Below are 57,671 nucleotides of genomic sequence, written 5' to 3' on the forward strand. Positions count from 1 at the left end.
GTCGTCGGCGAACTCCCCAAGACCCGCTCCGGCAAGATCATGCGCCGCCTCCTGCGCGACATCGCCGAAGGCCGCGAAGTCGGCGACACCACCACCCTGACCGATGCCACCGTGATGACGTCGATCCGAGCCCAGCTGTCCGGCGGAACCGGCAAGGACTGAGTACCCTCGGCCCTGCATCGGCGCAGGTGATCGCGATAGGGATCGACCAGCGTGGGTTCGTAGCGGGGCGTGCGGCGCTCTGCGGTGGGCTCCTTCATGCGGGAGTCCCGCTTGACGGTGTTCAGGGCGACGTCGAGACGGCGGGCGCACCCGAGTAGCCCGACGCCCTGGCCGAGCAGCCTGTGGACCGGGCGCCACCGTTCGCGGGTGGTCTGCTCGCGTACGTCTCCGGGCCGGGCGGGGTTCACGGCGGTGGCCCAGCAGGCGGCGTGGGAACGGACCTCGGCCAGGGCCTTGCCGCACGGGTTGGGCCACAGGTGCCACCTGTCGTTGACCTGCACCGCTTCGGGGAGCGCCTGGCGGATCGCCTCGCCAGGGGAGCCGGAGCTGTCGCGGCAGACATACTCGGCCCCCGGGTGCTCGCGTAGCCACGTGACCAGGGTCTGGGTGGTGCGGTCGGGCAGGACGTCGATCCGCTCGCCGGTCTCGGCGTCGATGAGCGTGGTGGCATAACGCTGACGCTGGCGCAGGGCGAAGTCGTCGACGCCGAGCACGCGCGGGACGCGCAGCCGCGGCGCCGACTGGCGCATGAGCATGCGCATGGCGGTCGAGCGGGAGACTGCGCAGGCCAGTGCGCCGGAGAGGCGGGAGCCCGCCCGGCCCGCTAACTCCTCGACGATCTTGCCGAGGTGGTCGGCGAGGCGGCGCGTGCGCCGCTGGTAGCGTTCGATCAGACCGGGGACCTGTTCGCGGATCGTCTGCCGCGGGCAGCCCCGGACCGGGCAGACCATCCGCCGGACCCGCACCGATGCCACGACCCGTCGCCCGTCCACCGGCACATCCGCCAGCACTCGCCCGTGGAAGGCATGCACCTGTCCCGTCAGCTGCCCGCACGTCGGGCACGGCACCGGTTTCGTCCCGGGTCCGTGCGGACACCCGGATGACCTCGCCCTCATCCACCGCACCCTCGACGACGAGGGCGGACAGCCCTGAAAAGACCGCACTCACAAGCTCGTTGACATCACGCATGCCGTGCCAACGAAAACAGTCACCCTCTGTTACCGCCGATTACGGGGCAGAGCCGTTGATTTGACACTCCTGCAGTGGGTTGGTCTCGTCCGCGCGCCCAGAGGCCCCCCTCGCAAAGGCCGTGACGGTCGAGATGTCTGGGCGGAGCTCCCCGCTCCTGAGGAGCCCTGCCCATGGAGAGCTGTCAGAACTGGTGGTCGAATACCGCGGTCACGGGCGCGTGGTCGCTCCATCGTTCGGTGTGGGAAGCGGCGCGTTCGACGTAGGCCTCGACGGCTTTGTCGGCCAGGGCTTTTGTGGAAACAATTAGGTCGATGCGCCAGCCGGAGTCGTTGTCGAAGGCGCGGCCGCGGTAGGACCACCAGGTGTAGGGGCCGGTGCGGTCGGGGTGGAGGGCGCGGACGACGTCGACGTAGCCGGCCTCGTCGTAGACGCGGGAGAGCCAGGCGCGCTCCTCGGGGAGGAAGCCGGCGGCCTTCTGGTTGGCCTTCCAGTTCTTGAGGTCCTCGGGGCGGTGGGCGATGTTCCAGTCGCCGCAGACCACGACCTCGCGGCCCTCGGCGGCGGCGCGGGTGCGGAGGGAGGTGAGGTGGTCGAGGAATTCCGCCATGAAGCGTTCCTTCTCGTCCTGGCGCTCGGTGCCGACTTCTCCGGAGGGGAGGTAGAGGCTGGCGACGGTCAGGCCCGGGAGGTCGATTTCCACGTACCTGCCCGAATTGTCGAATTCCTCGGACGCGAATCCGATGACGCTCCGCAGAGGCTCCTGCCGGGACAGGACGGCGACGCCGGCCCGGCCCTTGGCGGCGGAGGGGGCCCAGGCCGCGTGCCAGCCGTCCAGGTCGCGCAGTTCGACGGGCAGTTGCCCGGGCTCGGAGCGCACCTCCTGCAGGCAGATGACGTCCGCCTCGGTGGCGGCCAGCCACTCGATGAAGCCCTTCTTGGCCGCCGCCCGGATTCCGTTCACGTTCACACTCGTCACCACGATCACCCGGGCAGCCTACCGAGCGTCCGGGCCGCGGCCGAAGCGTGACGCGCGAGGTCGCGGTATGACGTGAACGCGGCATGAATATGTGCGACAGTCACACCAAGGCCTGCCATTGGTCTTGACCATCTCCGGACGAAGCCCCTACTGTCGCTTACTGCAAAGACCTTTAATAAAGAAGGACGGATAAAAGCCCGCTCTCCCACCTGCCGCAACAGCGGACAGCGGGCCCGGCATCCGCCCTCCTCGGTGCAGGGCGGACAGAACCAGGTGGAGGACACGGTGGGGACGACAGGACAGCTTTCGGCGGTGCCGGAACCGAAGTACTGGCACCTGCGCACGGTGCTGCTGCGGGCCATCGACTCGGAGTTCTCCACCGGCCAGGTCCTGCCCAACGAGCGCGAGCTGTCCGCCCGCTTCGGCGTCGCCCGCGCGACCCTGCGGCAGGCCCTCGACCAGCTGGAGCTGGAGGGCCGTCTGGTCCGCCGCCGGGGCATCGGCACCCTGGTCGCCGCCCCGCGCGTCGGCGTCCCGGTCAACCGGCAGGAGGAGGGCTGGCCCGGCGCCGCCCGCAGCCACGCCTGGCGGACGGTCGACTGCACCACCGCCCCCGCCTCCGCGCAGCTGGCCAAGAACCTGGGCATCCCCGAGGGCGCCACCGTGCACACCGTCCGCCGGGTCCGCCTGGTGGAGGGCCGGGCGGTGGCCAGCGAGTCGCTGCACGTCCCGGCCGCCGCGCTGCCGCACCTGCCCGGCTTCCGGGCCGAGAGCGACCGCGCCCGCTCGGTGCTGCGCCAGCTGGAGCGCCTGGAGGTGGACGGCGAGTCCCGCTCGGTCGAGCTGGGCGTCGCCGAGGCCAGCGAGGCCGTCCTGCTGGAGCGCCCGCCGGGCTCGCCGGTGCTGGTGATGACCACCCAGTACGCCGCGGCCGGCCGTCTGGTGGCACTGGCCGTCTCCACCTACCGGGCCGACACCTGCAAGCTGACCTTCGGTGAGACCGGTCTGGTGGAGGTCACCCCGGTCGCCGCCGGCTCCGAGGTGCGCACCGCCTCCTGATCCACCCTCCGAAAACCCTCAGGGCGAGGCCCGGACACCCGCGCGGTGTCCGGGCCTCGCCCGTGTCGGAAGCCGGTGCCCGAAGCCCGGGCCCGCCCTCCCGTGCCCGAAGGCTGCCCGGGCCCGAAGCCCGGGCCCGCCTCCGGTGCCCGAAGGCTGCCCGGGCCCGCCTCCCGTGCCCGAAGCCCGGCCCGGCACGCGTCAGGCGCGCCCGTTGCCGGTGGTCGGCGGGTCGACGGCGAAGAGCTGGTCCTCGACCTGGTCGAGGGCGACGCGCAGCGCGCCCATGGCCACGACCTCGGAGCCGAGCGCGGCGAGCGCGACCTCGGGGGCGCGCAGGGTGAACTGGGCCAGGCGTTCGCGCAGCGGTTCCAGGACGCCGTCCAGGCCGGCGGCCCAGCCGCCGATCACCACCAGCCGGGGGTCGATGGCCAGGACGAGCGCGGCGACGCCCTGCACCAGCCGGGTGAGGAAGCGGTCCATGGCGACCTTGGCCACCTCGTCGCCCTCCCGGGCGAGCCGCAGGACGCGGGCCACGGCGGCCTCGTCGAGCGGGTTGAGCGGCTTCCCGGTGGTGGAGAGCAGGCGCTCCGGGGTGACCTCCTGGCCGAGCAGGTGGAGGGCGCCGATCTCGCCGGCCGCGCCGCCGAAGCCGCGGTGCAGCCGACCGTCGATCAGGGAGCCGGCGCCGGGGCTGAGGCCGGCCATGACGAAGACGACGTCGCCGGCGCCGACGGCGGCGCCCTGCCAGTGTTCGGCGATGGCGGCGAGGTTGGCGTCGTTCTCGATCAGGACGGGGCAGCGGAAGGAGCGGCGCAGCCGGGCGCCGAGGTCGAGTCCGGTCCAGCCGGGCATGGCGGTGCCGAGCTGGACGGTGCCCTCGCGGTCGACGATGCCGGGGGTGCCGACGCCGACGGCCCACAGGTTGTCGCGGGAGATGCCGGCCTTGCGCAGCACCTCGGCGACGGCGGTGCGGACGGCGGCGAGCCGGTCCTCGGCCTCCAGGGTCTCGTCCACCGGCTTGAAGTGACTTCCCACCACCTCGCCGGTGAGGTCGGCGAGGACGACCCGGATGTCGTGCACCCCGATCTCGATGCCGAGGATATGCCCGGCCTCGGCGCGGAACCGGAACCAGCGGGCCGGGCGGCCGCGGCGGCCGGCGCCGCTCTGCCCGTCGTCCTTGGGCTGCTCGACCTCGGCCACCAGGCCGGTCTCCACCAGGCCCTCGATGACGCCCTCGACGGTGGGGCGGGAGAGTCCGGTCTCGCCGACGAGCTGGGTGAGGGTCACGGAGTGGCCGGTCCGCAGCGCCCGAAGCGTGACCGCCGCGTTGATCCGCCGCAGCAGTGAGGAGTCTCCTCCGGTGAGCCGATCCGCCAATGCGATGCCCTTCGCCGTTCGCGCGACTGCCCTGGCGCGCGGTGTCGAGTGCGCGGTGCCCACCGAATGGCCCGCGGGGGTGTGCCGTCCGGTCACGGCGCGCCGGCAGGGGGCCGCCCGCGCCAGGGCCGGAGGACATGCGGGAGCCTACCCGGGGGCGGGCCCGGCGGGCGAGAATCCCCGCAGCTCATCCAGGCTTCGGTATCGAAATGGTACGCATCGGGTGGCGGTGCGTGACCCGGGCTTCACCGCTCGACCACGGACGGCCCGTACCGGGGCCCCCGGAGCGGCCCGGAGGCGGGTACGGGCGGGGCGGCGCCCCGGCGCCGGGTACGGGCGGAGCCGCGGTGCCGCCGGGGGCGGTCGGCGGTGGTGCTGTCGGGTCAGGGGGTCACGGCCGCGAACAGCCGCTGCCCGAGCAGGCCCATCGGGTGGCCGTCCTCGGGCAGCACCAGGACGGTCGGGCAGCCCGCGGCGGTGAGCGCGGCCCGCCAGTGCTCCGCGGGGCGGGCGGGGTCGACCCCGGCCCGGCCGGTGATCAGCAGGTCCAGTTGTTCGTCGGTCGGGGCGAGGAGCAGCAGCAGGCCGCCGGGTACCAGCAGGTCGGTCAGTTCGGCGAGGCCGGGGCAGGCGGGGCCCGCGAGGCCACCGGCCCCGGCCGGGTCGCCGGTGTCGCCGACGGTGGCCACGAGGACGTCGTAGCGGTCGCCGTCGGGCTGCTGGTGGTGGTCGGCGGTGCGCCGGGGGCGGGCGGCGAGGGCCCGGGTGACGGCGGAGTCGGCTCCGTCCGGGCCGAGTTCGAGCACGCGCAGCGGGGCCGGCCCGTCGTGGGCCTCGGCGAGGCCGCGGACGAGTGCGCCGAGGGCGGCGCCGAGGTAGCCGCGTGAGGCGGCCCAGCGGACCGGGGTGGCGGCGGCCCGGGGTTCGTCCTGCCCGGTGATCAGGCGGGGGAGCCGCAGGGCGCCGCGCCGGACCCGGTCCAGGGCGGTGACCGGGCCGAGGCCGTCGGTCCAGGTCTCGACGGCGGGCCGCCAGGACTCCCGGGCCTCGGCCGGGGTGGGGGCGGAGCGGCCGTGCAGGGCGTCGCCGTGGCGGGCTATCAGGCCGTGCCGGTGGAGGGCGTCGAGCCAGCGGGTGACCCGGGGGCGTTCGGCGGGGGTGGTGCCGGTGGCGGCGAGGATCTCGTCCTCGGTGTGTCCCCGCGCGGGGTCGGTGAGGACGTCGCTCTGCTGGAGGGTCAGCAGCAGGGCCGTGAGCACGGCGTGGTCGAGCTGGGCGCCGAAGGCCCGGACCTGCTCGGGGGTGATGCCGATGGTGTGCTTCCACGCGGCGGCCGAGGCGGTGGCGACGGCGCCGCGCAGGCGCCGGTCGGCGGCCTCGGCGGGGCTGTGCGGGGCGCGGACGTGGGCGAGGACGGCGCCGAGCGCGTCGACGGCGGCGTACACGTCGTCCTGCCGGGGTTCGGGGCCGACGTGCAGGACGAGCCGCAGCGCGCCGAGGTCGTGGCCGGGGAGGCCGGGGTCGCGGCTGAGGCGCCAGAGCAGGGTGGAGGGCAGGCTGAGGTGGGTGGTGGCGCTGTCGGCGAGGGCGGTGAGCTGCTGGTGGGGTTCCTGGTCGAGGTCGCCGCAGTGGACGGTGCCGCCGGCGAGGAGGGTGGCCAGGGCGAGTTCGACGGTGAGGTCGGTGGCGGGGTGGAGGACGGTGTGCCGGATGGGCGGGGCCCCGAGGACGCCGGCCCAGTGCCGCAGCCGTTGTTCGGCGGTGCGGGCGGCGGAGGGGGCCAGCGCGGCGTGGGCGGCGACCCGCTCGGCGAGGGCCCGGGGCAGGCCGCCGGGCGGGGAGACTCCGAGCAGCAGGCCGATGCCGCTGATCGCGCGCCCGCCGGCGACGACGGCGGGCCGGTCGCCGAGTTCGCGCAGCGCGCTGACCAGGGCAGGGGTCGGGGGCACGGTGATCACTCCGGGGTGTGGGGGGAAGCCGCACTACTGAACCATGCGGCCGGGTCGGGCGCTGCCGTGCACGGGTCAAGATTCCGTAATGATTTTCATATCGGCCAGCCAAAGCGGTCGGACGATCTCCGCCCGAAGCGGATGGAACTCCGCATTCCGGAAGGGTGATCGACTCCTTGACAGGCGCTCCGGGCGCTGGGTTACTTGGCCGTGGGAGCCTGACCGAACGATCGGTAGGCACCCGGATCGGCCGACCCGTGGAGGAGCGACGATGACCGGCACCCCGCCCGACCCGCACCGACGGCTCGGGGAGCCGATCCCGCCCGCCCTGCTGGACGACGGCGAACGGCTGGGCCTCGACGAACTCCGCGCCCTCCAGCTCGAGCGGCTCCGGGCCACCCTGCGCCACGCGTACGGGGAGGTCGAACTGTACCGCCGGAAGTTCGACGCGGCCGGCGTCCGCCCCGAGGACTGCCGCACCCTGGCCGACCTCGCCCGCTTCCCCTTCACCACCAAGGCCGACCTGCGCGAGGGCTACCCGTTCGGGATGTTCGCCGTCCCGATGGAGCGGGTCCGCCGGATCCACGCCTCCAGCGGCACCACCGGGCGCCCGACCGTCGTGGGCTACACCGAGGCCGACCTGTCGATGTGGGCCGACGTCGTCGCCCGCTCGATCCGCGCCGCCGGCGGCAGGCCCGGTCACAAGGTCCACATCGCCTACGGCTACGGGCTGTTCACCGGCGGCCTGGGCGCGCACTACGGCGCCGAGCGGGCCGGCTGCACCGTCATCCCGGCCTCCGGCGGCATGACGGCCCGGCAGGTGCAGATCATCCAGGACTTCCGCCCCGAGATCATCATGGTCACCCCCTCCTACCTGCTGACGCTCCTCGACGAGTTCGAGCGGCAGGGCGTCGACCCGCGCGACACCTCGCTGCGCATCGGCATCTTCGGGGCCGAACCGTGGACCGAGGAGATGCGCCGGGAGATCGAGGACCGGCTCGACCTGCACGCCGTCGACATCTACGGCCTCTCCGAGGTGGTCGGTCCGGGCATCGCGCAGGAGTGCGTGGAGACCAAGGACGGGCTGCACATCTGGGAGGACCACTTCTACCCGGAGGTCGTCGACCCGTTCACCGACCGGGTGCTGCCCGGGGGCGAGGGCGGCGAGCTGGTCTTCACGTCGCTCACCAAGGAGGCGCTGCCCGTCGTCCGCTACCGCACCCGCGACCTCAGCCGGCTGCTGCCCGGCACCGCGCGGCCGGCCTTCCGGCGGATGGAGAAGGTGACCGGGCGCAGCGACGACATGATCATCCTGCGCGGCGTGAACCTCTTCCCGACCCAGGTCGAGGAGATCCTGCTGCGCACCCCGGGCGTCGCGCCGCACTTCCAGCTGCGGCTCTCCCGGCAGGGGCGGCTGGACGCGATGACCGTCCGGGTCGAGGCGCGTCCGGACGCGCCGGCCGAACGACGGGCGGCCGCGCGGGAGGAGATCGCCCGGGCGGTGAAGGACGGGGTGGGCGTCACCGTCGAGGTGGAGGTGGTGGACCCGTACACGCTGGAGCGGTCGGTGGGGAAGATCAAGCGGGTGGTCGACGAGCGCGGCTGACGGTGCGGGGCCGGGGCGCCGTTCGCGCCGCTCGCGGCGGTGCGGTGCGGTGCGGCGTGGTGTCGGCGGTGGGCGCGGCGCACGGTGCGCGGGGTGCGCGGGGTGCGCGAGGAGGTCGGAGGCGCACGGCTGTCCGGGGGGTGATGCCGTACGCCTCCGACGTCTACAGAAATGTAGACGGCTGGTCCGGGTGCCGTCCAGCCACCGCGCGCCGTTCGTCCGCCGAGCGTCCGCCGCCACCGCGCGCCGGCCGGGGGCTCACCGGTCCCGTCCGTCCCGGAGTCGGGCCGTCCCGCAGCCGGTCCCGTCCCGGAGCCGGTCCCGGCTCACTCTCCCCGGGCACCCCGACCGTTCCCTCCCCGGCCGGGGCGTCCGGCGTGCCGGGTCGCCTCAGCGCCCGGAGCCGTCGACGACGGTGTTCCCGGTCAGCTCGCCGCTGGTGCCGTCCACCGTCACCCGGTGGCGCACGCCGTCCGGGCCCACGACCACGACGGCCCAGGCCGCCGAGCCGCCCTGCGCGGTGACCCGGTTCAGCGACTCGGCCCGCCCGCCGGGCACGGCGGCCTGCGCCTTGTCCAGCGCGGCGGAGGCGCCCAGCGACGGCAGCGGTGCCGGGGCCGGGCGGCCGGCGTCGGCGCCCGGCCGGTCGCCGCGCCCCTCGCCCTGCCCGCCGCCGTGGTGCCGGCCGGCACCGGCCCGGTGCTCGTCGCCGCCGCGGCCGCCCAGGTCGCCGTGGTCGTGCGAGCCGCCCTCGTCGCCCCGGCCGTTCTCGCCCCGGCCGTTCTCGCCCCGGCCGTTCCCGTCCTGGCCGCCGTGCGACCAGGGGCCCTTCCCGACCGGACCGTCCCCGGCCCGGTCGAGCGCGCCGTGGTGCCCGCGCGCCATCCCCTCGTGCGCGACGGAGACCACCACCGCGCCCGCGCCGACCAGCGCGACCGCGGCGACCCCGGCGGCTATCCGCTTCTCCTGACCGCTCGCCCAGCCGCGCAGCCGGGCCGCCCGGGAGCGCTTCGGCGCCGGTTCGGGCTGCCACTCCGGGCCCTCGGGCAGCGGGGTGGTGGAGGACGTGGCGTCGCTCATCGGGCGTTCTCCTTGCCTGGGCTGTTCATCGCGCCCGGAACCCCCGGGTCGCGCCCGGCGATCATGGCGGACCCTTCCTGAACCCCCGCTTAAGACCGGCCCGCCCCCCCGTTGGGACCCGCCCCCCCCGGTGGGACCCGCCCGGCGGCGGGGCGCGCGGGGCCACCTGGCACCCTGAGCGGATGCACATACTCGTCGTCGAGGACGAACACCGGATGGCCACGGCGCTGCGCCGGGGCCTGGAGGCGGACGGCCACACCGTCGACACCGCCGCCAACGGGCCCGACGGCCTCGTCCTCGCCGGCCGCCACCCCTACGACGTGATCGTCCTCGACATCATGCTGCCCGGCCTGGACGGCTACCGGGTCTGCGCCAGGCTGCGCGCCGACGGCTGCCGGGCCGGGATCCTGATGCTCACCGCCAAGGACGGCGAGTGGGACGAGGCGGAGGCGCTGGACACCGGCGCCGACGACTACCTCTCCAAGCCGTTCTCCTTCGTCGTGCTGCTCGCCCGCCTGCGCGCCCTGCATCGCCGGGTCGACCTGCGGCGCCCGCGCCTGCACACCCTCGGCGACCTCGTCCTGGACGCCAACGCCCTCACCTGCACCCGGGCCGGCACGCCCGTCCACCTGACCGCCCGGGAGTTCGCGATCCTGGAGTGCCTGGCGGCGCGCGCCGGGACGGTGGTCTCCAAGCGGGAGATCCTCGACCAGGTCTGGGACGCCGACCACGACGCCGACCCGAGCGTCGTCGAGGTCCACGTCCACGCGCTGCGCCGCAAGATCGACGCCCCGTTCGGCCGGACCGCGCTGCAGACCATGCGCGGCGCCGGCTACCGGCTCGCCCCGGACGGCGGCTGAGGTGCACCCGCGCGTCCCCCGGCTCCGGAGCGCCCTCCGTGCCCCGCGGCTCCCGCGGCTCCCGCGCCGGCTGCACCGGTTCGTCCCCCGGTCGGTGCGAGCCCGGGCCACCGCCGCCGCCGGGACGGTGCTCGCCGCGGCCCTCGCCCTGGCCGGCGCCGGACTGCTCGCCACCGTGCGCGCGGACCTGGTCGCCTCCGCCGCCTCGGCTACCCGCCAGCAGGCCGAGACCGTCGCCCAACTCGCCGCCCAGGGGCGGCTCACGCCCGTGCTGCACGCCGGACACGGCACCGACTTCCTGCAGGCCGTCGACGCGCACGGCACCGTGCTCGCCGCCAGCCCGGACCTGAGCGGCCGGCCGGCCCTCACCGCCGCCCGCCGGGCCGGCTCGCACACCACCCACGACGTCGATCCGCTGCACGACCACCACCGCCAGCGGCTCACCGCCGTCACCACCGACACCCCGGACGGGCCGGTCACCGTCTACGCGGGCACCTCGCTGCGGGCGGCCGACGAGGCCCTCGACACCACCCGGGCCGCGCTCGCCGTCGGCTGCCCGCTGCTGCTGCTCACCGGGGTCGTCGTGACCTGGCGGGTGACCGGGCACGCGCTGCGGCCGGTGGAGGCGATCCGGGCCGAGGTCGACGCGATCACCGGGCAGGACCTGCACCGCCGGGTGCCCGAACCCGGCACCGCCGACGAGATCGCCCGGCTCGCCGCCACCATGAACGCCATGCTCGACCGGCTGGAGGACACCGGACGGCGCCAGCGCCGGTTCATCGCCGACGCCTCGCACGAACTGCGGAGCCCGCTGGCGGTGCTGCGCACGCAGCTGGAGGTCGCCGACACCCACCCCGACCCGGCGGTGCGGGCCGAGCTGGTGCACGGCGCGCTCCAGGACACCGACCGGCTGCAGGGCCTCGCCACCGACCTGCTGCTGCTCGCCCGGCTCGACGCGGGCGGCGGGGCCGAGGAGCGGCCCCGGCAGCGGACCGACCTCACCGGGCTGGTCGCCGCGACCGTGCTCGGCCGCCCGGCCGGGGCGCACCGGCGCACCACCGACCTCGCCCCGGGGGTGGCCGTCGACGGTGTCCCGCTCTGGCTCGGGCGGCTGCTCACCAACCTGCTCGACAACGCCGACCGGCACGCGGCCGGCGCCGTCCACGTGCGGCTGGCCGCCGACCCCGGCCGGGGCGTGGCCGTCCTGGACGTGGAGGACGACGGCCCGGGCATCCCGCCGGCCGACCACGAGCGGGTCTTCGAACGTTTCACCAGGCTGGACGACGCCCGTAGCCGGGACGAGGGCGGCAGCGGACTCGGCCTCTCGATCGCCCGGGACATCGCCCGCCACCACGGCGGCACCCTGGCCGTCGTACCGGCGCCGTCCGGCACCCGGCTGAGGGCGGAGCTCCCGATGGCGGCCCCGCACCGGTGACCGCGGGACGGTGACCGGGGGACCGGTGACCGCGGGACGGCGATCGCGGGACGGCGATCGCGGGACGGTGACCGCAGCGCGGTGAGCGCGGAGCGAATGCTGACGGTCGGACACCGGACGCGCCGCCGGCCCCGCCCGGCCCCGCCCGGCATCGTCGACGGCCGTCGACGGCCCTCGGCGGGCGCCGACGGGTGCGCGGCTCCCTCCGACGGCCGAGCCCGGACGCTCCCGGTGACCCGTTCGGCCCAGCCGGGATCGTGGTGACGGCCGGAGGTTCCCAGACTCGGAGGAGCGGGGGCGAACTCAACCGGAGAGGCTTCCTCATGAGCATCGGGCTTCGCCGCGTCCTCGCGGTGACCGCAGTGGTTTCCCTCGGCCTGGGCGCGGCGTCCTGCGGCAGTGCCAAGCAGTCCACCACCAGCAGTGGCGGCTCCTCGGGCAGCTCGGGCGGCGCGAGTGTGAGCGGCAGGGGAGCCGTGCGGATCGGCCTGCTGCTGCCGGAGAGCAAGACCACCCGCTACGAGCAGTTCGACCGGCCGCTGATCGAGCAGAAGATCAAGGAACTGGCCCCGGACGCGCAGATCGACTACTACAACGCCAACCAGGACGCGACGCTCCAGCAGACCCAGGTGGACACCGCCCTGACCAAGGGCGACCAGGTGCTGATCCTGGACGCGGTGGACTCCAAGTCGATCCAGTCCTCCGTCCAGAAGGCCCACGACGCGGGCGTGAAGGTGGTCGCCTACGACCGCCTCGCCCAGGGCCCGGCGGACGCCTACGTGTCCTTCGACAACCACAAGGTCGGCCAACTCCAGGGCCAGGCCCTGGTGGCGGCGGTCGGGGACAAGGCGAACAGCGGCCAGATCATCATGATCAACGGCTCGCCCACCGACCCCAACGCGGCCGACTTCAAGGCCGGCGCGCACAGCGCCATCGACGGCAAGCTGAAGATCGGCAAGGAGTACGACACCCCGCAGTGGGACCCGAACACGGCCAACCAGGAGGCCGCCGCCGGCATCACCGCGATCGGCCCGAACAACGTGGTCGGCATCTACTCCGCCAACGACGGCATGGCCGCCGGTATCGCCACCGCGCAGAAGGCCGCCGGGATCAACACCCCGCTCACCGGGCAGGACGCCCAGCTCGACGCCATCCAGCGGATCCTGGTCGGCACCCAGACCATGACGATCTACAAGCCGTTCAAGCCGGAGACCGACGCCGCCGCGCAGATGGCCGTCACGCTGGCCCAGGGCCAGTCGCTGCCCTCCACCGTGGTGCCCACCTCGTCGACCAGCGGCAGCGGCAACAAGGTGCCGTCCAACCTCATCACGCCGATCGTGGTCAACAAGGACAACGTCAAGACCACCGTGGTCCAGGACGGCCTGTACACCGTCGCCCAGATCTGCACCCCGGAGTACGCCGCCGCCTGCACCGCGGCCGGCCTCCAGTAGTCCGCGGCGTCCCGTAACGAGCAGGCCCCGCCTCCACACCGGAGGCGGGGCAAGGGAGTTGGTCACTGTGGCAGGTGAGACCGTACTGGCCCTGCGCGGGGTCTCCAAACGGTTCGGCGCCGTCCAGGCGCTCACCGACATCGAACTGGAGGTGCACGCCGGAGAGGTGCTGGCCCTGGTCGGCGACAACGGCGCCGGCAAGTCCACCCTGGTGAAGTCGATCGCCGGCGTGCACCAGCCGGACGACGGGTCGATCGAGTGGCAGGGCCGCCGGGTGTCCATCCACCGGCCGCAGGACGCCCAGCACCTGGGCATCGCGACGGTCTACCAGGACCTCGCGCTCTGCGACAACCTCGACGTGGTCGGGAACCTCTTCCTCGGCCGCGAGATCCGGCGCTTCAGCATCCTCGACGAGGTCGCGATGGAGAAGCGCTCCCGGACGCTGCTGGACACCCTCTCCATCCGCATCCCGAGCGTGCGCATCCCCGTCGCCTCGCTCTCCGGCGGCCAGCGCCAGGTGGTCGCGATCGCCCGCGCGCTGATCGGCTCGCCCAAGGTCGTCATGCTGGACGAACCCACCGCCGCCCTCGGCGTCGAGCAGACCGCCCAGGTGCTCGACCTGGTCGAGCGGCTGCGCGAGCAGGGCCTCGGGGTGATCCTGATCAGCCACAACATGGCGGACGTGATGGCCGTCGCGGACACCGTCGCGGTGCTGCGCCTCGGCCGCAACAACGGCGTCTTCGACAAGCGCTACACCAACCAGGAACAGATCATCTCGGCCATCACCGGCGCCACGGACAACGCCGTGACCCGCCGGCAGGCCCGCGGCACGGAGGGCTCCCAGTGACCGAGAACTTCCCCGGGGGCGCCCCCGGCGGCGAGCCCGAGCGCCAGCACGTCCCGCTGCCCGAGGACAGCATGCCCAAGGGCGGCGTCAACGCGCCCGTCCCGGTCGCCCCCGAGGCGACCCCGGCCGTCGACCCGCGGCTGATCGTCCGCCAGGAGGGCGTCAAGGGCTACGTCGGCGAGTTCCGCCGCCGCCTCAGCAGCGGCGAACTCGGCTCGCTGCCGGTGGTGCTGGCCCTGATCGTGATCTGGGCCGTGTTCGGCAGCCTGAACAGCAGCTTCCTGTCCGCGCAGAACCTCTCCAACCTGTCCCAGCAGATCGTCGGGACCGGCATGATCGCGATCGGCGTGGTCTTCGTGCTGCTGCTCGGCGAGATCGACCTCTCGGTCGGCTCGGTCAGCGGCCTGTGCGCGGCGATCTACGCCGTCCTGCTGGTCACCCACGGCGTCAACCAGTGGGTGGCGCTGCTGGTCGCCCTCGCGGGCGGTGCCGTCGTCGGCCTCATCCAGGGCGTCTTCTTCGCCAAGGTCGGCGTCCCGGCGTTCGTCGTCACCCTCGCCGGCAACCTGGGCTGGAACGGCCTGATGCTCCAGGTGCTCGGTGCGACCGGCACCGTCAACCTCCCCGGCACCGACATCGTCTCCCGGCTCTACAGCACCATCTACGGGCAGCAGGCCGCCGCCTACGGGGCGGCGGTGGTGGGCGTCGCGCTGTTCGTCCTCGCCTCGCTGCTGGACGCCCGGCGGCGCCGCGCCGCCGGGGTGCCGTACCGGCCGGTGGCCGACGTCGTGCTGCGCACCGTCCTGTTGGCGATCATCGCGTTCCTGGCCGCCTACACGCTCAACCAGTACAAGGGGCTGCCGCTGGCCCTGCTGATCTTCCTGGTCTTCATCGTGGTGCTGGACTTCGTGCTGCGCCGCACCGCCTACGGCCGCCAGGTGTTCGCGCTCGGCGGCAACATCGAGGGCGCCCGCCGGGCCGGCATCAACGTGTCCTGGATCCGGATCAGCGTCTTCACCATCTGCTCCACCATGGCGGCGGTCGGCGGCCTCTTCCTCGCCGCGCAGATCCAGTCCGCCAGCCAGACCTCCGGCGGCGGGAACCTGCTGATGAACGCCATCGCGGCGGCCGTCATCGGCGGCACCAGCCTGTTCGGCGGCCGCGGCAAGACCTGGTCGGCGCTGCTCGGTGCCCTGGTGATCGGCTCGATCCAGTCCGGCATGAACATCCAGGGCCTGAGCAACGCCATCCAGTTCATGATCACCGGTCTGGTGCTGCTGGCCGCCGTCGTGGTCGACTCGCTGGCCCGGCGCACCCAGAAGGCGGCCGGCCGGGCGTGAGCACCCCGGCGCGGGCCCTATGCTGCCGACATGCCGAGTGAGCTGCGCACTCTTCAGCCGGAGACCGACCTCGCCTTCGTGCGGAGCGCGACCGAGCTGAAGCCCGTCCCGTTCGTCCCCGAGGTCCGGCTGCACATGGCCGAGGACGCCATCGCCCTGTGGGAGACCACCGAGCGGGCCCGTGGCGAGGTGGGGCTGCCGCCGCCGTTCTGGGCCTTCGCCTGGGCCGGCGGGGTGGCCGTCAGCCGCCACCTGCTGGACCACCCCGAGCTCGTCGCCGGGCGGACGGTGCTCGACGTGGCGGCCGGGTCCGGGGTGGTCGGGGTCGCCGCCGCCCTGTGCGGGGCGCGGTCGGTGTACGCCGCCGAGATCGACGCCTACGCGGTGGCCGCGATCGGTCTGAACGCGCGGGCCAACGGCGTGCGGGTGGAGGCCGCCCTGGTGGACCTGGTCGACGGCGACGGCGCCCCGGCCGACGTGGTCCTCGCGGGGGACGTCTTCTACGAGCGGGAGATGGCCGCCCGCTTCCTGCCCTTCCTGGAGCGGGCCGCCGCCCGCGGCGCGACCGTCGTCGTCGGCGACCCCGGGCGGGCCTACCTGCCCCGGGACCGGTTCACCGCGCTCGCCGACTACCGGGTGCCGGTGGTCGCCGACCTGGAGGACACCGCCGTCAAGACCACCACGGTGTGGCGGCTCGGCTGACGGGTGCTCACCCGGTGCCGGAGCGACGGGCTTTCGGAGCGACGGGCTTTCGGCGCGAGGGGTTTCGGAGCGATGGGGTTTCGGTGCGGGTGTGGTGCGGGTGTGGTGCCCGGGCACCGGTGGTGCCATCGGTGACGCACGGTCATGCCACCATGGTTACCGGCCGGTAATCAGATGGTTCCCGGCCAGTGAAACCGCACCACCGTAAGGAGTCACCATGCGTCGACGCATCTCGGCCCTCGTCCTGACCGCAGCCCTGGCCGGGGGTGCCCTGGCGACGGTCGCCCAGGTCGCCGCCGCCCAGCCCGCGGCGGCCGCCTCCGTCACCGTTGACCTCAACAAGATGCGCCAGCAGGTCCAGGACCTCCGCCAGAAGGCCAACCGCCTGGACCACGAGGGCGAGCGGGACGCCGCCCGCAAGGCCCGTGCCCAGGCCGACCAGCTGCAGCGCCGGATCGACCAGATCGAGAAGTCCGAGCGGGAGTCCGGCCGCCACTTCTGACGGTCGTCGCGTTCGCGCCGCCGCCCGCCCCGCCCGTCGACCGGGCCGGGGCGGGCGGCGCCGTCGTCCCCGCCGAGGGCCGTCCGCGGAGCGGAATTCCCGGTGGCGGCCCGGGGCCTGCTGCTAGACAGGCCCGCATGACCGAACAGATCGCCCTGCGCACCGCCACCCCCGACGAGATCCCCGCCCTGTTGGCCCTCTGGGCCAGGGCGGCCAAGGGCGCCAGCATCACGGACGACCCGGCGGGCGTGGCCGCGCTGCTCGCCCGTGACCCCGAGTGCCTGATCGTCGCCACCCCGGCCGGCGACCCGGCGACCCTCCTCGGCACCGTCATCGCCGGGTGGGACGGCTGGCGCTGCCACCTCTACCGGCTCGCCGTCGACCCCGACCACCGCCGGCGCGGCATCGGCGCCGCCCTGCTGGCCGCCGCGGAGCGGCGCTTCGCCGCGCTGGGCGGCCGCCGTGCCGACGCCATGGTGCTCGACGACAACGCCCCGGGCCACCGCACCTGGCAGGCCGCCGGGTACCGGCCGGAGCCGCAGTGGAGCCGCTGGGTCAAGCCACTGCCGGCCTGATCCGCCCCCGGCCCGGTCCGCCCCGGCCCGTCGACCGGGCCGGGGCGGGCGGCGCCTCCGTCAGCCGCGCAGGGCGGCCAGCCAGGCCTCTACCTCGTCGGAGCGGCGGGGGAGGGCTGCGGAGAGGTTCTCGTTGCCGTCCTCGGTGACCAGGATGTCGTCCTCGATCCGGACGCCGATGCCGCGGTACTCGGCCGGCACCGTCAGGTCGTCCTGCTGGAAGTAGATCCCCGGCTCCACGGTGAGCACCATGCCCGGGCGCAGCGGGCCGTCGACGTGGATCTCGGTGCGGGAGTGGGCGCAGTCGTGGACGTCGATGCCGAGCATGTGGCCGGTGCCGGCCAGCGTGAACCGGCGGTGCAGGCCCAGCTCGTAGACCTTGTCGGCGGTGAGGTCGCCGAACAGGCCCCAGGAGGTGAGGTGTTCGGCGAGCTCGCGCTGCGCGGCGCGGTGGAAGTCGCGGAAGTCGGCGCCGGGCCGCACCGCGGCGATGCCCGCCTCCTGCGCCGCGTACACGGCGTCGTAGACCTTGCGCTGGAGGTCGCTGAACCGGCCGTCGACGGGCAGCGTGCGGGTGATGTCGGCGGTGTAGAGGTGGTGCGTCTCCACGCCCGCGTCGAGCAGCAGCAGCTCGCCCGGCTTCGCGCGGCCGTCGTTGCGGACCCAGTGCATGGTGGTGGCGTGCGCGCCGGCCGCCGCGATCGTGCCGTAGCCGACGTCGTTGCCCTCGACCCGGGCGCGGACGAAGAAGGTGCCCTCGATCAGCCGCTCCGCCGTCTCGGTGTCGGCGCCGAGCACCCGCACGACGTCCTCGAAGCCGCGGGCGGTGGCCTCGCAGGCGAAGCGCAGCTCGGCGATCTCGAACGCGTCCTTGACCAGGCGCTGGCCGGACAGGAAGACCCGGAACTCCTCGTCCCGCTCGGCGGTGGCCCGCTCGCGCAGGGTCTCGTCGACGCCCGCGTCGTGGCCGCGCAGCACCCGCACCGGCGCGGTGGCGGCCTGCAGGTCCGCCCGGACGCCGCGGACGTCCCGGCAGGGCAGGCCGAGCAGGCGCTCGTTCTCGGTCAGGCTGTTGCGGCGGCCGTCCCACAGCTCGCCGTGGGTGTCGAGCCAGAACTCGCCGTTCTCCCGGTCGGAGCGGTTGCGCAGGTAGACGGCGGCGCGGTGGCCGGTGTCGCCGGTGGGCTCCAGGACCAGCACCGCGTCCTCGGAGCGGTCGCCGGTGAGGTAGGCGTAGTCGGAGGTCGGGCGGAACGGGTAGTCGGTGTCGTTGGCCCGCACCTTGGGGTTGCCGGCCGGGACCACCAGGAGCTCGCCGGGGAAGGCGGCGGACAGCTCGGCGCGGCGGCGGGCGGTGTGCCCGGCCTGCGGAAGCGGCGCGAGGTCCGACCGCTCGGTGTCGGCCCAGCCGTGCTTCATGCTCTCGGCGAGCTCCTCGGTCACCCCGCGGGTCAGGCCGTTCTTCCGGTACGTGATGGTGTCGGCGGACTCGGTCACTGCGGTCTCCTGGTGAGGGTGGTGGACGTGGGGTGTCTCGCTACGCTGACCCGTCCGTCGGCATGCGTCCCGTACGGTATATCGAACAGAGTCCGAAGAGAAGAGGTCGAGCGTGAGCGACTCCGAGGGATCCGTCCGGGGCGTCCTCGCCGCCAACCTGAAGCGTGTCCGGGCCCAGCAGGGGCTGTCGCTCTCCGAGGTGTCCCGGCGGGCCGGGATCGGCAAGGCGACCCTCTCCCAGCTGGAGTCCGGCACCGGCAACCCGACCCTGGAGACGGTGTTCGGGCTCTCCCGGGTGCTCGGCGTGCCGATCTCCGACCTCGTGGAGGGGCGGCCCGCCGAGGAGGTCACCGTGGTGCGGGCGGCCGACGCCGAGGTGCTGAGCGGGCGCGGCGTCGACCTGCGCCCGCTGCGCCGGATCGAGGCGGAGGGCGTGGTGTTCGAGGTCTACGACCAGCAGGTGCGCACCGACGGCACGCAGATCTCCGCCGGCCACACCGGCACCGAGCACACCGTCGTGCAGTCCGGCCGGCTGCGGGTCAGGGCGGGCCGCCGCGAGTTGGAGCTGGGCCCCGGCGACTACGTCGGCTTCGACGCCTCGCTGCCGCACTCCTACACCGCCGTCGGCGGCGAGCCGGTCCGTTCGGTGCTGCTGCTGCAGTACCGGGCGGAGCAGCGGCTGCACGTCACGGACGGCGGAGCGGGTCCGGACGGAGCGGCGCCGGACGGGGCGGCCGGGCGGGCGGCGCTGGAGCCCGCGGCCCGACCGGCCCTGGGGTCGTCGCCGGGGAGCGCGCACTGAACCGGTGCGGTTCGCCAGGGCCGCCGTTCGTTCGCTGAACCGAACGGGCGGCCGGGGATGCTCCGGCCCCCACTCCCCTCGCGGTGGGGGCCGGAGCGGGTCCCCGTCGCGCCGACGGGACGAGCATGCCAAGGGCGGCCGCCGGACGGCCATGTATTAGCCTCTGGGCCTAATAGTCAAGATCGCGCCAGGTCAGGGGTGGCTGCGGGGAGCCGGAGGAAGGTTCGTGATCGCACTGAGGTTCGGGGTCGCGGACCTCGCGAGGACCCGCTTCGTCATATCGCCGCTCGACCACCTGATGGCCGGCTCGGCCCGGCAGGGCGTGCACCAGGGCACCGGCTCGCGCAGCGAACGCTGGTGGCGGGACGCCCGCCGCCACGTGCCCGACCGGGCCCGGCGCTTCCTCGACGTGGTCAACGCGAGTGCGATCGGAGTCCCCGACTTCATGGTGGCGGACCTCGACGCCGTCCGCCGGCAGCTGGACGACGAACTCGACGCCCTCCTCGCCGTCCCCCAACAGGCCGTCGAGGAGGGCGTCGCGATGTTCGGCAGCGGGGCCGGCCTCCCGACCGCCCTCGCCCGGCTGCGCGACGACGGCGCCCGGGGCCTGCGCGAGGTCGGCGACGGCGCCTGGGCGCTGTTCCACTCCTGCCTCGCCCCGGACTGGCCCGACATCCGCCGCGCCCTGGAGGCCGACATCGCGGTGCGGGCCCGCACCGCAGCCCGCTCCGGGATCGGCGCGATGCTCGACTCGCTCCACCCCAACGCGGTCTGGCGGGACGAGGGCGTGCTGGAGTGCACCCTCGGCGAGCTGGAGGGCTCCTTCGACCTGGCCGGCCGGGGCCTGGAGCTGCGGCCCAACTACTTCGTCCAGCAGAGCATCGGCCTCCTGGCCGGACCGGACCGCCAGAGCCTGCTGCTGCACCCGCTCGGCGCCCAGGCCGCCGAGCCCGCGCCCCGGCCGCAGGCCGCCGACGGACTCGCCGCCGCCCTCGGCCCCGCCCGGGCCCGGGTCCTGCGCGCCGTCGCCGGGGGCTGCTCCACCACCGAACTCGCCCGGCGCCTCGGCGTCACCCCGCCCTCGGCCTCCGCCCACGCCGCCGCGCTGCGCGCGGCCGGCCTGATCGGCACCCGGCGCGAGGGCAAGCAGGTCCGCCACACCGTCACCGAGGTCGGCCACGACCTCCTGCGCGACAACCCGCCGCCCCGGGTGTCGGCCTGACCGCAGGACAGGGCAGGCAGGACAGGCGGGGCGGGGCAGGCCTGTGGCGCCGACCCATCCGGCCGGTGCTCAGGGGTTGGCGAGGGCGTAGCTGCGGAAGGTGGCGAGCAGCGGCAGGACCTCGGTCCGGCTCGGGTCCTCCGTGACGGCGCGCATGGCGTCGATCACGGCGTGGGCGATGGCCCTGGTCGCCGTGAGGTCGTCCCGGTCGGCGAGCTCGCCCCAGGTCTTGAGGGCCCGGGTGAGCAGGCTGCTCATCCGGGCGCCGATGGTGGAGCCGACGGCGTCGGAGAGCTCCGCGATCTCCTCGTCGCTCATGCCGGAGCGCAACCCGAGCGCCAGCGCCATCAGGGTGTCCATCGCGTGCTCGCCGTACGCGGCGACCAGCGCCGGGAGCGCGCGCTCGTCGGCGCCGCCCGCGGCCAGGGCGGCCAGCGCCTCGTCGTCGTCCTTCCACGCCGCCTCCAGGGCGGCCAGCGCCCGCAGCGACTCGTCCACCGTCATCCCGTCCGTCATGCGAGCACGGTAGTGATCCGCCGCCCGTCCGGTCCCCGGTTCGGGGCGGGGCGTCACCCCTTCGAGCGAAGCGGCGGCGGTTCGGGCCGGTGGGCGTCGGCGAACTGCTGGGCGTCCCAGGTGCCGCCCAGTCCGGGGGCCAGCGAGGCGAGCGCGAGGGCCGGGAAGTCGGCGGCGGCGCCGGCCCGTTCGGGCAGTGCGCCGAGCAGCGGGGCGCCGGCCGAGCGCGGCAGGTCGGCGAGGTTGCACCGCTCGGCGAGGCCCGGCCGCTCCGGCCAGGAGCCGACCAGGACGCCCGCGAGCGGGAGCCGGCGGGCGGCCAGGGCCTCGGCCGTGAGCGAGACGATGTTCAGCGTGCCCAATGCGGCGGCGGCCACCAGCAGCACCTCGGCCGGCAGTCCGGCGTCCAGGACGGCCCGGGCCTGGTCGGCGAGGGTGCGGCCGTCGTCGTCGTAGCGGACCAGCAGCCCGCCGGCGCCCTCGACCAGGACCAGGTCGTGGGTGGCGGCCAGCTCGGCGACGGCCCCGGCCACGTCGGCGGGGGAGAGGAAGGGCAGCCCGGCCCGCCGGGCGGCGGTGTCCGGCGCCAACGGCTCCGGGTAGCGGGCCAGTTCGGCGGTGGTCAGCGCACCGGTCGCCGGCTCGCCGGTCGTCGGTGCGCCGGCCAGCCGCCGGACCTCGGCGGCGTCGCCGGGCTCGTCCGGGGTGACGCCGGTCTGCCCGGGCTTGAGGACGGCGACCCGCAGGCCGCCCTGCAGCGCCGCCGAGGCGACGGCGGCGGTCGCGACGGTCTTGCCGACGTCCGTGTTGGTGCCCGTGACGAACAGGACGCGCGCGCTCACCCCGCCACCGCCGCGGCGGTCACGGCGGCCGCGATGCGGGCCACGTCCTCGTCCTGCGACACGTAGGGGGGCATGGTGTAGATCAGGTCCCGGAAGGGGCGCAGCCACACGCCCTCGCGGGCGGCGGCCCCGGTGGCGGCGGCGACGTCCACCGGGTGGTCCAGCTGCACCACGCCGATGGCCCCGCGGACCCGCACGTCCCGCACGCCCGGCAGCCCGGCCGCCCCGGCGAGGCCGGCCCGCAGCCCGGTCTCGATCCGCTTCACCTCGACGGCCCAGTCCTGGCCCAGCAGGAGGTCCAGCGAGGCGTTGGCGGCCGCGCAGGCCAGCGGGTTGCCCATGAACGTCGGGCCGTGCGCGAGCACCGGCACCTCGCCGCGGCTGATGCCGTCGGCGATCTCGCCGGTGCACAGGGTGGCGGCCAGCGTCAGGTACCCGCCGGTGAGCGCCTTGCCCAGGCACATCACGTCCGGGGAGACGCCCGCGTGGTCGGCGGCGAACAGCGCGCCGCTGCGGCCGAAACCGGTGGCGATCTCGTCGAAGACGAGCAGCACCCCGTAGCGGTCGCAGAGTTCGCGCAGCATCCGCAGGTAGGCGGGGGAGTGGAACTGCATCCCGCCGGCGCCCTGGACGACCGGCTCGACGATCACGGCGGCCAGCTCGTCCGCGTGGCGCGCCATCAGCTCCTCGAAGGACGCGGCGTACCCGGCGTCGAACGGCGCGTCGAAGCCGGCCGGCGGCTGCGGCGCGAAGAGCTGCCCGGGCAGCACCCCGCCCCACAGGTGGTGCATGCCGCCGTCCGGGTCGCAGACGGACATCGGGTGGAAGGTGTCGCCGTGGTAGCCGCCGCGCCAGGTGAGCAGCCGGTGCTTCTGCGGGCGCCCGGTGGACCGCCAGTACTGCAGGCACATCTTCATCGCGACCTCGACGGACACCGAGCCCGAGTCGGCGAGGAAGACGTGCTGCAGCGGCTCCGGGGTGATCTCGACGAGCCTCGCCGCGAGCCGCACGGCGGGCTCGTGGGTGAGCCCGCCGAACATCACGTGGCTCATCCGCCCCAGCTGCTCGCGCACGGCCTCGTCCAGCACCGGGTGCCGGTAGCCGTGGATGGCCGCCCACCAGGACGACATCCCGTCGACGAGCTCGCGGTGCCCGCCCGCGACCGGCTCGGCCAGGCGCAGCCGGACGCCGGACGCGGACTCGACCACGTACGGGGTGGCGGTGCCGGGCATCGGCCCGTACGGGTGCCAGACGTGGGCGCGGTCGAGGGCGAGCAGCGAGTCCGCGGGGAGCGGGGGCATGGTGGGCGACTCCAGGGTGGTGGAACGGTCAGGCGTTGGGCGCGAGTTCGGTGCCGGCGCCGCGACGGCGGACCTTGACGAGGTCGTCGCGCAGCTCGTCGACCGGCTCCGCGGCCGGGGCGTCCGCGGCCGGCTCGGCGTGGCCGTGGCCGCCGCACGGCCCGCAGCCGCCGCCGCTGCCGCAGGCGGACGCGGCGGTGCCGCAGGGGGAGGAGGCGGTCGTCCCGCAGCCGGAGGCCGCCGCCGCGACGTCGGCGCGGTGGCGCGGCAGGGTGGCCTCGCCGGCGCCCTCGACCTCGAAGCCGGCGTCCTTGATCATGTCGAGGTCGGCCTGCCCGGCCTGGCCCTCGCTGGTCAGGTAGTCGCCGAGGAAGATCGAGTTGGCGACGTGCAGGCCGAGCGGCTGCATCGAGCGCAGGTGCACCTCGCGCCCGCCGGCGATCCGCACCTCGGTGTCCGGGTTGACGAAGCGGACCATCGCCAGGATGCGCAGGCAGCGCTGCGGGGTGAGGTTCCACTCCTTGGCGAGCGGGGTGCCCTCGAAGGGGATGAGGAAGTTGACGGGGACGGAGTCCGAGCCGAGCTCGCGCAGCGCGAACACCACGTCGACCAGGTCCTCGTCGCTCTCGCCCATGCCCGCGATCAGGCCGGAGCAGGCCGACAGGCCCGCGCCGTGCGCCTTCTGCACGGTGTCCACCCGGTCCGCGTAGGTGTGGGTGGTGGTGATGTCGCCGTAGGTGGCCTCGGAGGTGTTGAGGTTGTGGTTGTAGGCGTCCGCGCCGGCCGCCTTCAGCCGCTCCGCCTGGTTGTCGGAGAGCAGGCCCAGGCAGACGCAGATCTCGACCGCCGGGTCGGCCTCCTTGATGGCGGCCATGGTGTCGGTGACCCGGTCGATGTCACGGTCCGTCGGGCCGCGGCCGCTGGCGACCAGGCAGACCCGCTTGGCGCCGCCGGCCACACCGGCGCGGGCGGCGTCGGCGGCCTGGTCCGGCTTGAGCCAGGTGTACTTGAGGATCTCGGCCTTGGAGCCCAGCCGCTGCGAGCAGTAGTTGCAGTCCTCCGGACAGAGCCCGCTCTTCAGGTTCACCAGGTAGTTGAGCTTGACGCGACGACCGAACCAGCGGCGGCGCACCTTGCCGGCCGCGGCGACCACGTCCAGCAGCTCGTCGTCGGTGGTGGCGAGGACGGCCAGCGCCTCCTCGCGGGTCGGGACTTCGCCGCGCAGGCCCTTGGCGGTGAGGGTATCGAGCAGATCCATGGGGCGATCCTGCCTGGTGCCGCTCGAATGACGCCAGAGGAAACCCGCCAGAAGATCCGTGGAAGGATGTGCCACTTGCCACAGTGTCGAAGCTCACGGCGTCGCCCCTGGTCACGCGCTTGACGCCGGCGCGGAGCCGGGGCTACCGACGGGTAGTCCGCGCGGGCCGGCAGTGACGGCGGGCGGCCCGGCCCGGGGCTCCGCCGACGATGATCGACAACCGCCCACCCCGTGACCTGGGCCACCCGGCGGTTGCTTAGAATCTGCGCCATGACCACGCAGGGGGAGCGCACCCCGACTCCGGGAGAGGGCCTGAACGGCCAGGCAGGGCGGCGGACCGGCGGGGCCGCCGACGCGGGCGCGGAGGTTGCGGGCGGGGATGCCGCCGGCACGGAGCAGGACCTCACCGGCGGCCGGTCACCCGGCCGGACCGGCGGCCGCAACCGGCGCCTGACGGCCCGCCGGGCGGTCGGCTGGGTCGTGGTGGTCGGCGTGGTCGCCGCCGGCGGATGGATCATCACCCGCCCGATGCCCGGTGACTACATACCCGGGCTCGGCCCCTCCAGCAAGGACGCGTCCAGGACCCCGCCGGTGGTCGGCGCCCCGCCGCCGCGCACCGACCCGGAGGGCCTCGTCGCGGACGCCTACTTCCCGCCCCAGCGCCCGATCGAGGCGGGCGCGTACAAGGCCCGGCGCAACGGCATCCGGCAGGGCGAGAACTGCACCGAGGTGCTGCAGGACCGCACCCAGGAGCTGCTCAGGGACAGCGGCTGCCAGGCCTACCTGACCCTCAGCTTCACCGGCCAGGACCGCCCGGTGCTCAGCAGCGTGACCGTGCTGCGCTTCGGCGACCAGGCCGCCGCCGTCAAGGCGGCGGAGACCCTGCGGGGCAAGCCCGGGGCGCTCGCCTTCATCCTCCCCGACGCCTCCGCCGCTCCCGTGGCGCCGTCCGGTGCGCCCAAGGCGGCCGTGGAGCCGCGGGTCGCGGCCGTCGGGCACTACGTGACGGTGACCAACTCGCGGCTGAGCGACGCCCGGACGCCCGGCGCCGGCGCCTCGCCCGTCCCGAGCGCTCCGGTCCCGGTGCCGTCGGGGCCGGCGCCCAGCAACGAGCAGATCCTGGACGAGGCCAACCGGGCGCTCTCCTACGCCGCGGGCGCGCCGTTCGTCTGGATGTGACGGCGGGCCGGGACGAGAGCCCGGACGTGACGAACGGCCGGGGCCCGGAGGGGGTGCGTCCCCTCCGGGCCCCGGCCGTTCCACGAGCGGTCGGCCGGGGCGGCTGCCGGTCAGCCGCCGAGCCGGTCCACCGCGGTGACCCGCAGCACCGCGCGGCCCTCCTCGTCCGAGCCGAACAGGTCGACCTCGGCGCTGATGCCCCAGTCGTGGTCGCCCTCCGGGTCGTCGAAGATCTGCCGGACCCGCCAGGCGGAGTCCTCCTCCTCGATGAGCAGCATCTTCGGGCCGCGCGCGTCCGGGCCGGTGCCCAGGTCGTCGTACTCGTCCCAGTAGCCGTCCATGGCGTCCGCCCAGCGGTCCGCGTCCCAGCCGTAGGAGCCGTCCAGCTCGGCGAGCTCCTCGTAGTGCTCCAGCGCGCACAGTTCCACGCGGCGGAACATCTCGTTGCGCACCAGCACCCGGAACGCCCGCGCGTTGGCGGTGACCGGCGCCGGCCGGTCGTCCAGGGTCACCTCGGGGGCCTGCGGGTCGGTCGGGTTGGCCAGCTGCTCCCACTCGTCCAGCAGGCTGGAGTCGACCTGGCGGACCAGCTCGCCGAGCCAGGCGATGACGTCCTTCAGGTCGTCGGTCTTCACGTCCTCGGGGACGGTCTGCTCCAGCGCCTTGTAGGCGCCCGCCAGGTAGCGGAGCACGATGCCCTCGGTGCGCGCCAGCTCGTAGAAGCCGACGTAGTCCGAGAAGGTCATCGCCCGCTCGTACAGGTCGCGGACCACGGACTTGGGCGCCAGCTGGTGGTCGCCGATCCACGGGTGCGCCCGGCGGTACACCTCGTAGGCGTGGGTGAGCAGTTCCTCCAGCGGCTTCGGGTAGGTGATCTCCTGCAGCCGCTCCATCCGCTCCTCGTACTCGACGCCGTCGCGCTTCATCTCGCCGACGGCCTCGCCGCGGGCCTTGTTCTGCTGCGAGGCGAGGATCTGCCGCGGGTCGTCGAGGGTGGCCTCGACCACCGAGACGACGTCCATCGCGTACGAGGGCGAGGTCGGGTCGAGGAGCTCGAAGGAGGCCAGCGCGAAGGTGGAGAGCGGCTGGTTGAGCGCGAAGTTCTCCTGCAGGTCCAGGGTGAGGCGGACGATCCGGCCCTCGGGGTCCGGCTCCGGCAGCCGCTCGACCACGCCGCCGACCAGCAGGGAGCGGTAGATCGCGATCGCGGTGCGGATGTGCCGGCGCTGCGCCGGCCGGTCCTCGTGGTTGTCGGTGAGGAGCTTGCGCATCGCCTCGAAGGCGTTGCCCGGGCGGCCGATCACCGACAGCAGCATCGCGTGGCTCACCTTGAACCGGGAGACCAGCGGCTCCGGGTCGGCCGCGATGAGCCGGTCGAAGGTCTCCTCCGTCCAGCCGACGAAGCCCTCCGGGGCCTTCTTCCGCACCACCTTGCGCTTCTTCTTCGGGTCGTCGCCGGCCTTCGCGATCGCCTTGTCGTTCTCGATCACGTGCTCCGGCGCCTGCGCCACCACCTGGCCGACGGTGTCGAAGCCGGCCCGGCCGGCCCGGCCGGCGATCTGGTGGAACTCGCGGGCGCGCAGGATCCGCACCCGGTTGCCGTCGTACTTGGACAGCGCCGTGAACAGCACCGTGCGGATCGGCACGTTCACGCCGACGCCCAGGGTGTCCGTCCCGCAGATCACCTTCAGCAGGCCGGCCTGGGCGAGGCGCTCGACCAGCCGGCGGTACTTCGGCAGCATGCCCGCGTGGTGCACGCCGATGCCGTGCCGCACGTAACGGGACAGGTTGCGGCCGAACTTGGTGGTGAAGCGGAAGTTGCCGATCAGGTCGGCGATGGCCTCCTTCTCCGCCTTCGAGCACATGTTGATGCTCATCAGCGACTGCGCCCGCTCCACCGCCTCCTTCTGCGTGAAGTGCACGACGTAGACCGGCGCCTGGCCGGTCTGCAGCAGCTCCTCCAGGGTGTCGTGCAGGGTGGTGCGGCGGTACTCGTAGAACAGCGGCACCGGACGGGTCGCGTTGCGCACCACCGTCGTCGGCCGGCCGGTGCGGCGCGTCAGGTCCTCCTCGAACCGGCGGACGTCGCCCAGCGTCGCGGACATCAGCAGGAACTGCGCCTGCGGCAGCTCCAGCAGCGGGATCTGCCAGGCCCAGCCGCGGTCCGGCTCGGCGTAGAAGTGGAACTCGTCCATCACGACCTGGCCGATGTCCGCCCGGGAGCCGTCCCGCAGCGCGATCTGCGCCAGCACCTCGGCCGTGCAGCAGATGATCGGCGCGGTCGGGTTCACGCTCGCGTCGCCGGTCATCATGCCGACCTGCTCGGTGCCGAAGATCTTGACCAGGTCGAAGAACTTCTCCGACACCAGCGCCTTGATCGGCGCCGTGTAGAAGGTCCGCTGGCCCTCCGCCAGGGCCGCGAAGTGCGCCCCCGCCGCCACCAGGCTCTTCCCCGACCCGGTCGGCGTGGCCAGGATGACGTTGTTCCCCGACACCAGCTCGATCAGCGCCTCCTCCTGCGCCGGGTAGAGCGTGATCCCGCGCTCCTCCGTCCACGCGGCGAACGTCTCGTACAGCGCATCGGGCGTGGCGGGCTTCGGCATCAGATCAAGGAGGGTCACCCGGCTATCTTGCCTGCTGGCCGCCACCGCGGGCAAAGCCCGGCCCGGGCGCGACCGGGCCGCGACCGGGCCGCGACCGGGGCACGACCGGGGCACGACCGGGCCGCGGGCCGGGGCGGGCGCCGCGCGGCCCCGGACGGGCGGTGCGCGGGCTGTGCGGAGGCGCACATTGATCGGGGGTGCCGGGCGTGCCAGAGTGCCGGGCATGGTCCACCCGCTCGCGTCCCCGACGCACACCACTGACCTGGCCCCGGAGGCCGTGTTCGACTGGCTGGACGAGGCCGCCGGGCTGCGCGCCGACGCCGGGCTGACGCGCACCCTGCGCAGCCGGTCGGCCGAGGACGCGGTGCTCGACCTGGCGGGCAACGACTACCTGGGGCTGACCCGGCACCCGGCGGTCACGGCCGCGGCGGCCGAGGCGGCCCTGCGCTGGGGCGGCGGGTCGACCGGATCGCGGCTGGTGACCGGCACGACGGCCCTGCACACCGAACTGGAGCAGGAGCTGGCGGACTTCTGCGGGGTGGAGGCCGCACTGGTGTTCTCCTCCGGGTACACCGCCAACCTCGCCGCGCTGACCGCGCTCACCGACCCGGACACCCTGATCGTGTCGGACGCCTACAACCACGCCTCGCTGATCGACGGCTGCCGGCTCGCCCGCGCGGACGTCCACCGGGCCCCGCACAGCGACCCGGACGCCGTCCGGGAGGTGCTCGCCGGCCGCACCCGGCGGCGGGCGCTGGTGGTCAGCGACTCGGTGTTCTCGGTGGACGGCGACGCCGCGCCGCTGGCCGGGCTGTCCGCCGCGGTCCGCGCGCACGGCGCGGCGCTGCTGGTCGACGACGCGCACGGGCTGGGCGTCCTCGGCCCCGGCGGCAGCGGGGCCCTGGCGGCCGCCGGGCTCGCCGGGCAGCCGGACACCGTCGCCACCGTCACCCTCTCCAAGTCGCTCGGCTCGCAGGGCGGCGCCGTGCTCGGGCCGCACCGGGTGATCCGCCACCTCACCGAGACCGCCCGCACCTTCATCTTCGACACCGGCCTCGCCCCGGCCGCCGCCGGCGCCGCGCTCGCCGCGCTGCGCCTGCTGCGCGCCGAGCCGCACCGGGCCGAGCGCACCCGCGAAGTGGCGCGCGCCCTGGCCGCCCGGCTCACCGCCGCCGGGCTGCGGGCCTGCGAGCCGGACGCGGCCGTGGTGTCGGTCCGGGCCCCGGGGCCGGAGGCCGCCGTGGCCTGGGCCGCCGACTGCCGCCGGGCCGGCCTGGCCGTGGGCTGCTTCCGCCCGCCGTCCGTCCCGGACGGGGTGTCCCGGCTGCGGCTGACGGCGCGCGGCGACCTGACGGACGCCCAGGTCGCCGACGCGGTGCGGATCATCGCGGAGCTTGCCCCGGCGGGCGCCCGCGAGCACTGACCGGGGGCGGCCCCGGCGGGCGCCCGCGAGCACTGACCGGGGGCGGCCCCGGCGCCCCGCGGGGTGCCGGAACGCCGAAGGGGCGGACACGCGTTGCGTGTCCGCCCCTTCGGGCTACGTGGTAGCGGGGACAGGATTTGAACCTGCGACCTCTGGGTTATGAGCCCAGCGAGCTACCGAGCTGCTCCACCCCGCGTCGGTGAGACCGACTGTACGGCACCGGGCGGAGATCACCAACCCGGTTCCCGGCCGGCGCCCCCGGCGGCACGCCGGGCCCGGGGCTGGCGGGATCTTCACGACCTCAGGCGTTCACGCCACTCGTGGGGGCGGGGCCCGGGGTCGGAGGATGGAGCCGTCGCCGACCGGGAAGCCCGGAACGGCCCGGCGAAACCCGCCCTGACCAGCGAGAACACGAGGTGCCCGGATGTCTTCGACCGCTTCCGCCGAGATCGCCAGTGCCGTCCTGAGCGTGCCCGCCGCCGCCCCGGCCGAGGCCGCCGCCCACTACGCCGCCCGGCTCGCCTTCGAGGCCGACGTCTCCGACGTGCACGCCGACCTGCTGGCCGGCGTGCCCGGGGTCGTGGTGGTCGACACCCGCAGCGAGGCCGGCTGGAACCAGGGCCGCATCCCCGGCGCCCTGCACATCCCCACCGCCCGGATCGCCGAACTCGCGCCGCAGCTGATCGACCCGGCCCGGACCGTGGTCACCTACTGCTGGGGCCCCGGCTGCAACGGCGCGACCCGCGCGGCGCTGGCCTTCGCCCGCCTCGGCTACCAGGTCAAGGAGATGCTCGGGGGCTTCGAGTACTGGGTGCGCGAGGGCTTCGCCTACGACAGCGCCGCCGGGGCGGAGCAGCGCCCCGTCGACGACCTGACCGCCCCGCGCTCGGGCATCTCCTGCGCATGCTGACGGACACCGCGCGGCCGGGCGGTGTGATCCGCCCGGCCACCGCCGCCGACCTGCCCGCCCTGGCCCGCCTGTGCGCCGCCCACGCCGCCCACGAGCAGGCCGGACCGGTGCCCGCCGACCTCGCCGACCGCCTGGCGCCCGCCCTGTTCGCGGCGCGCCCGAGAGCCTGGTGCCTCGTCGTCGACCACGGCGGCGAACCGGTCGGCTACGCCACCTGGTCCCTGGAGTTCTCCACCTGGCAGGCGGCCGACCACGCCCACCTGGACTGCCTGTTCGTCACCGAGCCGTACCGGGGAGCGGGCTGGGGCCGCGCCCTGCTCGACGCCGTGCGGGACGCGGCGGCCGCCCGCGGCGCCGGGGAGCTGCAGTGGCAGACACCCGACTGGAACGCCGACGCCATCCGCTTCTACCGCCGCGCGGGGGCCCTGGCCCGGCCCAAGGTCAGGTTCTCGCTGCCCCTCCGCCCGGCGGGCGGCTGATCCCGACGCCGGCGGGCGGTCACCCCGTCGGCTCGGCGGTGCCGTTCCCGCCCCGCCGGTGCAACCGTCCGGGCGTCCGCGGCGTCACACGCACGGGGTGGGCGGACCGGGGGGTGGCGGATGGCGGTGACGGCTCGGCGCTGGGGGCCGGTGGTGGCCGGGGTGGCGCTGGTGTGGCTGGCCGTGTGGCTCGCGGGCGGCCCGGTGCGCCAGTTCGGGCAGGCGGCCGGCTGGGTCGGCGTGCCCGGGGTGTTCCGGGCGGAGCGGTGCCTGATCCCGGCCTACGAGGACGGGCCGCCGCCCTCGGACTGCCGGGGGGTGTTCCACCCGGACGACGGCGGACCGGCGCTGGAGCAGGCACGGGTGTTCGCCGGGGCGACGGTCGGCTCGGACGTCCGGGTGGGCTGCCGGGGCGACGACTGCCACGTGGTCTCGGACGCCGAGGTGGCCCGCACGCTGACGCTGCTGGCGCTGGCCCTGGTGCCCGCCGTGGCCGGGGTGCTCGCCGCCGGCGCCGGGCTGTACGCGTGGCCGGTCGGGCGGGGGCTGGTGCTGTCCGGGGTGGTGGCGGGCGTCCTGCTGGCGACCCTGGTGGCGCTGGGGGGCGTCTTCTGGTTCGCGCTGACCATGACCGGTCAGTGAGGCCCGCCGGGCCGGGCCGGGGCGGCGCCGGGGTCGGCGGCCGGGTGCGTCACGGGTCCACCACCAGCAGCGTCTCGGCGCCGACGGGCCGGTAGCCGGCGGCCTGGAAGGCCCGGACACTGGTGGCGTTGCCGGGCGCCTGCTGCGCCCAGACGACGTCGCCCTCGGGCAGCAGGTGCCGGGCGCCGGTGGCCAGGGCCCGGCCGAGGCCGCGCCCGCGCGCCTGCGGGTCGACCTCGACCGCGCACTCCCAGCGCCCGGCGACGCCGCGGCCCAGGACCAGCACGCCGCCGTCGGCGGTGTACACCCGGACGTCGTCGCGGTAGCGCAGCGCCCGGACGACGCGCGGGTGCTCCCGGTCCTCGACCGGGGTCAGCGGCAGCGGCGGTGGGCCGGGCAGCCGGGGGGCCACGGTCAGCAGGTCGATGTTGTTGACGACCCGGCCGGTGCGCCGGGCGAGGGCGGTGAGGAACGGCGGGCAGAGCGGCGCCGCCAGGCGGTCGCCGGGGGTGGCCGCGAGGGCCCGGTGCACCCAGGCCGGGTCCTCGTCGGTGAAGACGACGGCGTGGGCGGAGAGCGACAGCACCCCGGCCTCGCGCGGGGACGGCTGCGGCACCACCGTCACGGTCCCGTCCGGGGGCGGGAACACGCCGCCCGCCGCGTCCGCCAGGATCCCCGCCAGCCCCCGCGCGCCCATCCGCACCCCTCCGTCGACCCGTCACCCGGTCGTCCCGACGCCCGGCCGTCCCCCCCGGGCGGCGTCAGCCTAGTCGACCACTCGGTGGGCGCGGCCGGTCACTGCTTCCTGGCGCGGCTGGGCTGGACCCTGGTCGGTTCGCCGGCGGCCTTGGGGTGGTCGGGCGGGTAGGGCAGCTCGCCGAGGCCCTCGTCGTGGAGCTGCTTGTCGTAGAGCTCCAGCAGACCCTCCAGCCGGAACGCCTGGCCGTCCATCTCCGCGTTCAGGTCGCCGAGTTCGGCGAATCGGGCGGGGACGGTGCGCAGGTCGAAGTCCTCGGGGGAGGCGTCGTCGAGCTCCTCCCAGCGCAGCGGGGTGGAGGCCGTGGCCCGGGGGCGGGCGCGCAGCGAGTAGGCGGAGGCGATGGTGCGGTCGCGGGCCATCTGGTTGTAGTCGACGAAGATCCGCTCGCCGCGCTCCTCCTTCCACCAGGCGGTGGTGACCCGGCCGGGCATCCGCTGTTCCAGGACGCGGCCGAGCGCGATCACGGCGTGCCGCCCGTCGGTGAAGGTCCATTCGGGTGCGAGCGGCACGTAGACGTGCAGGCCGCGGCCGCCGGACGACTTGGGCCAGCCACGCAGTCCGAACTCGCCGAGCAGGGAGCGCAGTTCGTGGGCGGCGCGGACGGCGTCACGGAAGTCGGTGCCGGGCTGCGGGTCGAGGTCGACGCGCAGTTCGTCGATGTGCTCGGTGTCGGTGCGGCGGACCGGCCAGGGGTGGAAGGTGAGGCAGCCGAGGTTGGCGGCCCACAGGACGGCGGCCGGTTCGGTCGGGCAGATCTCGTCGGCGGAGCGTCCGCTGGGGAAGCTGATCCGGGCGGTGGGCAGCCACTCCGGCAGGCCCTTGGGGGCGCGCTTCTGGTAGAAGAACTCGCCCTCCACGCCGTCCGGGAAGCGCTGCAGCGTGGTGGGCCGGTCGCGCAGCCCGCGCAGGACCCCGTCGGCGACGGCCAGGTAGTACTGCGCGACGTCCAGCTTGGTGAAGCCGCGCTCCGGGTAGTACACCTTGTCCGGGTTCGACAGCCGGACGGTGCGCCCGGCGACATCCAGTTCGACGGCTGAGCCCATGCCTCTCACGCTAAGGGCGCCGCGCCCGGCGCGCGCCTTTTCGCCCGCCGCCCGCCGCCCGCCGCCGCCAGGTGCCCACCGCTCGCCGGCTGCCGCCCGGCGCGCGGCTTCGCACCGGGCGCGCGAGGATCGGAGCCATGGACCTGCCCGTGATGCCGCCGGTGGCACCGATGCTCGCCAAGTCGGTGGCCAGGATCCCGCCCGGGATGCAGTACGAGGCCAAGTGGGACGGCTTCCGCACGATCGTGTTCCGCGACGGCGACGAGGTGGAGCTCGGCAGCCGCACCGGCAAGCCGTTGACCAGGTACTTCCCCGAACTGGTCGAGGCGCTGAAGCGCGAGCTGCCGCCCCGCTGCGTGCTGGACGGCGAGGTGGTGATCGCCCGGGACGGCCGGCTGCGCTTCGAGGAGCTGCTGGAGCGGATCCACCCGGCGGCGAGCCGGGTGCGGCTGCTGGCGGAGCGGACACCGGCCTCCTTCGTCGCCTTCGACCTGCTCGCGCTCGGGGACGTCCCGTTCCTGGACGAGCCGCTGTCGGTGCGCCGGGAGGCGCTGGAGGCGTCGCTCGGCGGGGCGGCGGACCCGGTGTTCACCGCCCCGGCCTCCACCGACCGCGACGTGGCGCAGACCTGGTTCGCCGAGTACGAGGGCGCCGGGCTGGACGGCGTGGTGGCCAAGCCGCTGGACCAGCCCTACCGGCCGGGCGAGCGGACCATGTTCAAGATCAAGCACGAGCGCACCGCCGACTGCGTGGTGGCCGGCTACCGCGAGCACAAGAGCGGCCCGGTGGTCGGCTCGCTGCTGCTCGGCATCAACGACGACGGGGGGCGGCTGCAGCACGTCGGCGTCTGCGCGGCCTTCTCGATGGCCCGGCGCCGCGAACTGGCCGAGGAGCTGGCCCCGTTGCGGATGGCCGAGCTCTCCGGGCACCCCTGGGGGGCCTGGGCGGACGAGGCCGCCCACGCCGAGGGGCGGCTGCCCGGCGCGGTCAGCCGGTGGACCGGCGGCAAGGACCTCTCGTGGATCGCGCTGCGCCCCGAGCGGGTGGTCGAGGTGGCCTACGACCACCTGGAGGGCACCCGCTTCCGGCACACCGCGCAGTTCCGCCGCTGGCGGCCGGACCGCACGCCGGAGAGCTGCACCTACGCGCAGCTGGAGGAGCCGGTCTCGTACGACCTGGCGCGCGTGCTGGGGATCTGACGCCGCGGCGCCCGGCCCCTCCACCGGGAGGGGCCGGGCGCCGCGGCGACTGCCGCCGGGCCGTCAGGTCCGCACGGTGGAGGGGGATCCGGTGCCGGTCGGCGTGCCGGAGCCGGAGCCCGAACCCGACCCGGAGGCCGGCGGGGACGGGGCGGCGGTCGCCGGCGGGATCGAGTAGGGGTTCCTCGGCGAGATGATCTTCGTGATCTCGTTCGCGAACAGCGAGGACGGCTCCGAACCCTGGTACAGCACGTCGGTGTTGAGCAGGATCGTCAGCGTGCTCTGCGCCTGCGGCAGGTAGACCGCCACGCTCTCGTAACCGGGCAGCGAGCCGTTGTGCCCGATCCACCCGTTGTTGTCGAAGATCCCGAAGCCGTAGCCGACCCCGGGGTCGCCGGTCGGCAGGGTCTTCAGCCGTTCGGCCTGGGTGGCCGGCTTGAGGAGGGTCCCGGTGGCCGCGGTCTTCGCCCAGCTCTGCAGGTCGGCGAGGGTGGAGATGATCGCCCCGGCGGTCCAGGCCCACGACGGGTCCCAGTCGGTGGCGTCCTGGATCGACCCGTCGGGCGTCTGGTCGGTGTAGCCGTGGGCGTGCGGGTCGGGGAACTCCGCGCCCACCGGGAAGAGCGTCTGGCCGAGCCCGGCGGGGGTGATCGCCTGGTCCTTGATGAACGGCCCGGCCGGCTGCCCGCCGACCTTCTCCAGCAGCTTGCCGAGGATGATGTAGTTGCTGTTGTTGTACTGGAACTGCGCGCCGGGCGGGAACACGGCCGGGTGCTTGTACCCGTACGCGAGCAGCTGGTCCGGTGTGAACACCCGGTTCGGGTCGCTGATCAGGGTGTTCACGAAGTCCGGGTCGGAGGAGTACGGGAACAGCCCGCTGCGCATCTCGCCGAGCTGGCGCACGGTGATGCCGTCGCCGCCGGGCACGCCGTCCACGTACTTCGCGATCGGGTCGTCCAGGCGGACCTTGCCCTGGTCCACCAGCCGTAGGACGGCCGTCGCCGTGAAGGTCTTGGTCTCGCTGCCGATCCGCATCCGCAGCCCCGGGTCCATCGGCGTCTCGGAGACCTTGTCGGCGACGCCGAAGGACTTCACGTAGGTGCCGGTGGGCGTGGTGATCCCGACGCTGACGCCGGGGACGGCGGCCTGGCTCATCACCCGGGTGATCGCGGCGTCCAGCTGCTTGGTGACGTCGGCCGTCAGCGGCACCACGGCGCCGGAGGAGCCCGCGGCGGACGGGGCCTGCGAGCCGGGGGTGCCGGCGGACGGGCTGACCGCGGCGGGCTCGGCGGTCACGGCCGGCTCGCCGGACTGCCGGGCGGTGGTCGACCCGCCGGAGCAGGCCGAGGCGGCGAGCAGCCCGGTCAGGGCCAGCGCGGCGGCGCTCACGCGGCCGGTGGTGCGGGGTGCGGCCGGACGCGGCCGTCGGGTGTCGGTCATCTGCGCGGGCGCCTCTCTGCGGCCGGGAGCCCCGGAGCGCTGCGCCACGGGGCCGTGGGGGAGCCCCGCCACGGTAAGCACCGCCGGCGGGCGCCCGCGCGCCGGCGGCGGCGGCGCTGGCCCGAACGGCTGCCCCGGTCAGCCGGGTGTCCCAACCGGGCGGCCGGCCGGGCCGCCGTCCGGGTGCCGGGCACCGGGGCCCGCCGGGCGGTCGGTGTCGCGGGTGGCGCCCCGCGCTCGGCCGGACGGGTGAGCACCGGCACGCCGCACCGGCCCCCGTCCCCAGCTCGGGCACGATCGTTTAGCCCAGCTGTGGCCGCCCTTAAGAATTCCTCGATGGACCGCACCCCCTCCCACCAGGCAGATTGCTGCCTGCCCGGAGGACGTCCGCGAGGACGGCCGCACCGGCGCCCTCCGGCCTGCCCACCCCGAAGGCCGTCCACTCGCACGTCAGGAGCCGTCGCCCGTGAAGGCACTCGTCAAGCAGCAGGCCGAGCCCGGCCTCTGGCTGGTGGACGTCCCGAAGCCCGAGATCGGTCCCGGCGAGGTGCTGATCAAGGTGCTGCGGACTGGCATCTGCGGCACCGACCTGCACATCCGCAAGTGGGACGGCTGGGCGCAGCAGACCATCAGGACCCCGCTCGTCCTCGGCCACGAGTTCGTCGGCGAGGTCGCCGAGCTCGGCGCCGGCGTCGCGGACATCTCGGTCGGCGACCTGGTCAGCGGCGAGGGCCACCTGGTCTGCGGCAAGTGCCGCAACTGCCTGGCCGGCCGCCGCCACCTGTGCCGCAACACGGTCGGTCTGGGCGTCAACCGCGACGGCGCCTTCGCCGAGTACGTGGCGCTGCCCGCCTCCAACGTCTGGGTGCACCGGGTGCCGGTCGACCTGGACGTCGCCGCGATCTTCGACCCCTTCGGCAACGCCGTGCACACCGCGCTGTCCTTCCCGCTGGTCGGCGAGGACGTGCTGGTGACCGGCGCCGGTCCGATCGGCATCATGGCCGCCGCCGTCGCCAAGCACGCCGGTGCCCGCAACGTGATGATCACCGACGTCTCCCCGTACCGCCTGGACCTGGCCCGCGAGGTCGGCGTCACGCTGGCGCTGAACGTCGCGGAGCACACCATCGAGGAGGGCCAGCAGAAGCTCGGCCTGCGCGAGGGCTTCGACGTCGGCCTGGAGATGTCCGGCCGCCCCGAGGCGATGCAGTCGATGATCGCCAACATGACGCACGGCGGCAAGATCGCCATGCTGGGCCTGCCCGCCGAGCAGTTCCCGGTCGACTGGGCCTCGATCGTCACCTCGATGATCACCATCAAGGGCATCTACGGCCGCGAGATGTTCGAGACCTGGTACGCGATGTCGGTGCTGCTGGAGGGCGGCCTGGACCTCAGCCCGGTGATCACCGGCCGGTACGCCGCCACCGACTTCGAGGCCGCGTTCGACGACGCCGCCAGTGGCAACTGCGGCAAGATCATCCTCGACTGGACCGCCTGAGCCACCCCGCCGACTTGTGAGGAGTCCGCAGTGTTCGACAACGTGCGCGCCGACATCGCCACCACCATCGACGAGATCCGCGAGGCGGGCCTGTTCAAGCCCGAGCGCGTCATCGGCACCCCGCAGAGCGCCGCGGTCACCGTCACCGGCGGCGGCCGCCCCGGCGAGGTGCTGAACTTCTGCGCCAACAACTACCTCGGCCTGGCCGACCACCCCGAGGTGCTGGCCGCGGCCAAGGACGCGCTGGACCGCTGGGGCTACGGCATGGCCTCGGTGCGCTTCATCTGCGGCACCCAGGACGTCCACAAGGAGCTCGAGGACCGCCTGTCGGCCTTCCTCGGCCAGGAGGACACCATCCTGTACTCCTCCTGCTTCGACGCCAACGGCGGTGTCTTCGAGACCCTGCTCGACGACCGCGACGCCGTCATCTCCGACGCGCTCAACCACGCCAGCATCATCGACGGCATCCGCCTCAGCAAGGCCCGCCGCCACCGCTACGCCAACCGCGACATGGCCGACCTGGAGAAGCAGCTCCAGGACAGCCAGGACGCCCGCCGCCGCCTGATCGTCACCGACGGCGTCTTCTCGATGGACGGCTACGTCGCCCCGCTGCAGGAGATCTGCGACCTCGCCGACCGCTACGACGCGATGGTCATGGTCGACGACTCGCACGCCGTCGGCTTCGTCGGCGCGGGCGGCCGCGGCACCCCCGAACTGCACGGCGTGATGGACCGTGTGGACATCATCACCGGCACCCTCGGCAAGGCGCTCGGCGGCGCCTCCGGCGGCTACGTGGCCGCCCGCCGGGAGATCGTCGCCCTGCTGCGCCAGCGCTCCCGCCCGTACCTGTTCTCCAACTCGCTCGCCCCGGTGATCGCGGCGGCCTCGCTGAAGGTGCTCGACCTGGTCGAGAACTCCAACGAGCTGCGCGAGCGGCTGGCGGCCAACACCGCGCTGTTCCGCTCGAAGATGACCGAGGCCGGCTTCGAGATCCTCCCGGGCGACCACCCGATCGCCCCGGTGATGATCGGCGACGCGGCCCGCGCCGGCCGGCTCGCCGAACTGCTCCTGGAGCGCGGGGTGTACGTGATCGGGTTCTCCTACCCGGTCGTCCCGCACGGCCAGGCCCGGATCCGGGTGCAGCTGTCCGCCGCGCACTCCACCGAGGACGTCGAGCGCGCCGTCGCCGCCTTCGTGGACGCGCGCGCCGCACTGGGCGAGTAACGCCCCACCGGGCCCGGCAGGGGCCCGCACGGACGCCCGCGGGCCGGTCCGCTCGGAACCGGACCGGCCCGCGGGCCCACCACCACGAACCACCTGCCCCACCCTCCCGCCGCGGGGGCGGGACGCCGGCCCGGCCGACGTCCCGCCCCCGTCGCGGTTCCCCGGGAGCCGTTCTCCGGGGCCGTCCGCCCGGCGCGGTCCGCGCGGAGGGCGCCGCCGCGGGGCGGGGCCGGTCAGTCGTCCTCGTCCTGGCCCTGGTCGTCGCCGTCGCCGTGCTGCCCGGCGGTGCGGGCGAAGACCTGGTAGCCGGTGCTCTCCGGGCCGCCCGCGCCGGCGGTCAGGTTCCCGCTGGTCGAGCCGAAGACCACGGTGTCCCCGTCGGCGTCCACGAAGGGGTCGACCGAGGAGCCGTTGCCCAGGGAGCCGTCCGGGGCGGTGGAGACCCGCTCGGTGCGGCCGGTGCGCAGGTCGTGGCGGTACACGTCCCACCCCGCGTGCTGCGGGCCGGCCACCAGGTTGTCGGCGGCGGAGGAGAAGTACACCCAGCGGTTGTCGGCGGTGATCCGGCCGTGGTCGGAGGTGCCGACCGAGCTGGTGCCGGGCAGCCCGCCGCTGACCTTCGTCACGGTGCCCGTCCTGAGGTCCCGGACGTACAGCACGAGGTGGTACCGGTGGCCGTTGGTCGACCCGCCGGGCTCGGGGAGGGCGTAGACCGCGCGCCGCCCGTCCGGGCTGATCGTCGCGTCGAAGCTCGCGAAGCCGAGCTTGCCGTCCTGGTCGAGGCTGGCGGCGGAGATCCGGCCGGAGGCCACGTCGTAGGTGTAGTAGGCGCCGGTCGTCGGCCGGGCGAGGTTCGGCCGCGCCACGCCCTCGCGGGCGCCGCGGGGCAGGGCGGGGGCGGTGCCCGGGGCCGGCTCGACGTCGGCGGCGCCGCCGGCCGCGGCGCCCGCGGCGGCCGGGGCGGCGAGGGCCGGGGTCTGCCCGGCCGGCAGCAGGTTGCCGGCGAACGAGGTGAAGCCGACGGTGCGGCCGTCCGCGCTGATCGTCGGGTTGAGGGACATGCCGTCGCCCGGCTTGCCGTCCGTGCCGAGGGTGACCAGGCGGGTCCGCCCCGTCCAGCGGTCGGTGACGTAGACGTTGTAGTCCCAGGTGTACGGCCGGGCGAGCGAGGGGTCGCCGCCCCCGGGCTCGGGCACGAGGTCGGTCCGGCTGGACACGAAGGCCACGTAGCGGCCGTTCGCGCTGATCGACGGCGCGTACGAGGCGTGGAACCTGTCGCCGTCGGTGCTGGTGAGCCCGCCGCTGACCAGCTCGGTGCGGCCGGTCCTGCGGTCGCGGACGTACACCTCGGAGCGGCCCTGCAGCTGCATGCCGGGCAGGACGTTCTGGGCGTCGCTCGCGAAGGCGACGTAGCGGCCGTCGGCGTTGATCGCGACGTAGTCGGTGAAGCCGTCCAGCGCCGAGCCGTCGTCGGCCAGGTTGACCCGCTCGGTGCGGCCGGTGCGAAGGTCCCGGACGTAGGCGTCCCGCCCGCTCTTGGCCGGCTGGGACACCAGGTTCTTGGCCCAGGAGGTGAACAGGGCGTAGTGGCCGTCGGCGCTGACGCCCTGGCCCCACGACTGGTCGTCGGGCGCGGTGCCGTTCACGCCGACACTGACCTGGACGGTGCCGCGCGGCGCCGGGGCGGCCTGGGCGGGGGCGGCGGTCGCGGCGAGCACGGCGACGGCCGCCAGGACGCTTCCGCCGCCGGCCAGCCACCGGTTGCGGGTGGTACGGGTGCTGCGTGCCATGTGGTCGGTCCTCCCCTTCGATCGCCCGGCCGGGCTCCCTCCCGGCGGCGGGCTCGGGGAGAGCCAATCGCCGGGAGGCGCGGGTGGTCAACGGCTATCGGTGATCCCGGCGGAAAATACGTCAACAAACGTATCCCGCCGGGGAGTCGGGCCGGGGCGGGGCGGCCGGGCGGTCAGAGGCGGCGCCGGAAGACGTCCGTGACGTTGTTGGTGTCGCCCGGGACGAGGTCGCCGTCGGTGGCGTCGAAGACCACGGTGCCGCCCAGCGCGTCCACGTACGGGGTGAACGACGAGGCGGTGCTCTGCGCGCCGTCCCGGGTGAGGCTCACCCGCTCGGTGCGGCCGGTCCACAGGTCGCGGCGGAAGACGTCCGACTGCTGGTTGGTGTCGTCGGGCACGAGCGTCTCGACGTCGGAGGTGAAGTACACCCAGCGGCTGTCCAGGGTCATGACGCCCTCGTAGGAGGACAGGTCGGTGCTGGTGCCGGGCAGCGGGGTGCTGACCTGGGTGACCTTGCCGGTCGCCAGCTCGCGGGCGTAGACGACCAGGTGGATCCCGTGCGAGCCGGGCCGCCCGCCGGGCTGCGGGACGCTGTAGACCGCGAAGCGGCCGTCGGGGCTGATCCGGCCGTCCTGGCCGGTGGCCCGGAACGCCCCGGTCTCGTCGTAGCTCGCGCCGCTGATCCTGCCGGTGCCGGCGTTCCAGACGTAGAACGGGCAGAACCGGGGCACCGCCAGCCGGGGTCCGGCGCCGGGGGCGGGCGCGGGCGGCGCGGCGTCGTCCGCGCCGCCCGGGGCGGGGTCGGCGGGGTCGGCGGGGGTCTCCTCGGGCGGGCGCAGGTTGCTCGCCCGCGAGGTGAAGCCGACGGTGCGGCCGTCCGCGCTCAGGGTCGGTTCGAAGGAGTTCTGGTCGGCCGGCGAGCCGTCGGCGCCCACCGTGACCAGCCGGGTGGTGCCGGTCCAGCGGTCGGTGACGTACACGTTCTGCCGGCCGCGCCGGACGTTCCCCCCGAGGTCGGTGCGGTCGGAGGCGAAGGCGACGTAGCGGCCGTCCCAGCTCAGGCTCGGGTTGACGGCCATCCGGATGCTCTGGTCGTCGGTCGTCGCGCCGGTACCGGCGGAGACCAGCTCGGTGCGCCCGGTCCACAGGTCGCGGACGAAGACGTCGTAGGCGTGCTTCTGCTGCCCGGGCAGCACGTTGGTGGCGGCGGTGCTGAACGCGACGTAGTGGCCGTCGGCGCTGATCGTGGCGTCGTAGACGTCCGCGTTCAGCCGGGACCCGTCGCCGGCCAGGCCGACCTCGGCGACGTGGCCGTTGCGGAGGTCCTTGACGTAGAGGCCCTCGCTGCCGTCGGCGTGGCTCGGGGCGAGGCCGGTCGCGGTGGAGCGGAACAGCACCGTGCGGCCGTCCGCGGTCACCCCGAGCGGGTACGAGTCGCCGTTCAGCTGCTCGCCCTTCGGGCCCTCGCTCACCCGGGCGGTGTCGCCCTTGGGCGGGCGGGCCTGGGCCGCGGGCAGCGCGGCGCCGGCCGCGACGGCGGCCGTGACCAGGACGCAGGCGGTGCGCGCCAGCCGGCGGCGGGAACGTGCGGTGGTCATGGATCATCCTCCCCTGATGACGGCGCCGGGCCGCCGGATCCCCCGGGCCCGGCTCGGGAACGAGCCAATCGCCGCCCGGCCGGAGCGGTCAACCGGGCGAAGGGATCTCGTCCGGAAATACGCCAGGGGTCGTACCGCCGGTGGCGTCCGGGCACCACCCGGGCCGCCGCCCGCGCCCGCACCCGCCCGGACGGCCCCCGCACGCTGGCAGAATTGGCCTGTGATCGACGCAAGACGGCTGCGGACCCTGCGGGCCGTGGCGGACCACCGCACCGTGACCGCCGCGGCGGCCGCCCTCTACCTGACCCCGTCCGCGGTCTCCCAGCAGCTGGCCGCCCTGGAACAGGAGACCGGCCACCACCTGCTCGCCCGCGAGGGCCGAGGGGTGCGGCTGACCGCCGCCGGGGAGATCCTGCTCGGCCACGCCGACGTGGTGCTCGCCCAGCTGGAGCGCGCCGAGGCCGACCTCGCCGCCTACAGCGCGGGCGTCTCCGGAGAGGTCACCGTGGCCTCCTTCGCCACCGGCATCGCGCTCGTCCTCGCCCCGGCGATCGGCCTGCTGGCCGGGCGGGCGCCCGGCGTCCGGCTCAAGGTGCTGGACGCGGAGGGCGACGCCAGCCTGCCGATGGTCCTGGACGGCCGGGCCGACCTCGCCGTGGCCGTCGAGTACCGGGGCGCCCCGCGGGCCGACGACGCCCGGCTCACCCGCGTCCCGCTGTACGCCGAGCCGTTCGAGGCGGTGCTGCCGCTCGGCCACCCGCTGGCGGCCGAGGAGGGCGCGCTCGCCGTCGCCGCCCTCGCCGACGAACCGTGGATCGGGCCCTACCCGGGCAACCCGTGCCACGACGTGGTGCTGCTGGCCTGCGAGCACGCCGGGTTCCAGCCGCGCCTGGTGCACTCCTCCGACGACTTCCGGGCCGTGGTCGCCCTCGCCTCGGCCGGTGCCGGGGTCGCCCTGGTGCCGAGCTCGGCGCTGCGCGGCGTCGAGCTCGGGCAGGTCGCCGTCCGGCGGGTGGACAGCGAGCTCGCCACCCGCCGGGTGTTCGCGGCCGTCCGGGCCGGGGCCGACGGCCACCCGCTGATCCGGCCGGTGCTGGACGCGCTCGCCGAGGCCGCGGTGGCGGAGGCCTGACGGCGCCCCGGCCGGTGCGGGGGGAGGGGCGTCGCCGCCTGACGGCCGGTCAACTCCGGCGCAGGTCCAGCATGGCGAACACCTTGTCGTAGCGGCGTTCGCCGACGGCGACGTAGTCCCGCAGCCGCCCGTACTCGGTGAAGCCGAGGGAGGCGTAGAGGTGCAGGGCGTCGGCGTTGTCGCCGCGGGCGTCCAGGGTGAGCACCTCGATGCCGGCCGCCCGTGCGTCCGCGATCAGCGCCGCGGTGAGCGCCCGCCCGATGCCGCGCCCCTGGGCGGCGGAGGAGACCGCGAGCTTCTCCAGGTCCGCGTGCGGGCGGTGGGTCGGGCGCCGGTGGCGCAGCCAGTAGCCGAATCCGGCCGGCCGCCCGCCCAGGTAGGCCGCCCGCAGGGCGCCGTCCCCGGCCCGGGAGCGGGTCAGCACCTCCTCGACCAGGTCCGCGACCTCCGCCGCCGACGGCGGCTCCAGCCACCCCAGCGCGGCGCCCGCCGCCACCAGCTCCGCCAGGATCCGGTGCGCGCCGGCCGCGAACTCGCCGTCCGCCCCGGCCCGTTCGGCCACCTCCGCGGTGTCGAGGATGACGAGGTCCGCTGGGGTCGCCGCAGGCGTCGTGTTCCGGCTCATGCCCGGCAGCCTAACGGCGCGGGCCCCGCCCGCCGGCCGGTCCCCGGCGGCGGGCGGTGTGCCGGGGTGCGGCGTGCCGTGCGGCAGCGGGCGGGGCGGATCCCGGAGTGCTAAATTCCGGTCGGCCGGTTTTCCGTGGCAGTCCGTTCCGAATCACTTCCGCGGGTCGCGAAAGGCCCGGTCGGGGATTTGGTCAACAATTCGTTGAGCCGTCCGCCGGCCATCTCAAATTCAGCTGTGATGCCCGTCACTCTACGCGAGTCGCGACAGTTTGCATGTACGGATCAGTCGGCATGTACGGCGCAAACCGGACAAAGCTCACCTTGATCAACCGTCATCACATGCGGAAGGATGCGTTCAGGCGTTGCGCCGGTATTCCAACAGGAAACACATTCTGCGACCCATCACGGGACCACCGTCCACGGATGTCGCGGCGGCCGATTTTGGGGAGGAATTAGCCGCATGGCTTCGCATGGGCCTAGTGAAACGATCAGGGTCGGGGCGCCGCACGACGTCGTCTTCGACCAGGTCTTCGTCGACCTCTCTCCGATGCTCGGGCAGGCCCTCTCGCTGAAGTGCGAGGGCTTCAACTTCGCCGGATCCGTCAAGGTCAAGGCCGCCGCCGGAATGGTGCGGGCGGCCGAGGAGGCGGGGCGCCTCCACCCGGGGTCGACGATCATCGAGTCGTCGTCGGGGAGCCTCGGGATCGCCCTGGCGTCGATCGCCGCGCACAGCGGCTACCGGTTCGTGTGCGTCACGGACGTGCGCTGCAACGAGCGGAACATCCTCCTCATGGAGTCCCTGGGCGCCGAGGTGGTGGTCATCTCGGAGCCCGACGAGAACGGCGGGTTCCTCGGGAGCCGGATCCGCCACGTCAAGGAGGCGTGCGCGGCCGACCCGTCGCTGCTCTGGCTGAACCAGTACGCCAACGAGGGCAACTGGCGGGCCCACTACCAGGCCACCGCGCCGTCGATCGTCCGGAGCTTCCCCGATCTCGAATTCCTCTTCGTCGGCGCCGGGACGACCGGCACGCTGACCGGCTGCGGGCGATTCCTGAAGGAGATCGGCCACCCGGCCAAGGTGGTGGCCGTGGACGCCGTCGGATCCATCACCTTCGGCGGCCCGTCCGGCCGGCGGCTCATTCCCGGGCTCGGGTCCAGCCACCGCCCGGACATCGTCGACGAAAGCGTGGTCGACGAGATCGTGCTGGTCGAGGAAATAGACACCATTCGTACGTGCAGATATCTCGCCGGGCGCGGATTCCTTTTCGGCGGATCGACCGGCACGGTGGTTTCCGGGGCTTTCCGGAGATTGCGCGAGGAGCGCCCCGGGGCCTGCGCCGTGGCGATTTCCCCGGATTTCGGGGAGCGTTATCTCGACACCGTCTACAGTGACCACTGGGTCCGGGAGCACTTCGGCGACATCGGCCGGTTCGACCCGTTCGAGGAGCCGATCACCCCGGCCGTCGAGCTCGCCCGCGGATAAGAAGCTGATCAGGAAAGCGACCATGTCCCACACCCAGCCCACCACCGCCCGGCTCGACGACCTCTTCGCGGCCCAGGCCCGGCGCACGCCGGACGCCCTCGCCCTGGTGCACGGGGACGAGCGCCTGACGTACCGTCAGCTGCACGAGCGCGCCGCCGCCGTCGCCGAGCGGCTCACCGCGCTCGGCGCGCGCGACGAAACGCTCGTCACGCTGGCGTTCCACCGCTCCGCCGAGGCCGTCGTCGCCATCCTCGGCACGGTGCTCGCCGGCGCCGCCTACCTGCCGGTCAGCCCCGCCTACCCGGCCGAACGCATCGCCGGCATCCTGGACGACTCGCGCTCGCCGCTGGTGCTGTGCGGAAGCGGACTGAAGGACGCCGTCGCCGACGCCGTGCCGGCCGGCGTCGAGCTGCTCGAACTCGGCGCCCTGCTCGCCGCGGAGCCGCACCTGCCGCCGCGCCCGGCCCTGGCCGCGGGGCCGGCCGACGAGGCCCCCGCCTCGCCGCTGGCGTACGTGATGTACACCTCCGGCAGCACCGGCCGCCCCAAGGGCGTGATGGTCGAGCACGCGGGCGTGGTCCGACTCGTCCGGGACGCCGACTACTTCGACTTCTCCGCCGACGAGCGCTTCCTGCAGACCGGCGCCCTGGAGTTCGACGCCGCGACCTTCGAGATCTGGGGGGCGCTGCTCAACGGCGCCACCCTGCACCTCGTCGACCAGGAGACGCTGCTCACCCCGGCCCTGCTGAAGCGGGCGCTGCACACCGCCGACGTCACCGTGCTCTGGCTGACCTCGCCGCTGTTCAACCAGCTGGCCGACGAGGACGTCAGCCTCTTCGCGGGGCTGCGCACCCTCATCGTCGGTGGGGACGTGCTGTCCTGCCGGCACGTCAACACCGTCCGCGAGGCCTGCCCCGGCCTGCGGGTGCTCAACGGCTACGGCCCGACCGAGAACACCACCTTCACCACGATCTTCCCGATCGAGCGGCGCCACGAGTCCGCCGTCCCGATCGGCCGGCCGATCCGCGGCACCTCCGTCGCGGTGCTCGACGCCGAGCAGCGGCCCGTCCCGGTCGGCGGGATCGGCGAGCTGTACACCAGCGGGGCGGGCCTGGCCCGCGGCTACCTGAACAACCCGGCCCTGACGGCCGAGAAGTTCGTCCTGGTCGACGGCGTGCGCCACTACCGGACGGGCGACCTGGTCAGCAGCGACGCGGACGGGCTGCTCGCCTTCCACGGCCGGGCCGACAACCAGGTGAAGATCCGCGGTCACCGGATCGAGCTCGGCGAGATCGACAACGCCCTGCTGGAGATCCCCGGCACGGTCGACAGCCACACCCACGCGCGCGGCGGGCCCGGCGGCGTCAAGCAGCTGGTCACCCACGCGGTGCTCGGAGCGGGCCTGACCGTCGAGGACGTCCTGGCGGAGCTCCGGCGCCGGCTGCCCGCCTACATGTGCCCCGACGTGCTGGTCCCGGTGGACCGGCTGCCGCTGAACGCCAACGGCAAGGTGGACCGGGCCCGGCTGCCCGAGCCCGCCCCGCGCCGCGGTGCCGGCGGGGCGCCGGCCACCCCGGCGGAGCTGCGGCTGGCCGCCCTGTGGGCCGACGTCCTGCACGTGGACGCCGAGGGCCTGGGGCTGGACGACGACTTCTTCCTGCTCGGCGGCAGCTCCATCACCGCCGGGGTGCTGATCGGCCGGCTCGCCCGCGACGCCGGCGCCGCCCTCGGGTTCGGCGAGCTCTTCGCGGCGCGCACCCTCGGCGCGATGGCCAAGGCCGTCGAGACCGCGCCGACCGCCCCGCTGGCACCCGTCCCGGAGCCGACCGGCAGCGGTGTCCTGCACCCGCAGCAGCGGGCGCTGTTCGCGCTCTGGCAGATGGACCCGAACAGCCTCGTCTACAACATCCCGGTGCGTCTGGAGGTGAGCGGCCCCCTCGACCCGGAGCGGCTGCGCGCGGCCCTCGCGGCGATGACCGCCCGGCACGACGCGCTGCGGACGCGCTTCGTCACCACGGACGGCGAGGTGCGCCGGGTGGTCGACCGGGTGGCGTCCGTCGAGCTGCGGGTGCTGGAGGCCGACGACGGACCGCGGGACGGGCGCCCGCTCGCCCTCGCCCCGTTCGACCTGGCGGCGGCTCCGCTGATGCGCGCCGTGCTGGTCCGCCGGGGGCCCGGCGGGGACGTCCTGCACCTGGACTTCCACCACATCGTCTTCGACGGCATCTCGCTGCGCGTCTTCGTCGACGAGCTGTTCGAGTACTACGCCGGTCAGGAGCCCCGGACGGCGCCGGTCGGCTACGCGGCCGCCGCCGAGTGGGCGGACGGCCGGCTGACGGGTGCGGAGCAGGAGCGCTCCGAGCGGTACTGGCTGGCGAAGTTCGCCGAGCCCGCGCCCGCCCTCGCCCTGCCCACCGACCGGCCGCGGCCGGCCCTGCGGGGCACGGCCGGTGACGTCGCGGTCCGCGAGCTGTCCCCGGCGGACGCCGAGCTGGTCCGGGCGATCGCGGACCGGGAGGGCTCGACCCCCTTCGTGGTGCTGCTGACCGCCTGGACGGCGACGCTGGCCCGGCTCTGCGGCCAGTCGGACGTCACCGTCGGCAGCCCGATGGGCGGCCGCCCGCACCCCGACCTCGAGACCGTGGTGGGGATGTTCGTCAACACCGTGGTGCTGCGGGCCAGGCTGCGGCCGGAGGCGGACCTCGGGGAGCTGCTGGCGGCGCTCGGCGCGGAGCACCGCGACGCCCTCGACCACCAGGAGTACCCGTTCGCCTCGCTGGTCCAGCGGCTCGACGTGCCCCGGGACCTGAGCCGCAACGCGCTGTTCGACGCCTTCTTCGCCCTGCAGGACATCGACTTCCACAGCTTCCGCAAGGACGGCCGGCGGATCACCCTGACGCTCCCGCACGTGGGCACCTGCCGGTTCGACCTCAACCTGCAGGCCTTCCGGAAGCCGTCCGGGTACGCGCTGGAGCTGGAGTACTCGACCGCGCTGTTCGAGCGGGCCTCCGCGGACTTCCTGCTGGACCGCGTCGTCGAGACCCTGCACGAGCTGGACCGCGCTCCGGGGGGCAGGGTCCTGCCGGAGCCCGAGGACGAGCCCGGCGGGCCCGTCGAGGCCGCCGACTTCTCCTTCTGACCTGGGACGGGACCGATGACCACACTGACGATCATCCTGTGCGGGGCGGTGACCTTCGCGGTCCGCTACGCGCTGTTCGGGCCGATCGGGCCGGAGCACCTGCCCGCGCGGATCCGCAGCACCCTGCCGTACGTCATGCCCGCGGTGCTGATGGCGATCATCGTGCCCTCGGTGCTGCTGCCCGGTGACGGCGGCGGCGACCTGCGGACCCTCGCGCCGTACGTGGGCGGGGCCGTGTGCGGCTTCGCGATGGGTGCCGTCAAGCGGGACGCCTTCTTCCTCGTGTTCCTGGTCGCCATGGCCGGATACGTGCTCACCAAGTTCGCGCTCTGAGCGCCGCCCGCCCCTGCCCAGGAAAGAGGTTGGATTGATGTTGCCCCGACACAGCCGTGGCGCGGAGGCCGCGCAGGGTGTCCTGTCGGTCGTCCCGGTCGTGCTCGGCGCGGTGCCGTTCGGGCTGCTGTTCGGCGCGCTCGCCCAGGAGCGCGGCCTCGGGCTCGGCAAGGCCATGCTGATGAGCCTGCTGATCAACGCGGGCTCCGCCCAGATCGTCAGCCTCGGCATGATCACCGCCGGGGCGGCCTGGCCGCTGACCGTGGTGACCGTGCTGCTCATCAACCTGCGGCACGTCTTCTACTCGGCCGCGCTGGCGCCGTACGTCCGGCCGATGGGCTTCTGGTGGCGGTTCGGGATCGCCTGGGGGATGACCGACGCCGTGTACGCGCTGGCCGCCAAGCGCTTCGGCGAGCCGGCGCCCGAGGAGGACAACCGGCGCTGGTACGTCCTGAGCGGTTCGGCCGTGATCTACGCCGCCTGGGCGCTCAGCACGCTCTGCGGCTGGGTCTTCGGGGCCAGCCTGTCGGGGCTGGGCGAGTGGGGGCTCGACTTCGCCGTCTACGCCACCTACATCGGACTGGTCGTCTCCACCTTCACCTCGCGGCGCGCCCTGGCCGTCGGCCTGGTCGCCGGCGTGGGGGCCCTGCTGCTGCACCACCTGCCCTACCAGAGCGGCCTGTTCGTGGGCACGCTGGCGGGCACCGCGCTGGCCGCGTTCCTGGAGAGCCGCGAACGCGTGGCCGCCACGCCCGTGCCGGCGGAGGGGGAGGCCGCCGCGGCGGTCCCGGAGCGGCGCGCCGCGCCCGACCCGGCCGAGGCCCCGGCCGACACCGCCTCCTAGGCAGGCCCACGCCTCCCAGGCAGGCCCACGGCGGCCGGGCCCACCCCGGCCGCCGTCCACACGCACACACCGGACCCGCCGGTCCGCCCAGGGGGCGGCCGCCGGCCGATCGGTCCGTCCACGATCCGACTCACACGCACCGGGGGTGGCCTCGCCATGTCTCAAACCGCTAGCGGAACCTCGACGATCAGCACGCTCCAGCTCCAGCAAGCCCTCAACGCCCATCCGGCGCAGGCGCAGTTCTGGGACACCCGCAAGCCCTACTGGGCCGAGCCCACGGTGGTCACCCGCGACCACGTCCGCCAGCAGGAGCCCGCCGCCCGGGTCAGCGCGGCGCTGGCCGCGGGGACCGCGCCGGCCGTCCGCCGGATCTCCAACGGCGACTCCTTCCTGACCACCGTCGTCGGCGCGACGGCGCTCGCCCTGCTGGCGGCGCGCGCCGCCGACCTGGCCGCGGTCACCCTCTTCGTCCCCGCGCCGCGCGGCACCGACCGGGCCGTCCCGGTCACCGTCGAGCTCACCGGGCAGGAGTCCGGCCGCGAGCTGCTGACCGCCGTCCGGGCCGCCTGCCTGGAGGTCTCGGCCCACCTGGACGTGCCGGTCCGCGCCCTGCTCGACCGGCTCGGCGTCCGGCCCGGCGACCTGATGCTCTCCGTGGACGGCGCGCTGAGCGCCGAGGACGCCCGGGCCGCCGGGTGCCCCCTCCTGTTCGACCTGCACCTCGCGGGCGACGACACCAGGATCGAACTGGAGTACGACGCCGGCCTGTTCACCGCCGCCACCGCCGAGCGGCTGACGACCACCCTCGCCCGGCTGCTGGACACCCTGGTCGCGGACCCGGCGGCGGCCCTCGCCCCGCTGCTCGGCCCCGACGACCAGGAGGCGGCCCTGCTCACCGGCGCCTTCAACGACACGGCGGCGCCCTTCCCGCAGGAGCGCCTGCTGCACGGCTTCCTGGAGGAGCGGGCCGCAGCCGAGCCGGACCGGGTCGCCGTCGTCGACGACGGCACCACCTACGGCGAGCTGAACGCCGCCGCGAACCGGCTGGCCCGCACCCTGCGCGAGGCCGGCGTCACCCCCGGCGAGCCGGTCGCCGTCTGCGTGCCCCGCTCCGCCGACCTGCTGGTGGCCATCTACGGCGTGCTCAAGGCCGGCGGCGCCTACCTGCCGATCGACCCGACCCTGCCGCGAAACCGGATCGAGTACCTGCTCGACCACAGCCGCGCCCGCCTGGTGGTGGCCACCGCCGGCACCGCCGGCACCGCCGGCACCGCCGCCGTCGCCGACGGCCACCGGGTGCTGCTGCTCGACGACCCGGCCGTCGCCGCCCAGCCCGCCGGCGACCTGGCGCCGGTCACCGGCCCCGACGACCTCGCGTACGTCATCTACACCTCCGGCTCCACCGGCCGCCCCAAGGGCGTGATGATCGAGCACCGGGCCATCGTCAACCGGCTCTGGTGGATGCAGAGCGCCTACCCGCTCGGCGCCGACGACGTGATCCTGCACAAGACGCCGTTCACCTTCGACGTGTCCGTCTGGGAGATCTTCTGGTGGTCGATCGCCGGCGCCGCCGTCGCCACCCTGCCGAACGGTGACGAGCGCGACCCGGAGCGGATCATCGCCCGGATCGAGCAGAGCCGCGCCACCACGCTGCACTTCGTGCCGTCGATGCTGCACGCCTTCCTCGGCTTCGTCGAGGCCACCGGCGAGCGCGAGCGGCTCGGCTCGATCCGCCGGGTCTTCGCCAGCGGCGAGGCCCTCGCCGTCGACCAGGTGCGGCTGTTCGGGGAGCTCCTCGGCGACGCCCGCGAGCTGGTCAACCTGTACGGCCCGACCGAGGCCGCCGTCGACGTCACCCACCAGCCGTGCACCGCGGTGGACGTCACCCGGTCGGTGCCGATCGGCCGGCCCATCAGCAACATCCGGCTCAGCGTGCGGACCCGCTCCGGCGCGCTCGCCCCGATCGGCACCCCGGGCGAGCTCTGCATCGCCGGCACCGGCCTGGCCCGCGGCTACCTGCACGCGCCGGAGCTGACCGCGGAGCGCTTCGTCACCGGCGAGGACGGCGAACGCCGCTACCGCACCGGCGACCTGGCGCGCTGGCTGCCGGACGGCACCGTCGAGTACCTGGGCCGACTGGACACCCAGGTCAAGATCCGCGGCTACCGGATCGAGCTCGGCGAGATCGAGCACGTCGCGCAGCAGGTCGCCGGCGTGCGCCAGTGCGCCGTCGTGGCCCGGCCCGGCGAGTCCGGCGACAGCATGCTGGTCGCCTACCTGGTCGCCGGCGAGGGCTACCGGGAGACCGCCCTGCGCGCGGCCCTGGAGGGCGAACTGCCCTCCTACATGGTCCCGCAGCACTACGTCGAGGTCCCCGCCATCCCGACCAACCACAACGGCAAGCGCGACGTGTCGGGCCTGCCGCTGCCGCTCCAGGAGGCCCCGGCGGCCACCGCCGCCCACCGGGCCCCGAGCGGCCCCGTCGAGGAGCAGCTGGCCGCGATCTGGGCCGCGGTGCTCGGCGTCGAGCCGATCGGCGCGGACGACAACTTCTTCTCGCTCGGCGGCGACTCGATCAAGTTCATCACCGTGCTGGCCCGCGCCCGCGCCGCCGGCCTCGACTTCAGCTTCCAGGAGCTGTTCGGCCACCCGACCATCGCCGGGCTCGCCGGGTACCTCGCCGAACGCGAGCAGGGCCCGGCCGCACCGGCGGCCGAGGTCTCCACCGAGCCGTTCGCCCTGATCGGCGAGGAGGACCGGGCGCAGCTGCCGACCGGCCTCGTCGACGCCTACCCGATGTCCCAGCTGCAGATCGGCCTCATCTACGAGGCCCTGCGCGGCGGCACCGAGGGCATGTACCACGACATCCTCAGCTACCGCATCCACGGCACCGTCGACCCGGAACTGTTCGAGCGGGCGGTCGACTCGGTCGTGCGCCGGCACGCCCTGCTGCGCACCTCCTTCCACCTCAAGGGCTTCAGCGAGCCGCTCCAGCTGGTGCACGGGAGCGCGCCCTCCCCGCTGCGGGTGTTCGACCTGCGCGGCCGGTCGCCGCAGGAGCAGGAGGAGGACCTGCGCCAGTTCGCCGAGCTGGAGCTGCGCGGCGGCTTCCGGTACGGCAGCACCGACCTCGTCCGGGTCTACCTGCACCTGCTCGCCGACGACGAGTACCAGTACTCGCTGAGCTACCACGACGCGGCCCTGGACGGCTGGAGCGTCAACACGATCCACCGCGACGTGTTCTCCGCCTACTTCTCCGTCCTGGACGGCGAGGAACCGCACGGCGGCGCCGGGCTCGCCATGTCCCACCGGCAGTACGTGGAGCTGGAGCGCGCCGCCGTCGCCTCCGCCTCGCAGCGCGCCTTCTGGCTCGACGTCATGGACGGCGCGGAGAGCACCCGGGTCGTCCCCGACACCGATCCCGACCCGGAGTTCGCCGGCGTCGGCATCCACGACGTGCTCTTCCCCGCCGGCCTGTCGGCGGGCATCCTCGCGACCGCCCGCAAGCTCCAGGTGCCGGTCAAGGCCGTCCTGCTGGCCGCCCACGTCGCCGTGCTCGGCTTCGTCGCCGACACCACGGACGTCGTCACCGGCTACGAGCACTCCGGCCGCCCGGAGGTCGAGGGCGGCCAGGACATCGCCGGGCTCTTCCTCAACTCCCTGCCGTTCCGGGTCCGCGACCTGGGCCGCAGCTGGGAGGACACGGTCCGCGCGGTGTACGCCGCGGAGGCGCAGCTGCTGCCGCACCGGCGCTTCCCGATGGCGGAGATCAAGCGGGCCGTCGGCAGCCGGGACACCCTGTTCGAGACGGTCTTCAACTTCACCCACTTCCACGTGCTGAAGAGCCTGGCCGAGCGGGACGGCTTCGAGCTGGTCCGTTCGATCGTCAACGTGCAGAGCGAGTTCCCGCTGCGGGCCGAGTTCTCGCAGGACGCCGTCAGCGACGAGGTGATGCTCAGCCTGCACTTCCACCGCAACGTCTACTCCGAGGCGCAGACCGAGCGGGTCGGCGGCTACTACCTGCGGGCCCTGCAGGCGCTGGCCGAGGACCCGTCGGCCGACCGGTCCGCGGGCACGCTGATCGGCGAGCGGGAGCGGGCCGCGCTCCAGGCGATGTCCGCCGGCCCCGCGCACCCGCTGCCGGAGGGCACCTTCCTGGACCTCCTCGCCGAGCAGGTGCGCCGCACGCCGGAGGCCGTCGCGCTGGTCCACGGCGACGAGCGGCTCTCCTACGCGGCCCTCGACCGGGCCTCCGACCGCTACGCGGCGCAGCTGCTGGCGGCCGGCGTCACCCCCGGCGACGTGGTCACCACCGTGCTGCCGCGCGGCGTCCGCTGGGCGCTCACCATGCTCGCCCTGCTGAAGATCGGCGCCGTCTACCTGCCGCAGGACCGGGCCTTCCCGGTGGACCGGATCGCCTCCGTGCTGCGCCGCAGCGACTGCCGCCACCTGGTGGCCGAGGCGGCGGACGCGGAGCCGGTCGGCGGCGCGCTGCGCGAGCGGGTCCCCGGACTGTCCGTCCTGGTCCTCGACGACCCGGGCGCGGCCGACGCCGCGCAGGTCGAGCCGCCCGCGCGCCCCGCGCCGGCGGACACCGCGTACATCATCTTCACCTCCGGGTCCACCGGCGAGCCGAAGGGCGCCACCGTGCGCCACTCCGGGATGCTCAACCACCTGCTGTCCAAGGTCGTCGACCTGAAGCTGACCGAGGCCGACGCCGTCGCCCAGATCAGCACCCAGTGCTTCGACATCTCGGTCTGGCAGCTGCTGGTGGCCTGGCTGGCCGGCGGACGGACCGTCATCTACGACCACGACACCGTGGTGGACCTGCCGGCGTTCCTCACCGCGCTGGTCGACGACGGCATCACCATCCTGGAGACGGTGCCCTCCTACACCGACGCGCTGCTCACCGAGGTCGAGCAGCGGCCGCGCCCGCTGCCCGAGCTGCGCTACAACATCATCAACGGTGAGGCGCTGCCGCCGGCCCTCACCCGGCGCTGGTTCGCGACCTACGACATCCCGGCGGTCAACGCCTACGGGCCCACCGAGTGCTCCGACGACGTCACGCACTTCTTCATGACGGAGGGCCAGGACGTCAGCCGGGTGTCGATCGGCCGCCCGATCATCAACACCAGCCTCCACGTGGTCGGTTCCGACGGGCGGCCGCGCCCGATCGGCAGCTACGGCGAGATCTGCGTGACCGGCGCAGGCGTGGGCCTCGGCTACATCAACGACGCCGAGCGGACCGCGGCCGCCTTCGCGCCGAACACCCTCGACGACCGCTCCGAACTGCTCTACCGCACCGGCGACATCGGCCGCTGGCTGCCCGACGGCCTGCTCGACTGCGCCGGCCGCCGGGACGGCCAGGTCAAGATCCGCGGCTACCGGATCGAGCTGTCCGAGGTGGACGGTGCGCTGGACCGGCTGCCCGGCGTGGAGACCGCGGTGACGCTGGCGCGCGACGTGGCCGGCGAGAAGCGGCTGGTGACCTTCTACACCGGCGCCGCCGAGCCGGACCGCACCGAGTTCAAGCGCCGGCTCGCCGAGCTGATCCCGGACTACATGCACCCGGAGATCCTGGTCCGGCTGGAGGCCTTCCCGCTCAACTCCAACGGCAAGATCGACCGCAAGGTGCTGGCGGCCCGGCCGATCGGCCTGGACGCCGACACCCACCGGGAGCCGCCGGCCACCGCGGACGAGGAGTTCGTCCGTGACCTGTTCGCCTCGGTGCTCGGGGTGCCGCCGGTCGAGGTCGGCGTCACCGACAACTTCTTCGAGATCGGCGGCCACTCGATCGCCGCGATGAAGGTCGCGGCGACCTCGCAGGGCCGGATCGCCCTGCGCGACCTGCTGGTGCGGCCCACGGCCCGGCTGATCGCCGCGGCCTTCGGCGAGCGCGACGGCGCCCGCCGCGACCTGCTGGTCGACCTCACCGCCTCCTCCGGCGCACGGCTGGAGACGGCCGAGGCCGTCCTGGTCTGCATCCCCTTCGCGGGCGGCGGCGCGGTCAGCTACGTCCCGCTGGCCCGGCAGCTCGCCGACGCCGGCGCGACCGTCCGGGTCCTGGGGGCCGAGCTCCCGGGCCGCACCCTGGCCGACGACCGCCCGATGGTCGCGGTGGACGTGCTCGCCGAGCAGCTCGCCGACGAGGTGGTGCGGGAGGCCGGCGACCGTCCGGTGCTGGTGCTCGGCCACTGCGCCGGCTCCTCGCTGGGCCTGCACCTGGTCCGCACGCTCGAGCGGCGGGGCCGGGACGTGCGCCGCCTGCTGATCGTGGCCAAGCTGCTCCGGTCGGTGGACCCGGCCGACCACGCCGCCAACGAGGTGGTGCACATGAACGAGCAGCAGATCATGGACTGGATGGCCGACAACACCGGCCTGGAGGAGGTCCACGCGCTGTCCGCGGCCGAACGTGCCGACCTGGCACGGGCGTTCCGCTACGACACGGTCGAGGCCACGCACGGCTTCCACCTCGCGCTCGGCGACACCGGGCGGGCCGCCCTGCAGTGCCCGGCCACCGTGGTGTTCGCCGAGGACGACCTGCTGATGGCGGACCACGCGACGGCCCTGGCCAACTGGGAGCTGTTCGTCCCGGCGAGCCGCACGGTCGTCAGCCCCGACGGCGGGCACTACCTCAACACCACCCGGCCGGAGCTGCTGGCCGGGGTCGTCCTCGACGACCTCGGCTCCCCCTCGCACTCCGGCTGATCCCCGCGGTGGGGGGGCCCCCGGCCCCCCGGGCCCCCCCCCCCCCCCCCCCCCCCCCCCCCCCCCCCCCCCCCCCGCGCCCCCCGGGGGGGGGGGGGGGGGGGGGGCCCCCCCCCCCCCCGCCGCCCCCCCCCCCCGCGGGGGCCCCCCCGGGGGGGGGCCCCCGCCCCCCCGGGGGCCCCCCCCCCGCCCCTCCCCGCCCCCGGCACCCCCGACCCACCGGAGCCAGCATGAGTGCCCCCCACGAACCCGAGCCCGGCCCGGCCGCCGCCCGACTGACCGGCAGAATCCGGAGCACGCCCAGCGCACTCCTCCACGAGGAGGTCCTGGAACCGCAGTTCACCTACGAGGCGGAGCACCTGCTGCCCTGGTACGCGGCGGTGGAGAAGGTCCTCGCGCTGGAGTACCGCCGCATGGGCCTGGTCTCGCCCGCCGAGGCCGCCGAGATCGGCCGCGTCCTTCACGGGCTGACCCGCGACGGGATCGCGGCCGACCCGGCCGGCAACATGTCGGACCTCGCCTTCGCCCTCGAACAGCACGTCGAGCGCGGCCTCGGCCACCCCGTCACCGCCTGGCACGTCGACCGCAGCCGCAACGACCTCCAGGCCACCGCCCAGCTGCTGTTCGGCCGCGGGCTGCTCCTCGACGCCGCCGCCGCCCTGCTGGACTTCGGCCTGGCCGTCCACCGGTTGGCCGAGCGCGGCACCGACCTGCCGATGGTCGGCCAGACCCACCTCCAGGCCGCCCAGACCATGACCCCGGGGTTCTACTTCGCGGCCGTCTCCGAGCAGGTCCAGCACACCCTGCGGAGGCTGCTGGCGACCTACGACGGGATCAACCTCAGCCCGCTCGGCTCCGGCGCCATGACCGGTCAGGAACTGGACTGGGACCGTGCCCTGATGGCCGAGCTGCTCGGATTCGCGGCCCCCGGCCGGCACGCGCTGGCCGGGGTGGCCTCCCGCGCCTGGGTGCTGGAACTGGCCGCCGAGGTCTCCCTGTTCGGCTCCGCGCTGAGCCGCTTCACCAGTGACCTGATGGACTGGGGCAGCGGCCCGTACGGTTTCATCGAGCTGCCCGACGAGCTGTCCGGCATCTCCTCGGCGATGCCGCAGAAGAAGAACTACCCGATCCTGGAACGCATCCGGGGCAAGTCGGCGCACCTGAGCGCCTACTACTTCGACATGCTGCTGGCCCAGCGGGCCACCCCGTTCAGCAACATGGTCGAG

General features: G+C 74.6%; 43 protein-coding genes, 1 tRNA gene and 1 pseudogene (1 of these 45 running past the window's edge). 27 read left to right on the forward strand and 18 right to left on the reverse strand.

Annotation, left to right across the window (positions count from 1 at the left end):
• Positions 1-170 precede the first annotated feature (170 nt).
• Positions 171-1,191 (reverse strand): annotated as a pseudogene (locus ACIA8Q_RS16230) (ISL3 family transposase); the annotation flags it as partial.
• Between the two features lie 184 nt (positions 1,192-1,375).
• Positions 1,376-2,170: an exodeoxyribonuclease III gene (locus ACIA8Q_RS16235; protein ID WP_396317390.1), complete on the reverse strand. Its 795-nt coding sequence runs from the start codon at positions 2,168-2,170 to the stop codon at positions 1,376-1,378.
• A gap of 285 nt (positions 2,171-2,455) precedes the next feature.
• On the opposite strand from ACIA8Q_RS16235, the gene ACIA8Q_RS16240 reads away from it, so the two are divergent.
• The gene (locus ACIA8Q_RS16240) at positions 2,456-3,229 is read left to right on the forward strand and encodes a GntR family transcriptional regulator (RefSeq protein WP_360219507.1); all 774 of its coding nucleotides are present in this window, start codon (positions 2,456-2,458) and stop codon (positions 3,227-3,229) included.
• Positions 3,230-3,430: 201 nt separating this feature from the next.
• On the opposite strand, the gene ACIA8Q_RS16245 is transcribed toward ACIA8Q_RS16240, so the two are convergent.
• Both ACIA8Q_RS16245 and ACIA8Q_RS16250 read right to left on the reverse strand, forming a co-directional pair.
• The gene (locus ACIA8Q_RS16245) at positions 3,431-4,609 is read right to left on the reverse strand and encodes an ROK family protein (RefSeq protein ID WP_360219504.1); all 1,179 of its coding nucleotides are present in this window, start codon (positions 4,607-4,609) and stop codon (positions 3,431-3,433) included.
• A gap of 383 nt (positions 4,610-4,992) precedes the next feature.
• Positions 4,993-6,558 carry a hypothetical protein gene (locus ACIA8Q_RS16250; RefSeq protein ID WP_396317338.1) on the reverse strand — a complete coding sequence of 522 codons (1,566 nt, stop codon included), beginning with the start codon at positions 6,556-6,558 and terminating at the stop codon, positions 4,993-4,995.
• Between the two features lie 271 nt (positions 6,559-6,829).
• Between ACIA8Q_RS16250 and paaK the strand changes: the two genes are divergently transcribed.
• Entirely contained in the window at positions 6,830-8,164 is a 1,335-nt protein-coding gene (paaK, locus tag ACIA8Q_RS16255) for a phenylacetate--CoA ligase PaaK (RefSeq protein WP_387899627.1), read from the forward strand.
• 390 nt (positions 8,165-8,554) lie between these two features.
• Here the strand turns inward: paaK and ACIA8Q_RS16260 are convergent, their stop codons facing one another.
• Complete coding sequence (locus ACIA8Q_RS16260; RefSeq protein WP_360219495.1) at positions 8,555-9,244, reverse strand: hypothetical protein; 690 nt, start codon at positions 9,242-9,244, stop codon at positions 8,555-8,557.
• A gap of 182 nt (positions 9,245-9,426) precedes the next feature.
• Between ACIA8Q_RS16260 and ACIA8Q_RS16265 the strand changes: the two genes are divergently transcribed.
• The 8 genes from ACIA8Q_RS16265 (at position 9,427) to ACIA8Q_RS16300 (ending at position 16,956) form a co-directional block, all read left to right on the forward strand.
• Complete coding sequence (locus tag ACIA8Q_RS16265) at positions 9,427-10,104, forward strand: response regulator transcription factor (protein ID WP_360219492.1); 678 nt, start codon at positions 9,427-9,429, stop codon at positions 10,102-10,104.
• Positions 10,105-10,198: 94 nt separating this feature from the next.
• Positions 10,199-11,539: a HAMP domain-containing sensor histidine kinase gene (locus ACIA8Q_RS16270; protein ID WP_360219489.1), complete on the forward strand. Its 1,341-nt coding sequence runs from the start codon at positions 10,199-10,201 to the stop codon at positions 11,537-11,539.
• A gap of 323 nt (positions 11,540-11,862) precedes the next feature.
• On the forward strand, positions 11,863-12,990 hold the full coding sequence (locus ACIA8Q_RS16275) for a substrate-binding domain-containing protein (RefSeq protein ID WP_360219486.1): 1,128 nt from the start codon (positions 11,863-11,865) through the stop codon (positions 12,988-12,990).
• Positions 12,991-13,057: 67 nt separating this feature from the next.
• The gene (locus ACIA8Q_RS16280) at positions 13,058-13,837 is read left to right on the forward strand and encodes an ATP-binding cassette domain-containing protein (protein WP_387899619.1); all 780 of its coding nucleotides are present in this window, start codon (positions 13,058-13,060) and stop codon (positions 13,835-13,837) included.
• Between the two features lie 71 nt (positions 13,838-13,908).
• On the forward strand, positions 13,909-15,177 hold the full coding sequence (locus ACIA8Q_RS16285; protein ID WP_360219513.1) for a sugar ABC transporter permease: 1,269 nt from the start codon (positions 13,909-13,911) through the stop codon (positions 15,175-15,177).
• 30 nt (positions 15,178-15,207) lie between these two features.
• Positions 15,208-15,879, forward strand: coding sequence for a 50S ribosomal protein L11 methyltransferase (locus ACIA8Q_RS16290; RefSeq protein ID WP_360219480.1), 672 nt, complete (start codon positions 15,208-15,210; stop codon positions 15,877-15,879).
• 217 nt (positions 15,880-16,096) lie between these two features.
• Entirely contained in the window at positions 16,097-16,381 is a 285-nt protein-coding gene (locus ACIA8Q_RS16295; RefSeq protein ID WP_360219477.1) for a hypothetical protein, read from the forward strand.
• Positions 16,382-16,518: 137 nt separating this feature from the next.
• Positions 16,519-16,956 carry a GNAT family N-acetyltransferase gene (locus ACIA8Q_RS16300; RefSeq protein ID WP_360219474.1) on the forward strand — a complete coding sequence of 146 codons (438 nt, stop codon included), beginning with the start codon at positions 16,519-16,521 and terminating at the stop codon, positions 16,954-16,956.
• 60 nt (positions 16,957-17,016) lie between these two features.
• On the opposite strand, the gene ACIA8Q_RS16305 is transcribed toward ACIA8Q_RS16300, so the two are convergent.
• Positions 17,017-18,453 carry an aminopeptidase P family protein gene (locus tag ACIA8Q_RS16305; protein WP_360219471.1) on the reverse strand — a complete coding sequence of 479 codons (1,437 nt, stop codon included), beginning with the start codon at positions 18,451-18,453 and terminating at the stop codon, positions 17,017-17,019.
• Between the two features lie 112 nt (positions 18,454-18,565).
• On the opposite strand from ACIA8Q_RS16305, the gene ACIA8Q_RS16310 reads away from it, so the two are divergent.
• Both ACIA8Q_RS16310 and ACIA8Q_RS16315 read left to right on the forward strand, forming a co-directional pair.
• Complete coding sequence (locus ACIA8Q_RS16310) at positions 18,566-19,255, forward strand: helix-turn-helix domain-containing protein (RefSeq protein WP_396317339.1); 690 nt, start codon at positions 18,566-18,568, stop codon at positions 19,253-19,255.
• Between the two features lie 226 nt (positions 19,256-19,481).
• Positions 19,482-20,477 (forward strand): helix-turn-helix domain-containing protein, encoded by a 996-nt coding sequence (locus ACIA8Q_RS16315; RefSeq protein ID WP_396317340.1) that lies wholly within the window; start codon positions 19,482-19,484, stop codon positions 20,475-20,477.
• Between the two features lie 69 nt (positions 20,478-20,546).
• On the opposite strand, the gene ACIA8Q_RS16320 is transcribed toward ACIA8Q_RS16315, so the two are convergent.
• From ACIA8Q_RS16320 to bioB, 4 genes are read right to left on the reverse strand one after another with little or no spacing between them, the layout of a single operon-like run.
• Positions 20,547-20,993, reverse strand: a complete 447-nt coding sequence (locus ACIA8Q_RS16320) for a hypothetical protein (RefSeq protein WP_396317341.1) — start codon at positions 20,991-20,993, stop codon at positions 20,547-20,549.
• A gap of 53 nt (positions 20,994-21,046) precedes the next feature.
• Positions 21,047-21,835 carry a dethiobiotin synthase gene (gene bioD / locus ACIA8Q_RS16325; RefSeq protein ID WP_396317342.1) on the reverse strand — a complete coding sequence of 263 codons (789 nt, stop codon included), beginning with the start codon at positions 21,833-21,835 and terminating at the stop codon, positions 21,047-21,049.
• Positions 21,832-23,136 carry an adenosylmethionine--8-amino-7-oxononanoate transaminase gene (locus tag ACIA8Q_RS16330; protein ID WP_360219457.1) on the reverse strand — a complete coding sequence of 435 codons (1,305 nt, stop codon included), beginning with the start codon at positions 23,134-23,136 and terminating at the stop codon, positions 21,832-21,834. The genes bioD and ACIA8Q_RS16330 overlap by 4 nt, the downstream gene beginning before the upstream one ends.
• 28 nt (positions 23,137-23,164) lie before the next feature.
• Entirely contained in the window at positions 23,165-24,394 is a 1,230-nt protein-coding gene (gene bioB, locus ACIA8Q_RS16335) for a biotin synthase BioB (RefSeq protein ID WP_360219454.1), read from the reverse strand.
• Between the two features lie 270 nt (positions 24,395-24,664).
• Here bioB and ACIA8Q_RS16340 point away from each other — a divergent pair, with 270 nt between their 5' ends.
• Positions 24,665-25,573: a hypothetical protein gene (locus ACIA8Q_RS16340; RefSeq protein ID WP_396317343.1), complete on the forward strand. Its 909-nt coding sequence runs from the start codon at positions 24,665-24,667 to the stop codon at positions 25,571-25,573.
• Positions 25,574-25,683: 110 nt separating this feature from the next.
• On the opposite strand, the gene ACIA8Q_RS16345 is transcribed toward ACIA8Q_RS16340, so the two are convergent.
• Positions 25,684-28,176: a DEAD/DEAH box helicase gene (locus ACIA8Q_RS16345; protein ID WP_387900008.1), complete on the reverse strand. Its 2,493-nt coding sequence runs from the start codon at positions 28,174-28,176 to the stop codon at positions 25,684-25,686.
• A gap of 223 nt (positions 28,177-28,399) precedes the next feature.
• Between ACIA8Q_RS16345 and ACIA8Q_RS16350 the strand changes: the two genes are divergently transcribed.
• Complete coding sequence (locus ACIA8Q_RS16350) at positions 28,400-29,599, forward strand: 8-amino-7-oxononanoate synthase (protein ID WP_360219445.1); 1,200 nt, start codon at positions 28,400-28,402, stop codon at positions 29,597-29,599.
• 119 nt (positions 29,600-29,718) lie between these two features.
• Here the strand turns inward: ACIA8Q_RS16350 and ACIA8Q_RS16355 are convergent.
• A tRNA-Met gene (locus ACIA8Q_RS16355) sits at positions 29,719-29,795 on the reverse strand.
• Positions 29,796-30,023: 228 nt separating this feature from the next.
• On the opposite strand from ACIA8Q_RS16355, the gene ACIA8Q_RS16360 reads away from it, so the two are divergent.
• The 3 genes from ACIA8Q_RS16360 to ACIA8Q_RS16370 all read left to right on the forward strand — a co-directional run bounded on the left by ACIA8Q_RS16360 (position 30,024) and on the right by ACIA8Q_RS16370 (position 31,630).
• Positions 30,024-30,509: a rhodanese-like domain-containing protein gene (locus ACIA8Q_RS16360; RefSeq protein ID WP_360219442.1), complete on the forward strand. Its 486-nt coding sequence runs from the start codon at positions 30,024-30,026 to the stop codon at positions 30,507-30,509.
• Positions 30,503-30,988: a GNAT family N-acetyltransferase gene (locus tag ACIA8Q_RS16365; RefSeq protein ID WP_360219439.1), complete on the forward strand. Its 486-nt coding sequence runs from the start codon at positions 30,503-30,505 to the stop codon at positions 30,986-30,988. The genes ACIA8Q_RS16360 and ACIA8Q_RS16365 overlap by 7 nt, the downstream gene beginning before the upstream one ends.
• Positions 30,989-31,108: 120 nt before the next feature.
• A complete protein-coding gene (locus tag ACIA8Q_RS16370) occupies positions 31,109-31,630 on the forward strand; it encodes a hypothetical protein (RefSeq protein ID WP_360219436.1) in 522 nt (173 codons plus the stop codon).
• A 49-nt stretch (positions 31,631-31,679) separates the two neighbouring features.
• Here ACIA8Q_RS16370 and ACIA8Q_RS16375 read toward each other — a convergent pair whose 3' ends face one another.
• Complete coding sequence (locus ACIA8Q_RS16375) at positions 31,680-32,327, reverse strand: GNAT family N-acetyltransferase (protein ID WP_360219433.1); 648 nt, start codon at positions 32,325-32,327, stop codon at positions 31,680-31,682.
• 98 nt (positions 32,328-32,425) lie between these two features.
• Positions 32,426-33,433 (reverse strand): non-homologous end-joining DNA ligase, encoded by a 1,008-nt coding sequence (gene ligD, locus ACIA8Q_RS16380; RefSeq protein ID WP_360219430.1) that lies wholly within the window; start codon positions 33,431-33,433, stop codon positions 32,426-32,428.
• 137 nt (positions 33,434-33,570) lie between these two features.
• Between ligD and ACIA8Q_RS16385 the strand changes: the two genes are divergently transcribed.
• Positions 33,571-34,632, forward strand: coding sequence for an ATP-dependent DNA ligase (locus ACIA8Q_RS16385; protein WP_360219427.1), 1,062 nt, complete (start codon positions 33,571-33,573; stop codon positions 34,630-34,632).
• 63 nt (positions 34,633-34,695) lie between these two features.
• Here the strand turns inward: ACIA8Q_RS16385 and ACIA8Q_RS16390 are convergent, their stop codons facing one another.
• The gene (locus ACIA8Q_RS16390) at positions 34,696-36,072 is read right to left on the reverse strand and encodes a serine hydrolase domain-containing protein (RefSeq protein ID WP_396317344.1); all 1,377 of its coding nucleotides are present in this window, start codon (positions 36,070-36,072) and stop codon (positions 34,696-34,698) included.
• A gap of 466 nt (positions 36,073-36,538) precedes the next feature.
• Between ACIA8Q_RS16390 and tdh the strand changes: the two genes are divergently transcribed.
• Complete coding sequence (gene tdh / locus ACIA8Q_RS16395) at positions 36,539-37,567, forward strand: L-threonine 3-dehydrogenase (protein ID WP_360219421.1); 1,029 nt, start codon at positions 36,539-36,541, stop codon at positions 37,565-37,567.
• A gap of 30 nt (positions 37,568-37,597) precedes the next feature.
• On the forward strand, positions 37,598-38,791 hold the full coding sequence (locus tag ACIA8Q_RS16400; protein ID WP_360219418.1) for a glycine C-acetyltransferase: 1,194 nt from the start codon (positions 37,598-37,600) through the stop codon (positions 38,789-38,791).
• A gap of 233 nt (positions 38,792-39,024) precedes the next feature.
• Here ACIA8Q_RS16400 and ACIA8Q_RS16405 read toward each other — a convergent pair whose 3' ends face one another.
• Both ACIA8Q_RS16405 and ACIA8Q_RS16410 read right to left on the reverse strand, forming a co-directional pair.
• Entirely contained in the window at positions 39,025-40,581 is a 1,557-nt protein-coding gene (locus ACIA8Q_RS16405) for a TolB family protein (RefSeq protein ID WP_396317345.1), read from the reverse strand.
• A gap of 173 nt (positions 40,582-40,754) precedes the next feature.
• Positions 40,755-42,179, reverse strand: a complete 1,425-nt coding sequence (locus ACIA8Q_RS16410) for a TolB family protein (RefSeq protein WP_396317346.1) — start codon at positions 42,177-42,179, stop codon at positions 40,755-40,757.
• A 220-nt stretch (positions 42,180-42,399) separates the two neighbouring features.
• On the opposite strand from ACIA8Q_RS16410, the gene ACIA8Q_RS16415 reads away from it, so the two are divergent.
• Positions 42,400-43,311, forward strand: coding sequence for a LysR family transcriptional regulator (locus tag ACIA8Q_RS16415; RefSeq protein WP_360210220.1), 912 nt, complete (start codon positions 42,400-42,402; stop codon positions 43,309-43,311).
• Positions 43,312-43,360: 49 nt separating this feature from the next.
• Here the strand turns inward: ACIA8Q_RS16415 and ACIA8Q_RS16420 are convergent, their stop codons facing one another.
• Positions 43,361-43,936: an N-acetyltransferase gene (locus ACIA8Q_RS16420; protein WP_360210222.1), complete on the reverse strand. Its 576-nt coding sequence runs from the start codon at positions 43,934-43,936 to the stop codon at positions 43,361-43,363.
• A 462-nt stretch (positions 43,937-44,398) separates the two neighbouring features.
• On the opposite strand from ACIA8Q_RS16420, the gene sbnA reads away from it, so the two are divergent.
• From sbnA to ACIA8Q_RS16450, 6 genes are all read left to right on the forward strand, one after another.
• Positions 44,399-45,421: a 2,3-diaminopropionate biosynthesis protein SbnA gene (gene sbnA, locus ACIA8Q_RS16425; protein ID WP_360210224.1), complete on the forward strand. Its 1,023-nt coding sequence runs from the start codon at positions 44,399-44,401 to the stop codon at positions 45,419-45,421.
• Positions 45,422-45,443: 22 nt separating this feature from the next.
• The gene (locus ACIA8Q_RS16430; protein WP_396317347.1) at positions 45,444-48,560 is read left to right on the forward strand and encodes an amino acid adenylation domain-containing protein; all 3,117 of its coding nucleotides are present in this window, start codon (positions 45,444-45,446) and stop codon (positions 48,558-48,560) included.
• Between the two features lie 15 nt (positions 48,561-48,575).
• Positions 48,576-48,893 (forward strand): AzlD domain-containing protein, encoded by a 318-nt coding sequence (locus tag ACIA8Q_RS16435; RefSeq protein ID WP_360210228.1) that lies wholly within the window; start codon positions 48,576-48,578, stop codon positions 48,891-48,893.
• A 37-nt stretch (positions 48,894-48,930) separates the two neighbouring features.
• Positions 48,931-49,737 (forward strand): AzlC family ABC transporter permease, encoded by an 807-nt coding sequence (locus ACIA8Q_RS16440; RefSeq protein WP_360210230.1) that lies wholly within the window; start codon positions 48,931-48,933, stop codon positions 49,735-49,737.
• A gap of 156 nt (positions 49,738-49,893) precedes the next feature.
• Positions 49,894-56,445 carry an amino acid adenylation domain-containing protein gene (locus ACIA8Q_RS16445; RefSeq protein ID WP_396317348.1) on the forward strand — a complete coding sequence of 2,184 codons (6,552 nt, stop codon included), beginning with the start codon at positions 49,894-49,896 and terminating at the stop codon, positions 56,443-56,445.
• Positions 56,446-56,675: 230 nt separating this feature from the next.
• Positions 56,676-57,671: the 5' portion of a lyase family protein gene (locus ACIA8Q_RS16450; RefSeq protein WP_360210234.1), read on the forward strand. Its footprint extends 540 nt past the window's final position; 996 of the gene's 1,536 nt are visible here — the first part of the coding sequence; it begins with the start codon at positions 56,676-56,678; its stop codon lies off the right edge, out of view.

It is taken from the genome of Kitasatospora sp. NPDC051705 (assembly GCF_044453265.1).
In the GTDB taxonomy this organism is placed as follows: Bacteria; Actinomycetota; Actinomycetes; order Streptomycetales; family Streptomycetaceae; genus Kitasatospora.

Excerpts from the sequence above, each read along its gene's own strand:
- ACIA8Q_RS16330 (WP_360219457.1), bottom strand. The coding sequence starts at position 23,136 with ATGCCCCCGCTCCCCGCGGACTCGCTGCTCGCCCTCGACCGCGCCCAC.
- ACIA8Q_RS16350 (WP_360219445.1), top strand. The coding sequence starts at position 28,400 with ATGGTCCACCCGCTCGCGTCCCCGACGCACACCACTGACCTGGCCCCG.
- ACIA8Q_RS16445 (WP_396317348.1), top strand. The coding sequence starts at position 49,894 with ATGTCTCAAACCGCTAGCGGAACCTCGACGATCAGCACGCTCCAGCTC.
- ACIA8Q_RS16435 (WP_360210228.1), top strand. The coding sequence starts at position 48,576 with ATGACCACACTGACGATCATCCTGTGCGGGGCGGTGACCTTCGCGGTC.
- ACIA8Q_RS16260 (WP_360219495.1), bottom strand. The coding sequence starts at position 9,244 with ATGAGCGACGCCACGTCCTCCACCACCCCGCTGCCCGAGGGCCCGGAG.
- ACIA8Q_RS16285 (WP_360219513.1), top strand. The coding sequence starts at position 13,909 with ATGCCCAAGGGCGGCGTCAACGCGCCCGTCCCGGTCGCCCCCGAGGCG.
- ACIA8Q_RS16275 (WP_360219486.1), top strand. The coding sequence starts at position 11,863 with ATGAGCATCGGGCTTCGCCGCGTCCTCGCGGTGACCGCAGTGGTTTCC.
- ACIA8Q_RS16370 (WP_360219436.1), top strand. The coding sequence starts at position 31,109 with ATGGCGGTGACGGCTCGGCGCTGGGGGCCGGTGGTGGCCGGGGTGGCG.
- ACIA8Q_RS16360 (WP_360219442.1), top strand. The coding sequence starts at position 30,024 with ATGTCTTCGACCGCTTCCGCCGAGATCGCCAGTGCCGTCCTGAGCGTG.
- ACIA8Q_RS16290 (WP_360219480.1), top strand. The coding sequence starts at position 15,208 with ATGCCGAGTGAGCTGCGCACTCTTCAGCCGGAGACCGACCTCGCCTTC.
- ACIA8Q_RS16410 (WP_396317346.1), bottom strand. The coding sequence starts at position 42,179 with ATGACCACCGCACGTTCCCGCCGCCGGCTGGCGCGCACCGCCTGCGTC.
- ACIA8Q_RS16375 (WP_360219433.1), bottom strand. The coding sequence starts at position 32,327 with ATGGGCGCGCGGGGGCTGGCGGGGATCCTGGCGGACGCGGCGGGCGGC.
- ACIA8Q_RS16440 (WP_360210230.1), top strand. The coding sequence starts at position 48,931 with ATGTTGCCCCGACACAGCCGTGGCGCGGAGGCCGCGCAGGGTGTCCTG.
- ACIA8Q_RS16385 (WP_360219427.1), top strand. The coding sequence starts at position 33,571 with ATGGACCTGCCCGTGATGCCGCCGGTGGCACCGATGCTCGCCAAGTCG.
- ACIA8Q_RS16430 (WP_396317347.1), top strand. The coding sequence starts at position 45,444 with ATGTCCCACACCCAGCCCACCACCGCCCGGCTCGACGACCTCTTCGCG.
- ACIA8Q_RS16320 (WP_396317341.1), bottom strand. The coding sequence starts at position 20,993 with ATGACGGACGGGATGACGGTGGACGAGTCGCTGCGGGCGCTGGCCGCC.
- paaK (WP_387899627.1), top strand. The coding sequence starts at position 6,830 with ATGACCGGCACCCCGCCCGACCCGCACCGACGGCTCGGGGAGCCGATC.
- ACIA8Q_RS16300 (WP_360219474.1), top strand. The coding sequence starts at position 16,519 with ATGACCGAACAGATCGCCCTGCGCACCGCCACCCCCGACGAGATCCCC.
- ACIA8Q_RS16420 (WP_360210222.1), bottom strand. The coding sequence starts at position 43,936 with ATGAGCCGGAACACGACGCCTGCGGCGACCCCAGCGGACCTCGTCATC.
- ACIA8Q_RS16365 (WP_360219439.1), top strand. The coding sequence starts at position 30,503 with ATGCTGACGGACACCGCGCGGCCGGGCGGTGTGATCCGCCCGGCCACC.
- ACIA8Q_RS16295 (WP_360219477.1), top strand. The coding sequence starts at position 16,097 with ATGCGTCGACGCATCTCGGCCCTCGTCCTGACCGCAGCCCTGGCCGGG.
- bioB (WP_360219454.1), bottom strand. The coding sequence starts at position 24,394 with ATGGATCTGCTCGATACCCTCACCGCCAAGGGCCTGCGCGGCGAAGTC.
- ACIA8Q_RS16405 (WP_396317345.1), bottom strand. The coding sequence starts at position 40,581 with ATGGCACGCAGCACCCGTACCACCCGCAACCGGTGGCTGGCCGGCGGC.
- ACIA8Q_RS16390 (WP_396317344.1), bottom strand. The coding sequence starts at position 36,072 with ATGACCGACACCCGACGGCCGCGTCCGGCCGCACCCCGCACCACCGGC.
- ligD (WP_360219430.1), bottom strand. The coding sequence starts at position 33,433 with ATGGGCTCAGCCGTCGAACTGGATGTCGCCGGGCGCACCGTCCGGCTG.
- sbnA (WP_360210224.1), top strand. The coding sequence starts at position 44,399 with ATGGCTTCGCATGGGCCTAGTGAAACGATCAGGGTCGGGGCGCCGCAC.
- ACIA8Q_RS16340 (WP_396317343.1), top strand. The coding sequence starts at position 24,665 with ATGACCACGCAGGGGGAGCGCACCCCGACTCCGGGAGAGGGCCTGAAC.
- ACIA8Q_RS16345 (WP_387900008.1), bottom strand. The coding sequence starts at position 28,176 with ATGCCGAAGCCCGCCACGCCCGATGCGCTGTACGAGACGTTCGCCGCG.
- ACIA8Q_RS16265 (WP_360219492.1), top strand. The coding sequence starts at position 9,427 with ATGCACATACTCGTCGTCGAGGACGAACACCGGATGGCCACGGCGCTG.